Source organism: Rosenbergiella australiborealis (assembly GCF_018494035.1).
Taxonomy (GTDB): Bacteria; Pseudomonadota; Gammaproteobacteria; order Enterobacterales; family Enterobacteriaceae; genus Rosenbergiella; species Rosenbergiella australiborealis.
The window spans coordinates 115,343-173,013 of record NZ_JABBFO010000005.1 but is presented as its reverse complement, the minus strand read 5'-3'; the positions used below and the strand labels follow the sequence as shown (position 1 = coordinate 173,013).

The 57,671-nt window shown below is 46.7% G+C and carries 52 protein-coding genes, 1 tRNA gene and 2 pseudogenes (1 of these 55 cut by a window edge); 28 read left to right on the top strand and 27 right to left on the bottom strand.

Annotation, left to right across the window (positions count from 1 at the left end):
- Both HGT73_RS07485 and fhuE read right to left on the bottom strand, forming a co-directional pair.
- On the bottom strand, positions 1 to 994 hold the 5' portion of the coding sequence (locus HGT73_RS07485) for a YncE family protein (RefSeq protein ID WP_214213234.1). 116 nt of this gene lie to the left of the window's left edge; the window shows 994 of its 1,110 coding nt (coding positions 1-994); it begins with the start codon at positions 992 to 994; its stop codon lies off the left edge, out of view.
- Positions 995 to 1,053: 59 nt separating this feature from the next.
- Complete coding sequence (gene fhuE, locus HGT73_RS07480; protein WP_214213232.1) at positions 1,054 to 3,225, bottom strand: ferric-rhodotorulic acid/ferric-coprogen receptor FhuE; 2,172 nt, start codon at positions 3,223 to 3,225, stop codon at positions 1,054 to 1,056.
- Between the two features lie 288 nt (positions 3,226 to 3,513).
- Here fhuE and HGT73_RS07475 point away from each other — a divergent pair, with 288 nt between their 5' ends.
- The gene (locus tag HGT73_RS07475; RefSeq protein ID WP_214213282.1) at positions 3,514 to 3,933 is read left to right on the top strand and encodes a secondary thiamine-phosphate synthase enzyme YjbQ; all 420 of its coding nucleotides are present in this window, start codon (positions 3,514 to 3,516) and stop codon (positions 3,931 to 3,933) included.
- A 42-nt stretch (positions 3,934 to 3,975) separates the two neighbouring features.
- Here the strand turns inward: HGT73_RS07475 and HGT73_RS07470 are convergent, their stop codons facing one another.
- Positions 3,976 to 5,028 (bottom strand): NAD(P)-dependent alcohol dehydrogenase, encoded by a 1,053-nt coding sequence (locus tag HGT73_RS07470; RefSeq protein ID WP_214213230.1) that lies wholly within the window; start codon positions 5,026 to 5,028, stop codon positions 3,976 to 3,978.
- Positions 5,029 to 5,080: 52 nt separating this feature from the next.
- The gene (gene uvrA / locus HGT73_RS07465) at positions 5,081 to 7,909 is read right to left on the bottom strand and encodes an excinuclease ABC subunit UvrA (protein ID WP_214213228.1); all 2,829 of its coding nucleotides are present in this window, start codon (positions 7,907 to 7,909) and stop codon (positions 5,081 to 5,083) included.
- A gap of 224 nt (positions 7,910 to 8,133) precedes the next feature.
- On the opposite strand from uvrA, the gene HGT73_RS07460 reads away from it, so the two are divergent.
- Both HGT73_RS07460 and tssH read left to right on the top strand, forming a co-directional pair.
- Entirely contained in the window at positions 8,134 to 8,664 is a 531-nt protein-coding gene (locus HGT73_RS07460; RefSeq protein WP_214213226.1) for a single-stranded DNA-binding protein, read from the top strand.
- Between the two features lie 988 nt (positions 8,665 to 9,652).
- Complete coding sequence (tssH, locus tag HGT73_RS07455) at positions 9,653 to 12,253, top strand: type VI secretion system ATPase TssH (protein ID WP_214213223.1); 2,601 nt, start codon at positions 9,653 to 9,655, stop codon at positions 12,251 to 12,253.
- Positions 12,254 to 12,491: 238 nt separating this feature from the next.
- On the opposite strand, the gene HGT73_RS07450 is transcribed toward tssH, so the two are convergent.
- Positions 12,492 to 12,860 (bottom strand): winged helix-turn-helix transcriptional regulator, encoded by a 369-nt coding sequence (locus HGT73_RS07450; RefSeq protein ID WP_214213221.1) that lies wholly within the window; start codon positions 12,858 to 12,860, stop codon positions 12,492 to 12,494.
- A gap of 102 nt (positions 12,861 to 12,962) precedes the next feature.
- On the opposite strand from HGT73_RS07450, the gene HGT73_RS07445 reads away from it, so the two are divergent.
- From HGT73_RS07445 to mdtI, 7 genes are all read left to right on the top strand, one after another.
- Entirely contained in the window at positions 12,963 to 13,976 is a 1,014-nt protein-coding gene (locus tag HGT73_RS07445; protein WP_214213219.1) for a zinc-dependent alcohol dehydrogenase family protein, read from the top strand.
- Positions 13,977 to 14,421: 445 nt separating this feature from the next.
- Complete coding sequence (locus tag HGT73_RS07440; protein WP_214213217.1) at positions 14,422 to 14,850, top strand: GNAT family N-acetyltransferase; 429 nt, start codon at positions 14,422 to 14,424, stop codon at positions 14,848 to 14,850.
- A gap of 198 nt (positions 14,851 to 15,048) precedes the next feature.
- Positions 15,049 to 15,321 (top strand): putative quinol monooxygenase, encoded by a 273-nt coding sequence (locus HGT73_RS07435; RefSeq protein WP_214213215.1) that lies wholly within the window; start codon positions 15,049 to 15,051, stop codon positions 15,319 to 15,321.
- Positions 15,322 to 15,325: 4 nt separating this feature from the next.
- Positions 15,326 to 15,883 (top strand): isochorismatase family protein, encoded by a 558-nt coding sequence (locus HGT73_RS07430; RefSeq protein ID WP_214213213.1) that lies wholly within the window; start codon positions 15,326 to 15,328, stop codon positions 15,881 to 15,883.
- Positions 15,864 to 16,175 (top strand): cupin domain-containing protein, encoded by a 312-nt coding sequence (locus HGT73_RS07425; protein ID WP_214213211.1) that lies wholly within the window; start codon positions 15,864 to 15,866, stop codon positions 16,173 to 16,175. The genes HGT73_RS07430 and HGT73_RS07425 overlap by 20 nt, the downstream gene beginning before the upstream one ends.
- A 336-nt stretch (positions 16,176 to 16,511) precedes the next feature.
- Positions 16,512 to 16,865 (top strand): multidrug/spermidine efflux SMR transporter subunit MdtJ, encoded by a 354-nt coding sequence (mdtJ, locus tag HGT73_RS07420; protein ID WP_214213209.1) that lies wholly within the window; start codon positions 16,512 to 16,514, stop codon positions 16,863 to 16,865.
- A complete protein-coding gene (mdtI, locus tag HGT73_RS07415) occupies positions 16,862 to 17,200 on the top strand; it encodes a multidrug/spermidine efflux SMR transporter subunit MdtI (RefSeq protein WP_214213207.1) in 339 nt (112 codons plus the stop codon). Before mdtJ ends, mdtI begins: the two co-directional genes overlap by 4 nt.
- Positions 17,201 to 17,282: 82 nt before the next feature.
- Here the strand turns inward: mdtI and HGT73_RS07410 are convergent, their stop codons facing one another.
- Both HGT73_RS07410 and HGT73_RS07405 read right to left on the bottom strand, forming a co-directional pair.
- Positions 17,283 to 17,567, bottom strand: a complete 285-nt coding sequence (locus HGT73_RS07410; RefSeq protein WP_214213205.1) for a YdgH/BhsA/McbA family protein — start codon at positions 17,565 to 17,567, stop codon at positions 17,283 to 17,285.
- A 179-nt stretch (positions 17,568 to 17,746) separates the two neighbouring features.
- Positions 17,747 to 18,610, bottom strand: coding sequence for a helix-turn-helix domain-containing protein (locus HGT73_RS07405; RefSeq protein ID WP_214213203.1), 864 nt, complete (start codon positions 18,608 to 18,610; stop codon positions 17,747 to 17,749).
- Between the two features lie 177 nt (positions 18,611 to 18,787).
- Between HGT73_RS07405 and HGT73_RS07400 the strand changes: the two genes are divergently transcribed.
- The 4 genes from HGT73_RS07400 (at position 18,788) to HGT73_RS07385 (ending at position 23,381) form a co-directional block, all read left to right on the top strand.
- Positions 18,788 to 19,708 carry a DMT family transporter gene (locus tag HGT73_RS07400; RefSeq protein WP_214213201.1) on the top strand — a complete coding sequence of 307 codons (921 nt, stop codon included), beginning with the start codon at positions 18,788 to 18,790 and terminating at the stop codon, positions 19,706 to 19,708.
- Between the two features lie 316 nt (positions 19,709 to 20,024).
- Positions 20,025 to 20,945, top strand: a complete 921-nt coding sequence (locus tag HGT73_RS07395; protein ID WP_214213199.1) for a 2-hydroxyacid dehydrogenase — start codon at positions 20,025 to 20,027, stop codon at positions 20,943 to 20,945.
- A 278-nt stretch (positions 20,946 to 21,223) separates the two neighbouring features.
- On the top strand, positions 21,224 to 22,099 hold the full coding sequence (locus HGT73_RS07390; protein ID WP_214213197.1) for an SDR family oxidoreductase: 876 nt from the start codon (positions 21,224 to 21,226) through the stop codon (positions 22,097 to 22,099).
- A gap of 28 nt (positions 22,100 to 22,127) precedes the next feature.
- Positions 22,128 to 23,381: an AGE family epimerase/isomerase gene (locus HGT73_RS07385; RefSeq protein ID WP_214213195.1), complete on the top strand. Its 1,254-nt coding sequence runs from the start codon at positions 22,128 to 22,130 to the stop codon at positions 23,379 to 23,381.
- Between the two features lie 42 nt (positions 23,382 to 23,423).
- Here the strand turns inward: HGT73_RS07385 and HGT73_RS07380 are convergent, their stop codons facing one another.
- Positions 23,424 to 25,697 carry a heavy metal translocating P-type ATPase gene (locus tag HGT73_RS07380; protein ID WP_214213193.1) on the bottom strand — a complete coding sequence of 758 codons (2,274 nt, stop codon included), beginning with the start codon at positions 25,695 to 25,697 and terminating at the stop codon, positions 23,424 to 23,426.
- A 137-nt stretch (positions 25,698 to 25,834) separates the two neighbouring features.
- On the opposite strand from HGT73_RS07380, the gene HGT73_RS07375 reads away from it, so the two are divergent.
- The gene (locus HGT73_RS07375; protein WP_214213191.1) at positions 25,835 to 26,188 is read left to right on the top strand and encodes an ArsR/SmtB family transcription factor; all 354 of its coding nucleotides are present in this window, start codon (positions 25,835 to 25,837) and stop codon (positions 26,186 to 26,188) included.
- Here the strand turns inward: HGT73_RS07375 and HGT73_RS07370 are convergent.
- From HGT73_RS07370 to dalD, 4 genes are all read right to left on the bottom strand, one after another.
- Complete coding sequence (locus HGT73_RS07370) at positions 26,185 to 27,189, bottom strand: cation diffusion facilitator family transporter (protein ID WP_214213189.1); 1,005 nt, start codon at positions 27,187 to 27,189, stop codon at positions 26,185 to 26,187. The two genes, HGT73_RS07375 and HGT73_RS07370, sit on opposite strands and share 4 nt — an antisense overlap.
- An 81-nt stretch (positions 27,190 to 27,270) precedes the next feature.
- Positions 27,271 to 28,023 carry a YoaK family protein gene (locus HGT73_RS07365; RefSeq protein ID WP_214213187.1) on the bottom strand — a complete coding sequence of 251 codons (753 nt, stop codon included), beginning with the start codon at positions 28,021 to 28,023 and terminating at the stop codon, positions 27,271 to 27,273.
- A 67-nt stretch (positions 28,024 to 28,090) separates the two neighbouring features.
- Complete coding sequence (locus HGT73_RS07360) at positions 28,091 to 28,564, bottom strand: SemiSWEET family sugar transporter (RefSeq protein WP_214213185.1); 474 nt, start codon at positions 28,562 to 28,564, stop codon at positions 28,091 to 28,093.
- Between the two features lie 7 nt (positions 28,565 to 28,571).
- A complete protein-coding gene (gene dalD, locus HGT73_RS07355) occupies positions 28,572 to 29,975 on the bottom strand; it encodes a D-arabinitol 4-dehydrogenase (protein ID WP_214213183.1) in 1,404 nt (467 codons plus the stop codon).
- Positions 29,976 to 30,180: 205 nt separating this feature from the next.
- Between dalD and HGT73_RS07350 the strand changes: the two genes are divergently transcribed.
- Positions 30,181 to 30,861, top strand: coding sequence for a TerC family protein (locus HGT73_RS07350; RefSeq protein ID WP_214213181.1), 681 nt, complete (start codon positions 30,181 to 30,183; stop codon positions 30,859 to 30,861).
- 73 nt (positions 30,862 to 30,934) lie between these two features.
- Here HGT73_RS07350 and HGT73_RS07345 read toward each other — a convergent pair whose 3' ends face one another.
- Positions 30,935 to 31,813: an SDR family oxidoreductase gene (locus tag HGT73_RS07345; protein ID WP_407073146.1), complete on the bottom strand. Its 879-nt coding sequence runs from the start codon at positions 31,811 to 31,813 to the stop codon at positions 30,935 to 30,937.
- 181 nt (positions 31,814 to 31,994) lie between these two features.
- Between HGT73_RS07345 and HGT73_RS07340 the strand changes: the two genes are divergently transcribed.
- The 3 genes from HGT73_RS07340 to HGT73_RS07330 all read left to right on the top strand — a co-directional run bounded on the left by HGT73_RS07340 (position 31,995) and on the right by HGT73_RS07330 (position 35,261).
- On the top strand, positions 31,995 to 33,641 hold the full coding sequence (locus HGT73_RS07340; RefSeq protein WP_214213179.1) for a dihydroxyacetone kinase subunit DhaK: 1,647 nt from the start codon (positions 31,995 to 31,997) through the stop codon (positions 33,639 to 33,641).
- A 170-nt stretch (positions 33,642 to 33,811) separates the two neighbouring features.
- Positions 33,812 to 34,933 (top strand): alkene reductase, encoded by a 1,122-nt coding sequence (locus HGT73_RS07335; protein WP_214213177.1) that lies wholly within the window; start codon positions 33,812 to 33,814, stop codon positions 34,931 to 34,933.
- A 13-nt stretch (positions 34,934 to 34,946) separates the two neighbouring features.
- Positions 34,947 to 35,261, top strand: a complete 315-nt coding sequence (locus HGT73_RS07330; RefSeq protein WP_214213175.1) for an ArsR/SmtB family transcription factor — start codon at positions 34,947 to 34,949, stop codon at positions 35,259 to 35,261.
- 18 nt (positions 35,262 to 35,279) lie between these two features.
- Here the strand turns inward: HGT73_RS07330 and HGT73_RS07325 are convergent, their stop codons facing one another.
- On the bottom strand, positions 35,280 to 36,056 hold the full coding sequence (locus HGT73_RS07325; protein WP_214213173.1) for a class I SAM-dependent methyltransferase: 777 nt from the start codon (positions 36,054 to 36,056) through the stop codon (positions 35,280 to 35,282).
- A 100-nt stretch (positions 36,057 to 36,156) separates the two neighbouring features.
- Between HGT73_RS07325 and HGT73_RS07320 the strand changes: the two genes are divergently transcribed.
- Positions 36,157 to 36,954, top strand: a complete 798-nt coding sequence (locus HGT73_RS07320) for a helix-turn-helix transcriptional regulator (RefSeq protein ID WP_214213171.1) — start codon at positions 36,157 to 36,159, stop codon at positions 36,952 to 36,954.
- 37 nt (positions 36,955 to 36,991) lie between these two features.
- On the opposite strand, the gene HGT73_RS07315 is transcribed toward HGT73_RS07320, so the two are convergent.
- The 5 genes from HGT73_RS07315 to HGT73_RS07295 all read right to left on the bottom strand — a co-directional run bounded on the left by HGT73_RS07315 (position 36,992) and on the right by HGT73_RS07295 (position 44,657).
- Positions 36,992 to 39,196, bottom strand: coding sequence for a catecholate siderophore receptor Fiu (locus tag HGT73_RS07315; protein WP_214213169.1), 2,205 nt, complete (start codon positions 39,194 to 39,196; stop codon positions 36,992 to 36,994).
- 454 nt (positions 39,197 to 39,650) lie between these two features.
- Positions 39,651 to 40,766, bottom strand: a complete 1,116-nt coding sequence (locus HGT73_RS14795; RefSeq protein ID WP_214213167.1) for a metallophosphoesterase — start codon at positions 40,764 to 40,766, stop codon at positions 39,651 to 39,653.
- Positions 40,767 to 41,198: 432 nt separating this feature from the next.
- Positions 41,199 to 41,339 (bottom strand): hypothetical protein, encoded by a 141-nt coding sequence (locus HGT73_RS07305; RefSeq protein WP_214213164.1) that lies wholly within the window; start codon positions 41,337 to 41,339, stop codon positions 41,199 to 41,201.
- A gap of 125 nt (positions 41,340 to 41,464) precedes the next feature.
- A complete protein-coding gene (locus tag HGT73_RS07300; RefSeq protein WP_214213162.1) occupies positions 41,465 to 43,624 on the bottom strand; it encodes a beta-glucosidase family protein in 2,160 nt (719 codons plus the stop codon).
- Positions 43,625 to 43,700: 76 nt separating this feature from the next.
- The gene (locus HGT73_RS07295) at positions 43,701 to 44,657 is read right to left on the bottom strand and encodes a LysR substrate-binding domain-containing protein (protein WP_214213160.1); all 957 of its coding nucleotides are present in this window, start codon (positions 44,655 to 44,657) and stop codon (positions 43,701 to 43,703) included.
- Positions 44,658 to 44,928: 271 nt separating this feature from the next.
- Between HGT73_RS07295 and HGT73_RS07290 the strand changes: the two genes are divergently transcribed.
- The 4 genes from HGT73_RS07290 (at position 44,929) to HGT73_RS07275 (ending at position 47,772) form a co-directional block, all read left to right on the top strand.
- Positions 44,929 to 45,294, top strand: a complete 366-nt coding sequence (locus HGT73_RS07290) for a cupin domain-containing protein (protein WP_214213158.1) — start codon at positions 44,929 to 44,931, stop codon at positions 45,292 to 45,294.
- A 262-nt stretch (positions 45,295 to 45,556) separates the two neighbouring features.
- Positions 45,557 to 46,123: a YceI family protein gene (locus HGT73_RS07285; RefSeq protein ID WP_214213156.1), complete on the top strand. Its 567-nt coding sequence runs from the start codon at positions 45,557 to 45,559 to the stop codon at positions 46,121 to 46,123.
- Positions 46,124 to 46,267: 144 nt separating this feature from the next.
- On the top strand, positions 46,268 to 47,191 hold the full coding sequence (gene lpxP / locus HGT73_RS07280; RefSeq protein WP_214213154.1) for a kdo(2)-lipid IV(A) palmitoleoyltransferase: 924 nt from the start codon (positions 46,268 to 46,270) through the stop codon (positions 47,189 to 47,191).
- 89 nt (positions 47,192 to 47,280) lie between these two features.
- The gene (locus HGT73_RS07275) at positions 47,281 to 47,772 is read left to right on the top strand and encodes a GNAT family N-acetyltransferase (RefSeq protein ID WP_214213152.1); all 492 of its coding nucleotides are present in this window, start codon (positions 47,281 to 47,283) and stop codon (positions 47,770 to 47,772) included.
- A 31-nt stretch (positions 47,773 to 47,803) separates the two neighbouring features.
- Here the strand turns inward: HGT73_RS07275 and HGT73_RS07270 are convergent, their stop codons facing one another.
- The 6 genes from HGT73_RS07270 to HGT73_RS07245 all read right to left on the bottom strand — a co-directional run bounded on the left by HGT73_RS07270 (position 47,804) and on the right by HGT73_RS07245 (position 54,756).
- A complete protein-coding gene (locus tag HGT73_RS07270; protein ID WP_214213150.1) occupies positions 47,804 to 48,268 on the bottom strand; it encodes a hypothetical protein in 465 nt (154 codons plus the stop codon).
- Between the two features lie 170 nt (positions 48,269 to 48,438).
- Positions 48,439 to 49,347, bottom strand: a complete 909-nt coding sequence (gsiD, locus tag HGT73_RS07265) for a glutathione ABC transporter permease GsiD (RefSeq protein ID WP_214213148.1) — start codon at positions 49,345 to 49,347, stop codon at positions 48,439 to 48,441.
- Positions 49,348 to 49,356: 9 nt separating this feature from the next.
- A complete protein-coding gene (gene gsiC / locus HGT73_RS07260; RefSeq protein WP_214213145.1) occupies positions 49,357 to 50,277 on the bottom strand; it encodes a glutathione ABC transporter permease GsiC in 921 nt (306 codons plus the stop codon).
- A gap of 44 nt (positions 50,278 to 50,321) precedes the next feature.
- Positions 50,322 to 51,857, bottom strand: a complete 1,536-nt coding sequence (gsiB, locus tag HGT73_RS07255; protein WP_214213144.1) for a glutathione ABC transporter substrate-binding protein GsiB — start codon at positions 51,855 to 51,857, stop codon at positions 50,322 to 50,324.
- Positions 51,854 to 53,761: a dipeptide ABC transporter ATP-binding protein gene (locus tag HGT73_RS07250; RefSeq protein ID WP_214213141.1), complete on the bottom strand. Its 1,908-nt coding sequence runs from the start codon at positions 53,759 to 53,761 to the stop codon at positions 51,854 to 51,856. Before HGT73_RS07250 ends, gsiB begins: the two co-directional genes overlap by 4 nt.
- Positions 53,762 to 53,982: 221 nt before the next feature.
- Positions 53,983 to 54,756, bottom strand: coding sequence for a deaminated glutathione amidase (locus HGT73_RS07245; RefSeq protein ID WP_214213139.1), 774 nt, complete (start codon positions 54,754 to 54,756; stop codon positions 53,983 to 53,985).
- A gap of 135 nt (positions 54,757 to 54,891) precedes the next feature.
- On the opposite strand from HGT73_RS07245, the gene HGT73_RS07240 reads away from it, so the two are divergent.
- The 4 genes and pseudogenes from HGT73_RS07240 to HGT73_RS07225 form a co-directional block, all read left to right on the top strand.
- A complete protein-coding gene (locus HGT73_RS07240) occupies positions 54,892 to 55,221 on the top strand; it encodes a gamma-glutamylcyclotransferase family protein (RefSeq protein WP_214213137.1) in 330 nt (109 codons plus the stop codon).
- 128 nt (positions 55,222 to 55,349) lie between these two features.
- A tRNA-Ile gene (locus HGT73_RS07235) sits at positions 55,350 to 55,426 on the top strand.
- A 244-nt stretch (positions 55,427 to 55,670) separates the two neighbouring features.
- Positions 55,671 to 55,907 carry a hypothetical protein gene (locus HGT73_RS07230; RefSeq protein WP_214213135.1) on the top strand — a complete coding sequence of 79 codons (237 nt, stop codon included), beginning with the start codon at positions 55,671 to 55,673 and terminating at the stop codon, positions 55,905 to 55,907.
- A gap of 134 nt (positions 55,908 to 56,041) precedes the next feature.
- Positions 56,042 to 56,143 (top strand): annotated as a pseudogene (locus tag HGT73_RS07225) (transposase); the annotation flags it as partial.
- A 29-nt stretch (positions 56,144 to 56,172) separates the two neighbouring features.
- Here the strand turns inward: HGT73_RS07225 and HGT73_RS14790 are convergent.
- Both HGT73_RS14790 and HGT73_RS07220 read right to left on the bottom strand, forming a co-directional pair.
- A pseudogene (locus HGT73_RS14790) lies at positions 56,173 to 56,316 on the bottom strand (integrase); the annotation flags it as partial.
- A 19-nt stretch (positions 56,317 to 56,335) separates the two neighbouring features.
- Positions 56,336 to 57,577 carry a tyrosine-type recombinase/integrase gene (locus HGT73_RS07220; protein WP_214213277.1) on the bottom strand — a complete coding sequence of 414 codons (1,242 nt, stop codon included), beginning with the start codon at positions 57,575 to 57,577 and terminating at the stop codon, positions 56,336 to 56,338.
- Positions 57,578 to 57,671: the final 94 nt, after the last annotated feature.

The following is a 57,671-nucleotide window of genomic DNA, read 5'->3' as shown; positions in this document are numbered from 1 at the left end:
ATAAGCTATTCGGTGAACCGGCAAAATGCCAACGCTGTTTCACGGCATAGGTCGTCGCATCAACACTAAGCACTTGTCGGGATTCACGCTGGCTAATATAGAGCTCATTACGCTGCGCATTGAACTTGATGCTCAAGCTATCACCTGGAATTTTCTTAATCACTTTGCCCGTTTGTTCATCAAACACATAGGTTGCTTTACCCTCTGAATTATCTGTCACGAAAAGGCGGTGGGTATGGGGATCTTCAGCAAAATTTAGGAACAAGTTGGGTTTGCTCTCACCCGACGTCCAACGTTGTTCAATATGGTGTGTTTTCGGATTAATAACCATTATTTCGCCGCTACCGTTACCGGCATAAATACGCTGTGTTGAAGGAGAATAAAGCAGCCCGGTGACCCATTTACCAGCGTGGGTAATACGAGTTTTTAGCCTAAAACTTTGGGTATCAACAACACTGATATAGCCGGGATTAGCTACCGCGCCAATATAGAGTTCATTCCCCACCCATAACATTTCGCGCGCGCCATCAATCTCACCTTTATCGTTCTTTTTACTTAGCGTCAAACGCTGTAAAACTTTACCGCTTGTCACATCAATTTTTGAGACGGTACCATCAACGGAGTTGGTGGTATAGAAAAAGTCTTTACCCGGTTGGCTTACCATTCCAAAATTTTTTAAATCGGTATGGGTGGTGCCGACGACCGTAAGCGTTTCAGGATCGACCTTGTAGAGCACGCCGCCATTGTCTTGTTTAAAACTTTGGGCACTGGCGACATATAAGCGGTTTATTGAAGGGAAAAGTACCATTTCATATAAACCTTCCCCTAAAACTTTCTCCATGACTGAAGAGGGAAGCTTTGCTGCTGTCGCTGTCGTTACGATGGGGACTGTCGTGGTTTTTGCCGTATGTGTTTGGCAACCGCTGAGTAACGCGGCGGTTACGGCGACAACCGCCAATAACCGGGGAGTACAAAAGCATTTTTGTTTTAACATTATAAGTACCTTATCTATAGAGTCCCTGAAAAGTGGGGAAATGATTTCCCCACCACAAATTAGAAGTGATAGCTAAGATTGACTGAATAGTTACGTGATTCGCCATAAACAACATAGTTGCTTAGGTTGGTGTAATAATCGCGATTAAACAGATTCTTCACATTGGCTTGTACAGAGAGCTGACGGGTCACTTGGTAACGTGCAAACAGATCGGCCAGTGGGTAACTTCCCCGGACAACCCGTACGGTATTACCGTTCGCGTCAGTGGTATCTTGGTAGGTAGCATTTTGCCAAGTGATACCGCCACCCACTGTCAGATCAGGCATTGCAGGCACAAGGTAGCTGGTGAATAGTTTAAATGATGTTTGTGGGAGTTCTGGGTTAATCCGATCTTTACTGCTGTCTTGGGCGACATAACGCGATGCACTAAAGGTCATCGCAAGGTTATCGGTAACCGCACCATTGACTTCAAACTCAACCCCACGACTCACCACGCCATTTGCCGATCGGTAGGCGGTTTCACTACTATTGTTGACATAAGTACCAGCGATAGCTTGGCCTAAATGGGTCTGTTCAATTCGGAAGAGTGACAGCGTGGAAGTCAGGCGACTCTCTAACCAATCCGCTTTAAGCCCCGTTTCGTAGTTTTTACCCGTTACCGGCTTTAAATAATGACCGGTAGTGTCGCGATAAGTTTGCGGTTGGAAGATCGACGTATAACTGGCATAAGCAGATAGAGAATCGGTAAGATCATAAACGATTCCCCCATAAGGCGTCAGATTGTTTTTCTGCATCATCGCGCTACTCCCGTTAGTGGTGTACTCGGTATAACGCATTCCTGTCACTAATGAGAGCGGGTCGGTTAACGAGAAACGAGCGGCGACATAACCGGAACGTTGACGAATCGTATCGTTAGAGGAGAGGGCCCATGCAGGCCAATCAGGTTGGGCGATATCTCCCATCCATTGGTTATAGTTACCAATCTGCGCCGGGCTGTAGATCGCTGAAGAGTAATCATAACGGTTGCGTTGGCGACTATAATCGACACCAGCGACTAACTGATGTTGGCGCCCAAATAATGTAAAGGGACCTGTAGCAAAGGCATCTACCGCAGTTTGCGTACGAATACCTTTATACCAGCCCGCATAGCCATAGCCAGTCGATGGTAAGATCCCCGTTGCCTGATCGGGAAAACCACTGAGATAGAAAAGCCGGCTGTCCATCAATGTCTCACCATGCATGGCATTGATATGCGTTTCCCAGCCATTATCAAAGTGTGTGACGAGATTTGCGAACTGTCGACGTGCGAGTGTGTTGTAGAACGTCCAGTCTGCTGCAGCGTTGGTGCTCCGACTGTAATGCGTTTTCTCCCCATTGGTAAACCAAGTAGGGAGTCCCCCCCAAGTCGGGTTACTGGTATGACGTTGTTGATAGTCATAACCCAGATCCAGTGTGGTGTGATCGGTGAGATCGGCGGCCAGATCGCCATAGAAGAATTTTGAGATTTTATGATAACGATCTAACTGGCTATTTTGATCCTGATAGCCGCTGATAACACGAGCGCGCAACGTCCCGCTATCATTAAGCGGGCCTTGTAGATCAGCGACATAACGCTGATTATTCCAACTCCCGTAGCTCGTGCTCAGGTCGCCAATAAAGGTTTTACTCTCTGCTTTCTTACGGATCAAGTTGATCGTTGCTGAAGGGTTCCCCGTCCCTGACATCAGACCGGTTGCCCCTCGGATAATATCAACACGTTGATACTTCGCCATATCATCATCCGTTTCACCAAAGTTCCACGGTGCATCTTGGGTAACCGGAATATCATCGTAGCTATAATTATTAATATAAAAACCGCGGGCAAAGTATGAATAGCGTTCACTATCACTTTGGTTTGATGAAATGCCGGGGCTTTGTTTAAGCACATCATTTAATGTACGAAGATCTTGATCCTTCATTCGCTGTTCGGTAATGACACTGACTGATTGAGGGATATCCCTATCAGTCAAATTCATTTTCGTCCCGCTTCGTGAGCTTTCGACGGTATAACGGTGGCGATCTGGCTGGGGTTGTGAGTCTGAAGTGGTTTGGGCTTTTCCGGTAACGGTGAGGGTCTGTGAAGCAATGTCCTCGGCGTAAGCTAATGGTGGAGTAAGTGCTAATCCAATAGCGGTAGCGAGTAAAGAAAGCGTTGAGAATTTATTTCCTGGTAGTGAAAATGTGGATCTCATGTGTCTTACCTAATTGTCATTATTATGGGCAGCCTAGGGCTATTGTTGTGTTTTTTCGCTTAGCCTATAAAAGCGATGACGAATCATAATGACAATCATTTTCATTATCAATAGTGAGAATTAGTTCAATTTTTTATGTGTGAAGATATTAATGCTAACGGGCTAATGAAAACGGTTATTTCTTCTAACCAACAAGATGAGTCGCAGAGTGCGAACACGGTTTTAACCTCCCGACTCAAGGCGCTGAATGTCTTGCTACACTGTAAAGAAGAGATTAAGGAGAAACATATGTGGCATCAAAAAATAATTCAGCTCAAAGAGAAGCGACGTGGATTTCATCTTATTACTGATGAGGTGTTATCAGCACTGCCTGAGATGACAGCGGTAAATGTTGGACAGCTTCATTTGTTCCTACAGCACACGTCAGCGTCGCTGACACTTAATGAGAATTGTGATCAGACAGTTCGCAGTGATATGGAGCAGTATTTCTTGCGTACCGTTCCAGACAAAGGCGATTACCAACATGATTATGAGGGGGCCGATGATATGCCTGCCCACATTAAATCATCGTTATTAGGTGTCTCGTTATTACTACCCATCTCACGAGGTCGTGTACTACTGGGCACGTGGCAAGGGATTTGGCTTGGGGAGCATCGTATTCATGGCGGAGGGCGTAGAATTATTGCTACGCTACAGGGTAACTCTTAACGAGAATACCGTTCCCTCTGGAAGGGAACGGTAAGTGATTACTTACTTTCTTAATGAATTATTATCGATAACAAAGCGATATTTCACATCACTTTTTAACATACGTTCATACGCATCATTAATCTGTTCGATAGTAATCAACTCAATATCTGCGGTGATATTGTGCTTACCACAAAAATCGAGCATTTCTTGTGTTTCCGCAATACTTCCAATCAGTGATCCGCCGACGGTACGGCGTTTGAAAATTAGCTCAGCGACACTTGGCGCAGGGTGATCGTGTTCCGGCACGCCTACCAGTGCAAGGTGACCGTCACGTTTTAATAAGCGGATAAATGGCGTCAGGTCATGCTGTGCGGCAACGGTGTTCAGAATAAAATCGAAACTATTGACGTGGGCTTCCATCTGCGCGGCATCTTTAGAGATCACAACTTCGTCGGCGCCTAAACGTTTACCGTCTTCAACTTTTGAGGCTGAGGTCGTGAATAGAACGACTTTAGCACCCATTGCATGGGCCAATTTTACGCCCATATGTCCAAGACCGCCTAAGCCGACAATACCCACTTTTTGTCCTGGGCCGACATTCCAGTGACGCAATGGCGAATAGGTGGTGACCCCCGCACAAAGCAGTGGCGCAACACCGGCAGGATCCAGATTTTCGGGAACTTTAAGTACAAAGGCTTCATCGACCACAATATCCGTGGCATAACCGCCGTAAGTAATCGCTTCAGAAAAACGATCTTTACTGTTATAAGTCGCGACAAAGCCATTCTCACAATAGTTTTCTTCCCCGTCCTGACAGCTTGAACACGTCCGGCATGAGTCGACCATGCAGCCCACTCCGACTAAATCGCCGGCTTTAAACTGTGTTGCTGTCTTACCGACTTCAACCACACGTCCGACAATTTCGTGTCCGGGCACGATAGGGTAGAGCGTATTTCTCCACTCATTACGCGCCATATGAAGGTCAGAGTGGCAAACACCACAGTAAAGGATTTCAATCTTGACGTCGTTATCTCGCACTTCCCGTGGTGAATATTCAAAAGGGGCAAGGGGAGATTTTTCATCCCGTGCGGCATAAGCATGAATTTCTGCCATGATAACTCCTCGTAGTTTCACAAATAAGCCCAGTCAAACTGGGCAGGTACAGTTATTTCTTAAGTAGAGGTTTCAAGAACCGTGCAGTATGTGATTGCTCACATTCTGCTACCGTCTCCGGTGAACCAGCAATCAAAATTTCGCCGCCGCCGCTGCCGCCTTCCGGGCCGAGATCGACAATCCAATCTGCGGTTTTGATCACATCAAGATTGTGCTCGATCACGACGATAGTATTTCCTTGATCACGTAACTGATGCAGCACGCCCAACAGTTGTTGGATATCGGCAAAGTGTAAGCCGGTCGTCGGTTCATCAAGAATGTATAACGTTTGGCCGGTACCACGTTTAGAAAGCTCGCGAGATAATTTAACCCGTTGTGCCTCGCCTCCAGAAAGTGTAGTCGCTGATTGCCCCAAACGAATATAAGACAGCCCAACACTTATCAACGTTTGTAGCTTACGAGCAAGCGCCGGAACGGCCTCGAAAAAGTCTTTTGCTTCTTCGATTGTCATCTCAAGCACTTCGTGAATGTTTTTACCTTTATATTTGATCTCTAAGGTTTCGCGGTTATAGCGTTTACCTTGGCACTGATCACAGGGCACATAGACATCCGGTAAAAAGTGCATTTCCACTTTAATGACACCGTCCCCTTGGCAGGCCTCACAGCGACCGCCTTTAACATTGAAGCTAAAACGTCCCGGCGTATAACCGCGAGAACGGGCTTCAGGCACACCGGCAAATAGCTCACGCACCGGGGTGAAGATACCGGTATAGGTTGCAGGATTCGAGCGGGGTGTACGACCAATCGGGCTTTGGTCAATATCGATCACCTTATCAAAGTGCTCTAGCCCATTAACTTCATGGTAAGGCGCGGGTTCGGCGAGAGTTGCACCGTTTAACTGGCGTTGGGCAATCGGGAACAAAGTATCATTAATTAACGTCGATTTTCCCGAGCCAGAGACACCGGTAACACAAGTAAATAAGCCAACGGGGAGCGAAAGAGTCACGTTCTTGAGATTATTACCGCGCGCACCCGCAATACGTAACATTTTTTGCGGGTCGGCTTTGACTCGCTCTTTCGGGACTTCAATGGCTCGTTTACCACTGAGATATTGTCCGGTCAACGAATCTTCATTCGCCATAATTTGATCGACATTACCTTCGGCCACGATCGACCCACCGTGGACGCCAGCACCAGGACCAATATCAATCACATAGTCGGCAGCACGGATGGCATCTTCATCATGCTCAACCACAATCACCGTGTTACCCAGATCACGTAAGTGAATAAGTGTCTTTAAGAGACGTTCATTATCGCGCTGATGCAGACCAATTGAAGGCTCATCCAATACATACATCACCCCGACTAGCCCCGCACCAATCTGACTGGCTAGGCGAATACGTTGGGCTTCTCCCCCCGATAAAGTTTCTGCTGAACGCGAGAGGGATAAATAATTTAGCCCAACGTTGACCAGAAAACCGAGGCGTTCACGGATCTCTTTAAGAATTTTTTCAGCAATCTGTGCTTTTTGGCCATTTAGTGCCAGCTGCTCAAAAAAATCACTGGCATGACCAATGCTCATTTCCGAAATTTCTGGCAATGTGTTGTCGGCCACGAAAACGTTGCGGGCTTCTTCTTTCAATCGCGTACCGTGGCAGCTACTGCAGGCACAGTTACTGATAAACTTCGCTAATTCTTCGCGTACCGCGTTAGATTCGGTCTCTTTATAGCGACGCTTCATATTGTGCAGCACCCCTTCAAAAGGGTGTCGTCGCACAGAGGTGTCTCCGCGGTCATTGACATACTTAAATTCAATATTTGTTTTACCGGACCCATACAGGATCACTTTTTGTATCTCTGTGCTTAGGGATTCAAACGGTGCTTCAACATCAAATTTGTAGTGCTCACTGAGTGAACGTAGCATTTGATAGTAATAGAAATTTCGGCGATCCCAGCCACGTATTGCGCCATTAGCCAAGGATATTTCACGGTTTTGAATAACGCGTTCTGGATCAAAATATTGTTGTACGCCTAATCCGTCGCAGGTTTGACAAGCACCGGCGGGGTTATTAAACGAGAAGAGGCGTGGTTCAAGCTCGCGCATGCTATAGCCACAGACCGGGCAAGCAAAGTTGGCCGAAAAAAGTAACTCTTCGGCTTTATAATCGTCCATATCGGCAACGATAGCAGTACCGCCGGATAAGGCGAGCGTCGTTTCAAAAGATTCAGCCAGACGGGTTGCAATATCATCGCGTACTTTAAAACGATCGACGACGACCTCAATGCTGTGTTTTTTCTGTAATTCAAGTTTAGGTGGATCGGACAGATCACACACCTCCCCATCGATCCGGGCACGAATATAGCCTTGAGCGGCGAGGCTTTCTAAGGTTTTGACGTGTTCGCCTTTACGATCTTTCACCACCGGCGCAAGCAGCATCAATTTTTGCCCTTCCGGTTGTTTCAACACTTGGTCCACCATCTGGCTTATCGTCTGAGCCGCTAAAGGTTGGTGGTGTGTAGGACAACGAGGTTCGCCGACTCGAGCAAAAAGTAAACGCAGGTAATCATGAATTTCTGTGATTGTCCCGACCGTTGAGCGAGGGTTATGTGAGGTTGATTTTTGCTCGATAGAGATAGCCGGTGACAGCCCTTCGATGTGATCGACATCCGGCTTTTCCATCAGTGATAAAAACTGCCGCGCATAGGCCGATAATGATTCGACATAGCGTCGTTGCCCTTCAGCGTAAAGGGTATCGAAGGCCAGCGAGGATTTACCTGATCCAGAAAGACCAGTGACGACCACTAGCTTGTCACGGGGGATGGTGATATTAATATTTTTTAAATTATGGGTTCGTGCACCCCGTACTTCGATCTTATCCATTCACATTTCCCAATTTGGTTGCCTAAATGTTGAGATGACATCGCTTTATATCAATTTCAAGCAGACTCTACAGTATGGCACAAAATTTAACCTGAATAAATATCCAGTAGTTTTCAGTTAATACAATCGCTTTGTGCGAGTGCTCGAAACTATCCATTTTGAGTCACGACGTGCTATCATCCCTCAGATAGTATCTGGGTAATTTTTCATCAGGAGAGAGTGCAATGGCCAGTCGCGGCGTAAACAAAGTGATTCTTGTCGGTAATTTGGGGCAAGATCCCGAAGTCCGGTATATGCCAAATGGAGGAGCTGTGACGAATATTACACTGGCAACCTCCGAAAGCTGGCGTGATAAGCAAACCGGTGAAAATAAAGAAATTACAGAATGGCACCGTGTTGTACTGTTTGGAAAATTAGCCGAAGTCGCTGGTGAATATCTACGTAAAGGATCTCAAGTCTACATCGAAGGTCAATTACGGACTCGCAAGTGGCAAGACCAAGGCGGTCAAGATCGTTACACCACAGAAGTGGTGGTGAACGTTGGCGGCACCATGCAAATGTTGGGCGGTCGTCAGGGCGGCAATGCGCCACAAACCGGTGGTGCGCCCAATAATAACAATGGTTGGGGCCAGCCACAGCAACCACAATCTTCTGGCGCACAATTTAGCGGCGGTGGTCAAGCACCTCAATCGCCTAAAGCACCAGCGGGTGGAAACGAGCCACCGATGGATTTTGATGACGATATCCCATTCTAGAATTTACCGAGTCACACGGTATGCCGTCATTCGTTGCAAGCCCCATGTAATGAACTGACCCGGCATAGTGGATAAGGGTATTTTTGAGATTTTCCCCGACCTTAAGTCAATTAGTCGGGGAATTCAAAGGAATGCCTCAACTCAATTATTGGGGGTTATTCTAATACTGCTTTGCCTCTTCCCCGATCTCACTACTTTCAACACGCAAACAATATCGGTACCGCAGTCGCTAAAGCATCTTCAAGCTGATCAGCCTGTTCTTTATTAGTCTTTGGTGATCTCCTTATGCAATAGCGGTAATGAGCTATCTATCCATTTCAACGTTATACGTCACAAGCTGCTGAGCCGTAATTTATGGGAAATTTTGGACTGCTTACTGAACGGTACCGTATTCAGTCGGGTGTCCAACTTTTGGCGTACAGTTGATTTAATAGCGGTTTGTTAATCTGACTGTTAAATTATCATAGCGCTTCATAAATCAAATTCTCTCTAGCGACTATTCAGTGAAAATAACGCTATAGTTATTAAAAAATAAATTTTTATTATAGCGCGAAGAATATTTCATCACTCTTATCGATGGTGGCGAGGAATGAGACAGACACACAAGTGTTGAAAACCTGTATCCAATAGCCAATATAATAGTCAGATTAGTTAATAACTATTTTAGAGTAAAAGTAATACTCTATTATTTCTTATTCTTTATTTCGATTATGATCCAAGGACTAAAACGTGATATTCGCCATCAGTAGTCGCCATTTTTAAGAGTAATTATTGATAAACAAATAAAATGGTAAATATCTCTAGTTATAAAAATCCCCGTTAGGGGTTTTTTTAATGAGGAAATCATTAACGGTTAATTTGACAATGGAGAAAATCGCTAGATTACGACTATGACGAAAGAAAAAATCTAGTAAAGATACTTATTTTCATCTTCTTGATTAAGTAATTTTTATTGTATTACTTATCAACCCTTTCAACGGAACTGAATATGTCAGAAATTAACCGCGCCATACTATTTGGTAAATTAAATCACTTATTATTTTCATCATTAGAAAGTGCGACGGCATTTTGCCAATTACGGGGTAATCCCTACGTAGAACTGGTTCATTGGTTACATCAACTTATGCAGCAGCAACAGAGTGATTTTCACTATATTATTCAGCACTTTGCATTAGATGAAACCACACTTACCCGCGACATTCTTACTGCATTAGAAGTCTTGCCACATGGTGCCAGTTCGGTCTCTGACTTGTCGGAACATATCGATAATGCGGTGGAACGAGCTTGGGTCATTGCTTCGTTAAAAATGGATACTCATCGTATTCGTACCGGCCATCTTATCATTGGGCTACTCACTAATTGGAACCTTGCGAATGTCCTCAAGAGTATTTCTGCGCAATTTACCCGTATCAATGTTGATATTTTAACTGAGCAGTTTGATAGCCTGTTATTACAGAGTAAAGAGACTTCGCAAGTCTTTGTCGATCCGACACAACCGAGTGGATCACCGGTAGTCCAACAGACATTGGCACACTATGGTCAAGATCTCACGCAACGCGCGCGCGATGGAAAAATGGATCCTGTTGTCGGGCGTGATGAAGAAATCAGGCAATTAATCGATATTTTGATGCGTCGTCGGCAAAATAATCCTTTACTCACTGGCGAAGCTGGCGTCGGTAAAACAGCGGTGGTAGAAGGTTTTGCTCAGCGAATTGCCGCTGGCGATGTTCCTAAACCGCTACAAAACGTTCAGGTATGGCTAATTGATATGGGCTTACTACAAGCCGGTGCCGGCATGAAAGGGGAGTTTGAAGCACGACTACAATCACTGATCAACGATGTGCAATCCAGTGTTACACCGATTATTTTGTTTATTGACGAAATGCATACTTTAGTCGGCGCGGGGGGGCAACAAGGCACCGGTGATGCGGCGAATTTATTAAAACCCGCTCTTGCACGTGGCCAACTACGAACCATTGGCGCGACAACATGGGCAGAATATAAAAAATATATCGAAAAAGATCCGGCATTAACCCGCCGTTTTCAACCGGTCCATGTTGCAGAACCGGATGAAACCAAAGCGATTTTGTTACTACGCAGTATTGTTGCGTCTCTAGAACGTCATCATCAGGTTTTTATCGTAGACCAAGCCGTGCAGGCAGCAGTCAAACTCTCGCACCGTTATATTCCTGCACGGCAATTACCGGATAAAGCGATTGCCTTACTCGATACCGCTTGTGCACGGGTAGCCGTTAGCCAAAGTGCACCTCCGGCAGCGCTTGATGACTGTTGTCAGCAGATTGCTGCGCTTAATGTGGAAATTGAAATTGCTACGCGTGAGGCACGTATTTCACTCTCTGATAGTGAACGCGTTGCCCAGTTAACCAACCAATTACAGCTTCAGCATACTAAACGTCAGCAGTTGGAAGCACGTTGGCAGCAAGAGCGGGAGTTAACTAAAGAGATTATCGGCTTACGTACACAACTCCATCAACAACCCGACGAGAGCCTCCTTCAACAGTTGGTTGACGCACAGCAGCGCTTAACGCAGATACAGGGGGACGCCCCTTTACTCTTTTCTTCGGTGGACGAAAATGTCGTGGCAGCCGTGGTCTCTGATTGGACAGGGATCCCGTTAGGGAGGATGATTAATAATGAAATTGATGCGGTACTAAACCTTGTAGAAACCTTGAATCAACGGGTAATTGGTCAGCGTCATGGACTGGAACTTATCGCAAAACGGGTCCAAACTTCGCGCGCACGTTTGGACGATCCGAACAAACCGGTGGGCGTTTTTATGCTTTGTGGGCCTTCTGGTGTGGGGAAAACGGAAACAGCATTGGCGCTGGCGGAGTCGTTATATGGCGGTGAACAAAATATTATCACCATTAATATGAGTGAGTTCCAAGAGGCGCATACCGTTTCAACTTTAAAAGGAGCACCTCCTGGCTACGTGGGTTATGGCGAAGGAGGGATATTGACCGAGGCCGTCCGTCGTCGTCCTTATAGCGTGGTGTTATTAGATGAAATTGAGAAAGCACACACTGATGTGCATGAAATTTTTTTCCAAGTCTTCGACAAAGGCTGGATGGAAGATGGAGAAGGGCGACATATTGATTTTCGTAATACCCTGATTATCTTAACGTCAAATATTGGTAGCGAAGTGATCAGCACACTCTGCCGGGATCCTCAGCAATTACCGGATATGCAGACGCTGGCCGCCGCACTACGTACACCGTTATTACACGTTTTTCCTGCAGCACTATTAGGGCGATTAATGACAGTGCCTTATTATCCACTCAATGATCAGATGCTTGGTAAAATTGTCCAGCTACAACTCAGCCGGATTCAACGCCGATTATTTGACAATTATCAGATTGTTTCGGAAATTGATGATGATGTCATTAGCGATATTATTCAGCGTTGTACCGAGATAGAGTCTGGAGGCAGAATGGTCGACGCAATCTTAACAAATACTTTATTACCAAAAATAAGTCAGCAATTACTTACGGCCAGTCGCGACCAGCATCGTTATCAACACTTACACTTAAGTATCGAAAAAGGTGAGTTCAATTGTCGCTTTAAGTGATGATGTCCAAGAGAATTACAAGATGATTGAGCACAATGAATATTATGTTGCTCTTCAACACGTTTTTATTGGACGGCAATAATAAATACCGACGTAATAGGATGAATAATTCTATTACGTCGTCAGTGAAAAAACCGCTATTAATCGTCATCGTGTAAGACATAACAGCCAGCACGGAGGGCTCCAAAAGAATCTCTGCCATCGCAAAAATTATCGGCTTCTCGGTAGCAGCTGGCGGCTATTGCGGAGTCTTAAGATTATTCAGTAATTCAATCGCGTGTTGCTCGCCCCACTCTTTTAATAAGTGCAATAAGGGGGTCAGTGAAACGCCGGCAGCGGTTAAACTATATTCCACTTTGGGCGGTATTTCTGGATAGACGTCTCGTCGAACAAGACCGACAAACTCTAATTCCCGCAGTTGCTTCGTCAGCATACGTGCGGTCATTCCACCCGTACGGCGACCTAATTCGTTAAAGCGTAATTTTCCTTCCAAAAGATGGTAAAGCAGTATGCCTTTACCCTTGCCACCAATCAGTTCTAATGAGGCTTCCACCGGACAAGCGGGGGCTTCATAACTATCATATCGTGCACGCTTAGTAGTATCCATAATGTACCTTAGTGACAAAAAGTGTAGTATTTACTCTTTATACCATATCAACTAATTTGTTACCTATAGTCAAAAATTGCTTACGACACGATGAGGTAAAAAATGAAAGCATTAACGCTAAAAGCCCCAGCTGGGCTTGAAAATATTGTTCTTTCTGATATCGCCGACCCCGGACGACCTGGTAGAGGTGAGATTCGCGTTGCAATCAAGGCCAGCTCTCTAAATTTCCATGACTTAATTGTGGCTAAAGGCTGGCAGCCTAAAGCGGATGGTTTGATTTTACTTTCTGATGGGGCTGGTGTCGTGGAAGAGGTCGGGGAAGGCGTCAAAGACTTCAACGTCGGTGATCACGTTGTCTCGACATTCTTTCCTGTTTGGCCAGCAGGCAAACCTATACCTGAAGTGGGGGGATTTACCTTCACTCCTGGTGATGGTGTTGATGGCATGGCTTGCGAGTACGTTGTCCGCTCAGAGAACGCATTTACCTTAGCGCCTAAAGGCTGGAGTCATGCACAATCCGCAACAATTACCACCTCGGGCCTCACGGCTTGGCGAGCGCTTGTCAAAAACGGCAAGCTCAAAGCGGGGGAAACGGTACTTGTCCAAGGAACCGGCGGCGTTTCCATCACCGCCTTACAAATCGCAAAAGCAATGGGGGCAAAAGTGATCGCCACCTCTTCGTCAGATGAAAAATTAGACGCGGCGAAAAAACTGGGTGCTGATGAGACGATTAACTATAAAAAGACCCCGCAATGGGGTGACGCCGTATTGGCACTTACCGAGGGTTTTGGTGTTGACCATGTGGTTGAAGTCGGAGGACCTGCCACGATCAATGAATCCCTAAAAGCGATTAAAGTCGGCGGACATATCTCGCAAATCGGGATTCTTTCAGGGGTAGATGCCGCCATTTCTATTTTTGATATCCTCGGCAAGCAAGTTGATTTAAGAGGGGTTATTGTCGGTAGCCGTCAAGATCAACAAGATTTTGTGAAAGCGCTTGAAGTTATCGGGCAACCTCCAGTTATCGATAAAGTATTTCACTACGCAGAACTGGATAAAGCCTTTGCTTATCAGGAAAGTGGTGCGCACTTTGGCAAGATCTGCCTTGAGTGGTAAGTACTAACTTACTTTCATAGCAGACGGTATACCGATAACCTGCCAGTGAGTTACACCCAAGGTTATTTCCACCCAGTGCAGCAATGCTCCACTGGGTGGTGACAGCGAGTTGAACGCAGCGGGCAGTTAGGTCGACGCCGCTGATCACAGCGATTAAATCTAGCCGTTAATCCTGATCGTCGTCAGACAGCGTGCTATCCCAGCGATATAAGACAATTATTTTTCATCGCCCCCAATTATCCGCTCAACCCTTATGGTTACGTCGTTCGCTACCTGAACTAAATACATCTCAGCAAATCTTCCCTTATCGCAATGTGAAGCCGGCAAGCTGCCAAGGAAATAGTCAGAAACACTCTATTTGACTGACAAGTGATACTTTTACTGTAGTTTTTATGGCTAGGATGATGTTGACCTATAACACACGCTGATTCTAAAAGGGCCCGCTATGAATTATGTTTTGACGCCGACGTTACACTCCGCGGATCAGCAAGAGCTGTTTGCTGGATTACGTCGTTATAATCACTCTTTTTTACCTCCGCAAGAAATCGGTCATTTCGGGGTGTATTGCCGAGATGGGCAGGGAAAAATGCTTGGAGGGATAAATGCCTCGATCAAAGGTCAGTGGTTATGCATCGATTATCTCTGGGTTGATGAACGGGTACGTGGGCAAGGTATTGGTGGCAAGTTACTGTTACAAACAGAAGACTATGCCCTGAGTCAAAGCTGTCAATGGAGCTTGGTGGATACCTTTAGCTTTCAAGCCCCTCATTTCTATCTCAAGCTCGGCTACCAGCAAGTCATGCAACTGAGTGACTTTCCAAAAGTAGGGATGCAACGTCATTATTTACAAAAAAAGTTAGAGTGCTCATCCTAACATTGCTGATTACCGACACCTTGTGCTCCCGCTGCTCGTGACGAAAAGGTCATTAACTTATTAAGATTAAGCAAGTCGGGGCCTGTCGCTAGTGGTATAAAATAAGTGCTGCTTTTTTTGTTTCAGTCTGCGAAGCGCTAGCGTTTTAGTGAGTGATAAATTAACGTAGAAAGACTTATTGGAGACGAAGGGAACACAATGGTCACACTCAATGGTTATTTACGCTGTCGAACACCGGAAGAATCACAGATTGTCAGTCAATATCTTCCCGCCCACCGCGAACTTTCTTTACAAGAAGCCGGATGCATCCGTTTTTCTGTGGTGCAAACCGCTGAACCACAAGTCTGGCGCGTCGAGGAATCCTTCATTGATTATCCTGCTTTTGAATATCATCAACAACGAGTGATGGCTTCTGAATGGGGCGAGAAAACCGTAGGTATCGTTCGAGATTATGTGATTACTGAGGAGTGATGGCATGAAACAGGCGTTATTAATTATCGATATGCAGGAATTTATTCATCAACGCCAGCAGGCAGGGTGTGGTTTATTTCCGCATAATGCGATAGAAAATGGCCAGACACTGCTTGATAAATATCGGGAAGCGAAGCTGCCGATTATCCATATATTCCATCATGACCTGCACAGTGAAGACCCTTTGCATCCTGACCGCCCCGCGGCTGTTCCTCTTGCCGGCTATCAACCCTTACCGCAAGAAATTTTCTTTATCAAACATCACTCATCAGCCTTTAGTCATACTGGATTAAATGACTACTTACATACGCAAGGGATCACACAGCTTATCGTGATAGGAGCCGTCACGGGTTTTTGTGTCAACTCCACGGTACGCGCCGCAGCGGATTTAGGGTTTAAGGTAACCGTTATTGAAGATGCAACACTCAGTTTCTCCCTTCCAAATCCTGACTTAACAGCAGAACTACTCTGGAAAAGCACATTAGGGCTTTTGGCGGCAGATTTTGCCCACGTCATGACACTTTCTGAATGGATGACAAAAAATGAAAATTATCTCAAGTAACGCTTTTACGGGAAGTCGTGCTTGGGAAGCGCTCTCTATTGCTGATTTTGACGGAACCTCTGTGCGTTTACATTGGACGGATCAACCCTACATTTGGCATATCAACGATGGTCAGGAAGTCTTTGCGGTGATGCAGGGCTGCGTAGAGATGTTTTATCGTATTGCCGGGGAAGAGAAAAGTGTGGTTTTAGAGGCGGGCGACATTTTTTATGCAAGCGTGGGTACTGAACATGTGGCTTATCCCCGGGGTGAAGCTAGGATTTTAGTAGTAGAAAAAGCCGGTTCAGTCTAATTCAGTACCGAAAGAGATAAAACAAGACGTAAAGATTCGCAAATCAGCAGGATGAGCGGCATTAACTCTGGCATAATTTACGTAATATTATTACCGAGGACAACTTTTTTCCGCATCGATGAGAAGCAACCCCGCGGATAAATTGTAATTTTTATGCGTATGCCGAATCATAAAGAAGCATTCTTTTTTTTAACGCAAACTTCCCCTTTCTCCTGTTTTGCCCGAGATCAACACTGGCGTTCAACGCTTTAGCGTCACTCTTCCTAATCGAACTCTCTTTTTCTCTCTCGCCAATAAGTGGCGCAGAGCCGTTTACTATGATTTGGAAGAATCATCATGTTTTATTGGATACTTTTAGTTCTCGCAATTCTCTTTGAAGTGACAGGTACGCTGTCAATGAAGTGGTCAACGCTGACAGGATCAGCCAGTGGCTTTTATATCATGCTGCTTATGATCGCGTGCTCCTATCTTTCTCTCTCCATAGCAATAAAAAAGATCGCGTTGGGTGTGGCTTATGCCATGTGGGAAGGGATAGGAATTATTCTTATATCTCTGTTCAGTTTGGGATTATTCAATGAGTCGCTGTCGGGATATAAATTATTGGGCTTAACACTGTTGATCCTTGGGATCACGCTGATCAAATTCGGTTCTCGCATCAAGGATCCGCAGCAAGACGAGGTAGCATCATGATCGATCTATTACTCGAATGGCAACATAGCCTATGGCTATTGCTGGCGGTCGTACTTGAAATTATAGCGAATCTATTACTCAAGCTCTCAAATGGCTTTCAGAAAAAAATTTATGGTGTTCTCTCGTTATTGGGCGTTTTAGCGGCATTTAGTGCATTAGGCCAAGCGGTAAAAGGGATTGATCTCGCGGTAGCATATGCCTTGTGGGGGGGATTAGGCTTACTTGCCACCATCACCTTTGGCTGGATCTTATTTGGCCAACGCCTGAACTGGATGGGGGGAGTCGGTGTTCTGCTATTGCTTGTCGGTATGGTGGTGATGAAGCTCGCGGAGTAGCTTGTTAGTACCCCAGTCGGATCTTTATACTGAAAAGAGCAAAAAATTGGGGGCCTATGGCCCCCAATCATATGAAGCAGGATTAATTATACAGGTCAGCAATGGCGTCGAAATTAGGCCCGTGTTCACGCGCAGCAATAATCACGTAATACTTCGCCCCTTTTTCATCTGCTCGCTTTGAAATTTCTTTATGTAAATCCATTGGGGAAGAGATCAAACCGCCGGTTTCAGAAACCGAGACGGAGCCCACTTTGGTTAATTTAAAATGTTGGATTTCTTCCTTTGAAATATTCTGAGCAGCTTGCGCCGTGAGACTACAACTTAAACCAAACAAACCTGCGAAAAGTATCGAACGTGTTATTTTCATTTTCTTTCCTCGAGTCAGAGAAATATGGGCTAGCATCATCCACGTTATCGTTTTTAACAGACGATAAGACGGTTCTTTATAATTAAACAACTGTCGTTAACATCGGGATAAAATTACCATTTTTTATGAAGTATTTGTGAGCGCAATCACTCCAGGCGTTGATCTGTATCAGCTTATTTTTAACGATGCTGACGAAATTGCGTCGGCGTCAACCCCGTCTCGTTTTTGAACCTGTTGCTTAGGTGGCTGGCCGAACTGAATCCGCAACGATAGGCGATTTCAGTAAAACTCAGATGAGTGGTACTCATCAGCTGTTGCGCGAGATGCAGACGACGCTGCATCACGTAATGGTGAGGGGGCACGTTCATCGATGCGGTAAACATTCTGGCAAAATGGTATTCGCTTAAGGCGGCTTGTTTGGCGAGAATCGCTAAGGTTAACGGGTCAGCAATATGCGCATCAATATAGTCGCGAATATTACGCAAGACATAAGGAGAAAGCCCTCCGGTGACCGTCGGTAATCGCCAATTAACCTGACTGTAATGCTGTATAAGGTGTGTCAGTAATAGCGTGCTGGCAGAACTTAATACCAGCTGATTGGCACTATCCTGCCAATCGTAACTGAGTAAAAAGTGACGGTACAAAGCCGTCACCTTATCATCACGTTGAAAACTGGTCTCTACTAGCGAAAAATCAGCAGGGCTACGATCCCAAATCTGTTCGCCAGTTTGACGTAAATGCTGCTGAGTACAATATAGATGTACGAAGGATAACGGGCCGCGGATATCCCAGTGGCTTTCAACATCTTTTGGCATGATGCAGAGCTTATCCGGCCCACCGCCATTGTGCCACCCACCGCGACACTTTTGATAACTTTGGTAGCCACCTTCGACATACAGACTTAGCGTATGGTGATCACTATTGACGGTGATTTGATCGTGATGATTCGACCATGAGGCTAATTGAATCCCCGAGTTCAGAGCAACTTTTTGATGTAAAGTCGCACGTTGCTGGCTCAATGTGTCAAAGGTTTTGTAGTTCATTCGCCGCGCTCAGATAATCGGGGGAGCCTCAGTGTAGGCACCCCCGGTATTAATTACTAGACGTTAACCCGCAACAAGCATGAAAAAGCGCAAGAATGTATAAGTCGTTCCATAAGGATGACAGCTTTTTTGTTACGAAGGCTGCATGATAGGTAATCGGTCATAAGGAGAATACTCATGAATGGGTTGTTATACCTCATTGTTGTACTTATTTGGGGAACTACATGGATTGCGATTGCTTTACAACAGGGTGAAGTTCCTATTTTTGTCTCTATCTTTTGGCGTTTTGCTCTCGCTGGCGGGATATTATTTTTGGTTAATTACTGGCGTAAGGACCGTGCTCGCTTAACCTGGCGCGATCATGGTTTTTGTTTGCTGCAAGGCATGTGTGCATTTAGCCTGAATTTCTTCTGTTTTTATTTAGCGGCATCCCATATTACAACGGGTATTGAGTCGGTGATTTTCTCAATGGCGATCCTGTTTAATGCCCTTAATCAGGCCTTTTTCTATCGCATCAAACCCGTTAAACGTTTTTGGCCTGCGGCGATATTAGGCATTATTGGTATTACTGTTTTATTTGCCGACCAATGGGGGAGCGATCAGGTCTCTACCGCATTATGGGAGGGCATAGGGCTAAGTCTGTTAGGGACTTATGGCTTTTCATTGGGCAATATGTTGAGCATGCGCCACCAGCGGCATGGATTGGATATTTTGAGTACCAACAGTTGGGCAATGTGTTACGGTGCGGCGATTGCAGGGCTACTTGCAGGCTTACTCGGCTACCGGTTTACCTTACCTGTCGAGCCATTGTATCTGGGGGCGCTTTTTTACTTAGCGATATTTGGATCGGTCATTGGTTTCGGCGCTTACTATTTATTGGTTGGCCGTATCGGTGCTGGACAGGCGGCTTATACGACGTTGCTTTTTCCTTTGGTTGCGCTGACGATCTCTACATATTTTGAGGGATATCAATGGCACTTACATGCTGTTGTTGGCTTGGGGATTATTTTACTGGGGAATTTAATGATGTTTTTTCCCGTAGATAAATTCAGGAAAAGTCGCCTCCGTTTCTCAGCCTCGTCAACCGACGATGATTGAGAAACGGAGTGACCGCTCATGAGTCTTATCGTTAATAAGCAGCTACGCTGAGTTGCAACAGAAGATAGTGATCTTCTAGCCCTGGTGAGGCGGATGACTTGAGAAAAAGCAGGACGCTATTTCGAGTCTCTTGCACAGTAATTTTTAGTTGATTGATAAGTACTCAGGGCGGGGATTATAGAGATAGCGCAGGGAGGCATCAACATCTGATAGCGGGTGGAGATTGATTGATATCAATATAATTATCCTTTTTTTAACAATTATCAAAATAATATAACATTAAAAATTATTTAACATTTATGTAAGGGAGTTCACGATGCCTTCGATTGCTTTTTATAGCCGCCATGCAGAAACCGATCTATGGCTGGCGCCGTTGCAGAGCGCACTCGCTGACGCGACGCTTCATGTTTGGCCTGAATACGATCAGACGGCGACCGTTGCTATCGTTTGGTCGCCTGATCAAGCCTTTATCGACGCACATCCTCACCTTAAGGTTATTTTTAATATGGGTGCTGGTGTGGATGCCATTCTTGCTTTAAAGCTACCTAAAGATATTGCCATCATAAGGGTAAAAGATGGTGGAATGGCGGTACAGTTGGCCGAATACTGTTGTGAAGCGGTGATTCGATTTTACCGTGAATTTCCAGAGTATGAACAACAGCGTCAGCAGCACCAATGGCAGAACCATATACTGAAAAACCGCGAATACTATCCTGTCGGTGTGATGGGGCTGGGCGTACTGGGGGAGAAAATTGTGCAAGCACTGCGCTTTTTTGAATTCCCGGTTAACGGTTGGAGTCACCGCCGCAAATCGATTCAAGGTGTCACCTGCTACCAAGGTGACGAGCTGGAAGACTTTTTACGCGCTTCACGGATCCTCATCTGTGTGTTGCCGCTTACCGATAAAACCCGTGGTATCTTGAATTATCAGCATCTTTCTCTGTTGCAAGCCGACAGCTATTTAGTGAATGTCGCACGCGGAGGACATCTGGTGGAATCCGATCTTATCCAATTAGTTGAAGAGGGTAAGATGCGTGGAGCAACCCTTGATGTGACCCAACACGAACCGCTGGACCAAAATGATCCCTTGTGGCAAGTGCCTCAAATTCGTATTACTCCGCATATTGCAGGTAAGACACATATTGACCAAGTTTTGACGCAGATCGTGCCGCAAATTATCGGCTGGCTGACGGAGCAACGGATTGAAGGGACGATTGATTTACATCAGGGATACTAATCAATTTTTGACCAGTAAAGGGTGAGAGTATGTTCTATTGTTAACAAATTATGTTATTAATTAACTAATGTGTAACATATCGAGCATAATAGAATCTTCTCCCTCTCAACGTTGCACGGGTTACTGCCTATGCCTTACCGGATCATCATTGATAACAACGGCCCGTCAGGGCCGTTTACATCTTGATAAAAATTTTTCATCAAATCAACAGGGCAGTGTGATCTTCGTCAACTATAGTTATTAACCTAAAGCTAATGTATTGACAACGGAGATAACAAATGGTCAAAAAAATTGAAATTCACGCGCAATCGCAAAAGTTACCGGGTTCAGAAGAGAAACTGTCACCCAAGGCAATTATGATCCGTGAAGATTACCAAGGCAGTAACAAATTGGTGGGCAAAATTGCACTAGTGACGGGCGGCGATAGTGGAATAGGGCGTTCAGCGGCATTACATTTTGCGCGCGAAGGGGCAGACGTTGCGTTGACCTATCTCCCTAACAATGAAGATGAAGCGGCAGATGCACGTTCCATCAAAGCGTTGATCGAGCAAGAAGGCCGTCAGTGTGCAATTTATCCTGTCGATCTACGCCACGCTGAAAATTGCCGTAAATTGGTGGCCGATGTTATTGAAGCCTTCGGGAAATTAAATATTTTAGTCAATAATGCTGGAATCCAATACCCGAATGAAGATCTCACCACGCTGAGTGATGAGCAGTGGCTAAATACTTTTGATACCAACATTCATAGTATTTTCTTCTTAACAAAAGCAGCACTTCCTCATCTTGGTGAAGATGACAGCATTATCAATACGACCTCGGTAAATGCTTATGTTGGGCCACAAATGCTGATTGATTATACCGCAACCAAAGGGGCAATTGTCAGCTTCACCCGTGCGCTTTCAAACCAAGTCGCGGCGAAAGGTATTCGTGTCAATGCCGTGGCTCCGGGTCCTGTTTGGACGCCATTACAACCTGCAACGCTTGGTGACTACAATCCTGAACTGCTGGAAAACTTTGGTCATGAAACGCCAATGGGTCGCGCAGGACAACCGTCTGAACTGGGTCCTGTTTATGTCTTCCTTGCCAGCCTAGATTCTTCTTTTATCAGCGGTCAGGTTATCCACCCTAACGGTGGCATCATGGTAGGCGGTTGATTCGTCAACTCCTTAAAGAGGTGTGGTTATGTTATTTACGCAATTTAGTCATAGTTGGCTGAGTAAAGAGTATCACCATGATTGGTTAGAAGACCAAGGCCGACAATTATTAGCGTTTTATAAGCGTTCGCGATGTGAACGCGGTGGGTTTACCGCTCTGGATGATCAAGGGCATCAGGCTGAAGACAGCCAGCCCGATACGATGCTAACCGCTCGGATGACACACTGTTTTGCTTTGGCTTCAATGCAGGGTGAACCCGGTGCTGCAGAACTCGCACAATGGGGAATAGACTCGCTACTTGGCGTACTAAAAGATACCCAGTATGGCGGGTGGTTAAGCACCTTGCCCGAGAATGTGGCGGATGAACGTAAGGCCTCTTACTTACATGTGTTTGTCACCTTAGCGGGATGCAGCGCGAGTTTGGCGGGCATTCCCCGTGCAAAAGAACTCTTTCAGCAAGCAGTTAAAACCTTAGAAACGCATTTTTGGTTAGAGGATGAAGGGGCGATTTGTGAAAGCTACAGCCGTAGCTGGAAAGATCGTGGTGCGTATCGCGGTGGAAACAGCAATATGCATTGCACCGAACTCTTTTTGCAAATTGCTGACTTTACGGGTGATCCGATTTGGCGAAAGCGTGCATTATCGATTATCGATAAAGTTATTCATCAACATGCGCCCGCCAATAAGTATTTATTGGCTGAGCATTTTCATGAAGATTGGCAAGAGTGGCATGATTTCAACAAAGATAAACCGACGGATAGTTTTCATCCTTACGGTGTTACGCCAGGTCATGCATGCGAATGGGCCCGATTATTATTACACCTTGAGGCCGCTTTACAAGCCGCAGGGGAACCGGTTCCAGAGTGGTTATTGATCGATGCCAAAGGGCTATTTGCCGCAGGTCTAAAACATGGCTGGCAGGTCGATGGTACCCCCGGCATCGTGTATACCCATGACTGGGAAGGTAAGCCTGTCACGCGTAGCCGCATACACTGGACACTGGCTGAGAGCTGCAGCACTGCTGCTAGCCTCTTTAAACGTACCGGAGAGAAGCTGTATGAAGACTGGTACCGGCGTCTATGGGATTATATTGGGTGCTATTTAATCGACACCCAAAATGGAAGCTGGTGGCACGAAGTCGATCCGCAACAACACCCGTCAACGGTGGTATGGGAAGGAAAACCCGATCTCTACCACGCATGGCAATTAACGCAAATTTCACGCCTGCCGCTTACGCCGATGATTGGTTTGTCTATTAAGCAAGGGTACCACCAACGTTGAGTCTTAATGCCCTGTACTGAGTGATCGGTTCAGGGCTTTTTTCTAATTCCCCAATCTGACACGTGTTAATCGCAACGCATTAGCCAATACAAACACACTCGATAACGCCATCGCGCCCGCGGCAAGGATCGGTGAAAGTAGAATACCAAAGGGGGGATAAAGTATTCCTGCAGCGACGGGAATTAAGATCAGATTATAAATAAATGCCCAAAAAAGATTCTGATGAATATTACGCATGGTCATCCGTGATAAGTGCAAAGCGTTTAACACATTATCGAGTCTATCTGACATTAACACTACATCGGCAGACTCCATCGCAATATCCGTGCCGCTGCCTAGGGCGATACCCACATGAGCAGACGCTAAAGCCGGTGCATCATTAATACCATCCCCCACAAAGCTGACCGTATACTGCTGTTGCTGCCATGCTTTAATCGCATCAACCTTACCTTGTGGCTTAACGTCAGCAATCACTTGCGTAATCGCTAACTGCTGTGCAACGGCCTGAGCGGTAAGCTGATGGTCACCCGTAACGAGGGCAACGGTGATACCCTGTTTGTGCAATTGCTTGATCACCGAACGACTCGACTCTTTAATCGGATCGGCGACAGCAACGATACCGGCTAACTGGTTGTCGATAGCGAGATAAAATGGACTTTTACCTTGTTTAGCATACTGCACCGCAAGTTCATCAAGAGTCGAATAATCGATATTTAGGCTATGCATATAACGCTGAGCGCCAATATTCACCTGATGCAGATTCACGGTGGCGCTAACGCCCATTCCAGCGATCGCGCTAAAATCGTTCGCAGGGAGCTTTTCAACGTGTTGTCGATCTGCTGCAGTAACGATTGCACGGGCAAGTGGATGCTCAGAAAAACGCTCCACGGCGGCGAGGTAAGCCAGAACCTGCTCTGCGGTGAACCCCTGTGCAGGCTGTAAATCTGTCATCGCTGGGCGCCCTTCGGTTAACGTCCCCGTTTTATCGAACGCGATTAATGTTGTTTCGCGCAATTGTTGCAGAGCTTGGCCTTGTCGAAACAGTATTCCCTGCTCTGCCGCACGACCGGTGGCCACCATGATCGACGTTGGTGTGGCCAGTCCCATAGCACAAGGGCAAGCAATAATCAGGACTGCTACGGCGTTGACGATGGCTAAACTGATCGTACTCTGTGGATCAAAACACAACCAACCGATAAAGGTGAGCAGTGCGGCGATTAATACTGCAGGTACGAACCATAAGGTAATTTTATCGACCAATCCTTGAATAGGTAATTTCGCAGCTTGGGCTTGTTCGACCGCACTCACAATCTGTGCCAGCACCGTATTTTCACCCGTTGCGGTGACAGTAAAGCGTAAATAACCTTGTTGATTAACGGTACCACCGGTAAGTGTATCGCCCGGTTGCTTACTGACTGCCAGTGGCTCGCCACTGATCATCGACTCTTCGACATGGCTGTTTCCAACCAGCACTTCACCGTCAATGGGGATTTTTTCTCCGGGTCTCACCTCTACCACATCACCGAGCTGCAATGTCTCTGTAGCAACATCTTCACTTTGCTCGTCATGCCAGCGATGTGCAATATTCGGTTGCAGTTGCAATAACCGTTGTATAGCTTGAGACGTTTTTCCCTTTGCGCGCGCTTCCAGTAATCGTCCCAGCAACACTAACGAGACGACCATTGCTGCGGCTTCATAATACACATGCACGCTTTGCGCGGGTAACCAGTGGGCCGCGAACGTCGCAACCAGCGAATACCCCCAAGCGGCGAGGGTGCCGATTGCCACTAATGAGTTCATATCCGGGGCGCGATGCCATAAGGCGGGAAGACCAAGACGGTAAAATTGCCGCCCAGGGCCAGCTAACACCAGTGTTGAAAGTAGAGCTTCGATATACCAGCGATGGGAGGTTGAGACGTGCTGATTGATCCACAGTTGAAATGCAGCACTACTGTGCATCGTCATTTCTAACAGGAATAGTGGTAGAGTGAGCAGGATGGCCAGTATCACATTACGCTTGAGCGACTGGTAATGTTGCTGTTTTTTCTGCTGCTGTTGCTGGCGGGTTTGCGCTGCTGCCACAAAGACTTTGGTCGGATATCCAGCCGCTGTAACGGCGTGTGCCAACGCATCGGCATTCACATCGCCGATAACCGTTGCTCGCTCCGTGGCAAGATTAACACTCGCTTGTTCGACACCTGGCTGTGCGGTTAATACACGCTCAACGCGTCCCACACAGCTTGCACAAGACATTCCCTCTATCGCCAGTTGCGTGGCTGATGATTCAAGCCGGGATGGGGATGATTGACGAGACATAGTGAACTCCTCCTGTTCAAGTAAACCCAGCCTACAGCTTCCTGCAAGGGAAAGGTCAAGTAAGGAAAAGCTGGACGCACTTTCTTATCTAGGCTGTAATAAGACGCAATAAGCGAGTTTTTATTAGGGAATAGAATATGCCCACTGACCCATGTATTGAGCCGCAAGCGGTAGATACTTCACCCCTTCCCCTATTAAGCAGCCAAGATATTGCCCGACTTGCGGATACCTTTAAATTATTGGGTGATCCATCACGGCTGCGTATTCTTTTGCAATGTTTAACCCAGCCTGCTGCGGTGAACGATATTGCTGAAAGTTTACAGCTTTCGCAATCGTTGGTCAGTCACCATTTACGGCTACTGAAAGCAGCCCGTTTAGTGATTGGCGAGCGGCATGCTCGCCATGTTTACTATCGTGTGGCAGACAATCATGTCAGGCACGTGTTATTGGATATGGCGATACACCTGACGGAAGAATCGATTCACGACTAATGTGAATGAGTATGTGTGGCGTCACTATTGCTCTCTTGCTCAGTGACGTCGTTGAGTAAACAGGGTGTTGAGGTATCGTCGTCCGCCCAGTCGATAGCAATAGTGCTGTGTGCAATCGAGAACTTCTCTTTCAATGCCTGTGAGACTGCACGAACAATCGATTTGGCTTGCGTGTCATCATCCGCGCGGATATGTAAGGTGGCAAGGGTAAAGCCAGTACTAATCTGCCATACATGAATATGTGATACCTCGCTCAAGCCGGAAATATGTTCGTGTAGATAAGTCCGGATCAGGCTAGGTGCGGCGTTATCAGGGGCACCTTCCAATAAAATATGCGACGTTTTACGAATTAACGTCCAAGCCCCTTTTAGAATAAGCAATGCCACTACCACGGATAATAGAGGGTCAATCGGTGCCCAACCCGTCAAGGCAATCACGATAGCCGCCACAATCGCTGCAACTGAGCCGAGTAAATCCCCCATAACATGCAGGATGACGCCCTTAATATTGACGTTTTCCGTTTCACCTCGGGTCATAATCCATAAGACAAGAATATTGACCAGTAATCCGGCAATCGCAACGATAAACATGGGACCGGGCATTACCGTAGGGGGAGCGGCTAACCGTTGCCAAGCTTCATAGACAATAAAAATAGCGATAAGAAAAAGAGTCATGGCATTGAATAAGCTGGCGAGCACTTCAAAGCGGATATAACCGAATGTTAATCGGTTATTGGGTTGGCGCTGGCCAAAATAAAAGGCAGCCCACGCGAGAGCGAGTGCGAAAGCATCGGTCAGCATATGCCCTGCATCCGCCATTAAGGCGAGGGAACCTGCATAAATACCGCCTGCAAATTCAACGATCATAAAGGTAAAGATCAGTACAAACGAAATCAGAACTTTTTTCTGATTAGCTTGGCTGACTTTGGGCACATGTGAGTGGTCGTGATCATGATGATCGTGGCTGTGGTCGTGATCATGATGGTGAGAATGAGATGACATTGCTGCCTCGCTATAGATAACAAATAAACATATGAATAGGTGTTAATATATAGCAGGCAGCAGAGAAAGCAATATTTCGCGCTATCTTTCGGCCGTACAGCCTTGTAACGCTTTACCTCGTTTACGAAACATCACCCGAATCAATGTGAGCAATGATACCGCTAACAAGATGGAGCCCGCCAAGATGAAAGCATTAATTCCCCACAGATCGTAGCCGAGAATACCAATCAGACCCCCAATTAAGAACGAGGTGAACGAGGTAAAATAGACGCTGAGCAAATAGCGAAATTGTTTCATTTGTGCTGGTGGATGGCGAAGCACTGGGTGAAGCAGTAAGTTCGCAATGACAATTCCTGCGTCAGTAAGGGTGCCTGTAATATGTGTGGTGCGAACTTTACCTTGTGAAAGTTGAGTAGAGGTTGCGTTATGAACACCCAGCAGGAAGCTCAAGCCAAAAAGATAGTAACCTTGCTGTAAGTTTTGTGGATACCAAAACCCGACGATAATCGGCGCGATGAGCAGCACACCCTCAACCAATAAGATATGAGCGTAAATAGTCCGCAGATTAATTTTTTTAGCGAGAGAGACAGCAATACGGGAAGTGAATGCTCCACAGAGAAAGCAGCTCAGCAGTAAAACTAGGGGGATGATCTCTAGCTTATCCCATTGCAATAGCTCTTTAGAGAGCTGTGTCGCATTACCTGTCATATTCGATGGGAAAAGGCCAAACGCACCAAGCGCGAGTACGTTTAGCATACCTGCGCAACCTGCTAACGCAACAGCAAGCTGTCGGTCTTCATTACCGGTACGTCCCGATTTTCTATCTATAAGCATTATTTACCTTCTCTATCAAAGTAGGAGTATTATAAAAGACCGACTCTGTTATAAAGAAGGCATCTAATTACTCAGTAAGTTCAGTTGCTGTCTGCTTTTTTTTGTTTTTTTTTGCAGCACGTGCATTCAATGTGCGCTGCAAAGGTCGCAGACTATGTATTCGTGGTTTTAATATAACACGATGCATTCTGCGAATGCGCCGCCGACTTTTAATTAATCTTGGTCGTTCTAACCATAACTTCATGCCTATGACTGTCATCGCCAGCAGTGCGGTGATACCGTTAGCCATCATCACCGGAATATCGTGAACACGATGGCCATAGCCAGTCCAGCAGGCGACGCCAAAGAACAGTGCCGACCACATCCCTAAAGAGAGCGCTTTTGTCTCTTTATTTTTGACGATATGTAACACCTGAAGGCAGAAAGAACCGGTGGTGACCCATGCTGCGAGCGTCCCCAGCCATACAGGCCAGGGGGTAAGGAAAGCAATGGATAATAAGGCGAGTGCTATGGTGAGACTGACAATAAGGATATTTTTCATAGTGCTGTTAGGAATCTCCTAAGGTCTTTTCTACGTCCTTGACCGCATTGCGTAAATCCTCAGTAAACGTCGGATGTTCGGCGAGCGTTCCCATTAAGGCTGGTGATTGCGCAAACGCCTTTACGCTATCCTCTTGGGCAAAAATCGTCGCAAAAGGGACACTCTCCAAAGCACGGTCTTGGTATTCAAAGGGCAAGGTTCCTGCGGCTCGGCGCTGCATAAATAGATACCATAGAGCGACTAACACTAAGGTTGCTTTAGGCACGTCACCTTGCTGATAGCGTGTTTTAAGTGTAGGCAGAATAAATTGCTGCAATTTAGCAATGCTATCAGAAGAAACGCGTTGATTGGTATCACGCACCTTCGCGTTGCTAAAACGATGCAGGGTCGTCGTGCAATACGTATTAAGGTCAATCGATCCTTGAGGCAGGGCGGCGACCACATCTTGTGCGACGTACTGACGGATCCATTCGCGGACTTGAGGCGTCAAACTTTCATCGATGGATTGATGCCCGAGTAGTGAGCCTGCCCACGCAATACCACTGTGACTGGCATTCAGTACCCGTATTTTAGCTTCTTCAAAAGGGATCACATCATCGACAAATTCGACTCCGACACGCTCTAATTCAGGACGTCCGGCAATAAAATCATCTTCGATTACCCACTGTGAAAAGGCTTCACAGGCGACCGGAACGTTGTCGTTATGGATACCTTGTTCGATAAGCCGCTCTTGTAAGGCGTCATCGCTTTTCGGCGTAATACGATCCACCATACTATTTGGTGTACTGATCGAGTTTTCACACCATGCGGCTAAGGCTTTCTCATCCAGAGCCGCAATATAATCATTAAGCCCAGTACGTAAGCAGTCACCATTATGACGCAGGTTATCGCAGTTAAGCAGCGTGACTGGACCGGCTTGTGTGGCCATTCTTCGGCGCAGTATCGCGACTAGTACCCCATAAATGGTGGCAATGTTACTCGGGTCGGTCAGTTCTTGAATGATGACGGGATGCTTAAGGTCAAGATGTCCATCATCTTTCAGGAAATAGCCGCCTTCTGTGACGGTAAAAGAGATCAGTTTGGTTTGCGGATCGCACCCTACGCTAATCAGTTGTTCGAGCTCGGCATCCCAAGGGATAACGGTCTTGATCGCGGTAATTGTTTGGTAATCGATCTCACCGTCAGGGCTGATAACCTCTAAGGTGTAGACACCTTGTTGCTTACCTAACTGATCCAAGGTTGCTTGACTCGCACTGTTGCGAATATTGCCAAGAGCCAGCGTCCAGCGCGTATCGCCAAGCTGATGCAGTTGATTGAGATACCAGCTTTGGTGGGCGCGATGAAAGGCACCGGCACCAAGATGAAGCCAGTAGGAGTGGGGATTAGGTGAAACGTGTGCTGTAGTTTGCAAAGGGCATCCTCAGTCGTAATCGACAATTGTTACGTTAGAATGTTACTTGTAACTATAGCACAAATAGTCAAAATGCAAAGTTTGTAGATAAATTAATCGCACGATAATAATTCCTGTAATAACGAAACTTTACTTTGTAACAAAGTTTGATAAACAGTAGCCTATGCCCAACTGTAGCCATGTTGGGTACTGCTTCGAGGATATTATGGGTGAAATTTTCCAGCATTGGGATGGGTTAGCGATCTTAGCGCAGATCCTACTGATTGATTTACTGCTCGGCGGCGATAACGCCGTGGTGATTGCGATGGCCTGTCGAGGATTACCCGAAGCGCTACGGCGTAAAGCGATTATTATCGGCACAGTCGGCGCTATTGTAGCGCGAATTATTCTATTGGTCGTTGCCGTCTATCTCCTCACCCTACCTGGGGTAAAGTTGGTCGGCGGATTATTACTACTGTGGATTGGCTATAAACTTGTCTCAGGCGAAGATGAGGAAGAGGAGGTAGGTAAAACCTCCTCAAGTCTTTGGAAGACGGCACTGACCGTTACTCTCGCCGATGTCATTATGTCGCTGGATAATGTTCTAGCGGTCGCCGCGGCAGGGCGAGGACATTTATTGATTGTTGCGATAGGCGTATTGCTCAGTATTCCTATTATTGTCGCCGGCAGCCGTTTGGTACTGAGTCTATTGGATCGCTGGCCTGTGATTATTCTGTTAGGGGGAGCACTGATTGGTTGGATTGCAGGCAGTATGGTGCCCACCGATCCGTGGCTACGCACTTATTTAACCGGCCATGATCCTGCCTTCTATGAGCATCTTGTCGGGGGCGTGTGTGCGCTCCTTATTTTGCTCATCGGTTGGATAAAAAGACGCAAAGAGGCGTAATGAAAAAGGGGGCATCGACTGAATTATCGATGCCCCCTTTTTCTAGTGGCTAGCCTATCAATAGACGGCCAAATTATGCTGTACCTGTACCGCCATCTGAACACCATACTTGGCCAGAAGCAAAAGAGTTCTCATCTGCAGCTAAGGTGACGTATAACGGTGCGATTTCAACGGGTTGTCCAGGACGGCCTAAGGGAGCTTCTTCCCCAAAATGAGCGACTTTTTCTTGTGGCTGACCCCCACAGACTTGCAAGGGTGTCCAATAAGGACCCGGTGCAACGGCATTAACCCGAATTCCTTTTGGACCAAGCTGCTTGGCTAACGCTTTAGTAAAGGCCACGTTACAGGCTTTGGTTTGTGCATAGTCAAGCAAGATATCGCTGGGTTTAAAGGCTTGGACTGAAGACGTATTGATGATGGCTGCTCCTTCACCTAAATGTGCCACCGCCGCCCGGGTGATCCAGAACGGTGCATAGACGTTAGTTTTGAAGGTCGCATCGAAAGATTCAGTCGTCAGTTCACTGATACTCTCGCAAAATTGTTGATGGCCCGCGTTATTAACCAGAATATCCAGCCCACCTAATTCGCTGACTGCGCGCTCGACAAGTGTCTTACAAAAATCTTCGTGGGTGATATCACCAGGAATCGCAACGGCTTTACGCCCTTCGGCACGGATTAAGGCAATGACTTCTTGTGCATCACTTTCTTCAGCCGGTAAATAATTAATAGCGACGTCGGCTCCTTCACGTGCATAGGCAATAGCGACGGCTCGGCCAATTCCAGAATCCCCGCCGGTAATCAACGCTTTTTTCCCAACAAGACGCTCACGGCCCTGATAGCTTTTTTCACCGTGGTCCGGTAATGGATGCATTGCCGAGGCAAGCCCCGGAAATTGCTGCGGTTGCTGGTCAAAAGGTGGGCGAGGGAAACGACTTTTCTCTGTTGACATCATTGACTCCATTAACGTGGAAAAAAAATTATATTTGTTAAGGGTAGTCATAATTACGCATCTTGCAGGGAGAATAACGAGATTTATTTTGTGATCTTACTCACTGAAGGAGGGGATAAAATCCGCAGAATTCCAATTTTTAGCCACACTTAATCGATATCACGACGTCTTTAAGGAGCCTGCGGTGAGCCACTTTTTCTTTGATAATAAAACAACAATTGTCGATCAAGCGATCGAAGGCATGATTCGCACTGCCCCCAATCAACAGCTAGCTCGGCTTAATACTGACCCCAGTCTGCGGATAGTGGTACGCCAAGATTGGGATAAATCACAGGTCGCCATTATTTCAGGGGGTGGCTCAGGACATGAACCGATGCATCTGGGGTTTGTTGGACAGGGCATGCTGACCGCTGCGGTATGCGGCGATATTTTTGCCTCTCCAGGCGTTGAGGCGATTTTAACCGCCATTTTGAGTGTTACCGGCAAAGCCGGTTGTCTATTAGTGGTAAAAAACTATACCGGGGATCGTCTTAATTTTGGATTGGCGGCGGAAAAAGCGCGGGCGCTAGGTTACGACGTTGAAATCATCTTGGTTCAAGATGATATCTCCCTGCCAGATAATCCCCAGCCACGCGGGCTTGCCGGCACAATTTGGGCGCATAAAGTCGCCGGCTACTATGCCCAACAAGGCGCATCGTTGGCGGAAATCGTTACACGGACTCAAAAAATGTTGGCGAGTGTCTCGACAATAGGTGTTGCACTTTCGGCCTGTCATCTACCCGATAGCGATGATACTCAGCGTATCCCCGAAGGAAAAAGCGAATTAGGGATGGGGATCCATGGTGAACATGGCGTCGCCACGCTTGATACCCAAAACAGCCGTGAAATTGCTAAACAACTCGCCGACACGCTACTCAAACATATCGGTGAAGACGATAATCTTCTACTGATGATCAATAATCTCGGCGGGCTTTCGTCACTTGAACTCTCCCTCGCTTGTCAGGAAATTTTACATACTCCTTTAGGTGATCGAATTAGCTATCTACAAGGGCCGGCAACATTAGTCAGTGCTTTGGATATGAAAGGGCTATCACTGACAGTTTTACCACTGGATGATCAGTTACTTACGGCGCTTGAGGCTCCGGTCAATGTCGCCGGCTGGTTACCGATCACTGCCTGCCAGACGATGCAATGGCAAGAATCCCCCGCATTGCCTAGCGCAGAGTTAGGAACACCTTCGCAGAACCCTCATATTGAAAAGGTCATAAAGAGCATTTGCCAAGCCTTAATTGACAATGAGGAGCCTCTTAACAAGCTAGACAGTCAAGTCGGGGATGGCGATACCGGTTCAACGTTAGCAACGGGTGCACGTTTTATCCTTAATGCGTTAACCGAACAGCAACTCCCATTAAATGAGCCACAGGCACTGCTGCGCTGGTTCGGTGAAAAAATTACGACGCCAATGGGAGGATCAGGAGGAGTTCTGTTGTCGCTACTGTTTAGCGCCGCGGCGGTGGCCTACCAAGAGTCGGGGGATCTGGCAACTAGCCTATTAGCCGGATTACAAAAAATGAAAGATTATGGTGGGGCTGAACAGGGTGATCGTACCATGATTGATGCACTCCAACCGGCCTTTGAGGCGATGCAAGCGGGTAAAAATGGTACGCAGATCAGTCAAGCGGCAACTTTAGGGGCCGAATCGACAAAAAATATGGAAAAAGCGAACGCCGGTCGCTCATCGTATCTCAACGCTGAGAGTTTAAAAGGGCATAGCGATCCCGGAGCGTGGGCGGTGAGTCAGGTTTTTGAACGGATCAGTCAATACTTATAAATACGGCTGACATTTTCCGTAAAGAGAAATCGTCAGTGATCACGGGATAGCGAGAGGATGACGCTATCCCTGACGTTATCGTCAACAGTCAATTCAATGATTATTCGTATTTACATATTTAAATTTATAAATGTATAATGATGCAAAATAAATACTGAAACGAGATACCCATGCCCCAAACACTTTTTACTCCGCTGGATCTTGGTGGAATAACCTTACGTAATCGAATTGCACTTCCGCCACTGACTCGTTGTCGCAGCACTCAGCCGGGTAATATCCCGAATGCTTTGATGTGTGAGTATTACTCCCAACGCGCCAGCGCCGGATTTATGGTGACAGAAGGAACCCAAATTGAACCTCGTGGACAAGGCTATGCCTGGACACCGGGGATCCATACCCCTGAACAAATTGCCGGTTGGCAAGCGATCACTCAAGCGGTTAAAGCACAAGGTGGCACGCTTTTCTGTCAGTTATGGCATGTTGGTCGCGTTTCCCATACGGCGCTTCAACCTGGGCAGCAGCCGCCTATCGCCCCTTCGGCTATTGCGGCCACTAATGTCCGCGTATTTATTGAAACAGCGCCTGGGGAAGGGGAATTAGTCTCTCCTAGTACGCCGCGGGCGTTGACCACAGAAGAAGTTCAGCAACTGGTTGAGTTGTATCGGCAGGCGGCGGTTAACGCAAAGCAAGCCGGTTTTGAGGGGATTGAGTTACATGCGGCAAACGGTTATTTACTCAATCAATTTCTTTCTGTACACACTAATTTTCGTACTGACCAATACGGCGGTAACCTTACCAATCGTTTACGTTTTCTGAAAGAGGTTGTCGAGGCCGTCGCTACCGTTTTTGACAGTGGGCGAATCGGTGTACGATTCTCACCATTATTTACGACCACAGACGAAGAGCGTGTCTACTTAGGACTTGTTGAGCCCGATCCGGCGCAAACCTATCTTACCGCAGCCAAGATGCTTAATACTCTGCAGATTGGTTACCTATCGATAGCCGAAGCCGATTGGGACAATAGCCCAGCGTTACCAGACAGTTTTCGTCACGCGCTACGCGACAGCTTTGATCGTGTCATTATGTATTCCGGGCGCTATGATAAAACCAAAGCGGAGTCTGTTTTGTCGCAAGGTTGGGGTGATCTGTTTGGATTTGGCCGAACATTTATTGCTAATCCCGACTTACCGGCGCGATTCAATGCGGATCTTGCGCTAAACCCGGTTGACCCAAGTTCTTTGTATGGTGGCACAGCGAAAGGGTATACTGATTACCCAACCATCAATGAATAAATACTGAGAGAAGATGCTGGCTGAAAATGCGATGAAACTTCTAGCCAACCCGTTACGTGTGGCTATCTTAAGTTGGCTTAAACAGCCAGATGTCACGTTTGCGGCCTATAGCCAACTTTATCCTTATGAACAGTATGGCGTGTGTGCCAGCCTTATTCAGGATAAGGCTGGCTTATCTCAGCCCGCCACCTCGTTATGCTTAAAGTCGTTACATGAGCTGGGTGTTGTCGAGGCGCAAAAAGTCGGCAAATGGACGTACTATCGACGTAATAATGCGAGAATTCAGGAGATCGTCGACAGTATTACCGAGCAATTGCAGCAGCTCTAGCGCTATCGGCGATGGCGCTTAGCCTAAAACAGGACGTTGCGCGGAAAACATCACTGTATCGGAATGAAACGAACCATCAGGCTGCAATTGAAAATAAGCCTGTACTGGTGCCGATACCGCTTGCTGTAAAGTGCGAAGGGTGGTGATCGTCGCTTCAGGCGTTTTCATTCTTGCCACCCACTGTTGAAAATCGAGCGCTAACTGATCAGTCACCAACTGCTCAATACGTAGACCACTTTCTGTCGTCATTTGTAACCACTCACCGGGAGAATAGTTACGAACATGAGACGGGTCACGCAGTACCTCAATACTTTGTAGCCAAATATCAAAGAGGGGCGCGCCGGGGGAAGCGATATCCATGATAATTAAGCGTCCACCTGGTTTTAGCACGCGATAAACTTCGCGTAAGGCTTGGGGAACGTCTTGCCAGTGGTGGGCAGAATAGCGACTCATTACCCGATCAAACTGCTGATCAGCGAAGGGAAGCGATTCGGCTACCCCTTGCTGAGTATCAATATTGGTTAAGCCGCGGTTTTGTGCGCCACGCTCCACCACCGCTAACATCTCAGCTGACAGATCATAGGCAGTGACCTGTTTGACTAACGGGGCTGCGCTAAAGCTCGCATGGCCTGCGCCACATCCGATATCTAACACATGCGCCTCGCCGGCTGTGGCTAGCCATGTTTTCAGCCTCACTAAATCGGCACCTTCAGCATGCACCGTACTGGTTGAGTAAGCCTCGGCCTGTGGACTAAATTGTTCACGAATACGTTGAGTGTGTTCTGCACCAGTCATAGATTTTCCTAAGTGATTGTCCGGGTATTGACACTACGCTACAGAACAGATTATACCGGTACAATATCTTAAATTATCCTAGTATAAGAGGTAATAGGCTATGGCTGAGGCCAAGTTGAGCGCAGCAAAAAAAGTCGGGCAATTTTTACGGCTGCGACGGGAACAACTCAGTCCAGAAAATGTAGGAATACCTCGGGGAGAAAGGCGGCGTACTCCGGGATTGCGCCGGGAAGAAGTAGCTCAGCTCAGTTTTGTTAGTACCACATGGTACACTTGGCTTGAGCAGGGAAGGGGTATTACTGTCTCTGTGCGTAGTTTAAGTCGTATTGCCAGTGCATTACAGCTTTCGCAGGCTGAACGAGACTACCTATTTAGTTTAGCGGAGCTCACTGATCCGCTTACGCCGTTACCGCTCGCGACCGATGTTGGCGTCACCGCAGTGGTCAATAGTATGATCATACCTTGCTATGTTATGGACGCAACGTGGCAATTAGTGGCTTGGAATGATGCGGCTGCCGAGCTCTTTATTGGTTGGTTGGACGTGGAGGCGGAGCCTAATATGCTTGAATTTATGTTTATCAACCCGTTAGCCCGTGAACGAGTCGTAGACTGGCCACAACGGGCACAACGTATTGTTGCGGAGTTACGCGCAGAATCGATCCATTACGGTGATTATGCGCCCTTAACGGCGATGATTGCGCGCTTAATGCAGAGCAGTATTGAGTTTGCTGAATGGTGGCAGAAATACCGCGTTGTGCAGCGAGAAGGTGGGCAGCGAAGTTTCAACCATCCGCAACGTGGTCTTATTCACTACCAACAAACGAGCTGGCAACGGGTCCCCGATACGAGTATGAAACTCGTTACATTAATCGCCATCGATGAAACCACTAAGTTATGACGCCTTGCTTGCACAAGGCGTCACCCTTAAGTAAGACTTAAAAATGCACGTTGGCGGTTAACATCCATGTGCGTGGTGCACCGGGGGTATACCGATAGCCGCTACGATTAAGCGCTGCGATATATTTCTTATTCGTCAGATTATAGACATTGAGCTGCAGGTCGAGGGTCGAATTAATCCGCCACGCGGCCATTGAATCTGCCACCCAGTAGTGAGCAACGGAGGAAGGTGTTCCAGATGCACTATCCTTAATTTTGTGCAGGGTACCAACATAGCGAGCCCCAACTCCCAGAGTCACATTATCTGCGACATCCCATGTCGCCCACGATGTAAAGGAGTGTTTGGGGGTGAAAGGCAGCGTATTTGTGCCATCACTTGTACTATTGGTATTGTCGGTACGGGTGTTTTGCTGCGCGTAACCGGCCATGAGATGCAGTGTATCGGTCACATCTCCCGCGGCACTTAGCTCATAACCTTCCACTCTTTTGGAACCATTCTGAACATATTCATTGGTCGTACTATCGAGTTCCGCGTCGTTTTTAATGGTTGTTCTAAACACTGCGGCACTCAGTAAAAGTTTTTTATGGAAAAGTGACCACTTTGTCCCGACCTCAGCCGTTTCTGCTTTCTCAGGGGTAAAATTAATATTTTCACCACTCCGCGAGGTTCGGTCAGTCGTATCACTACTTAGCTTGAAATCGACGCCTCCCGGCGGTTGTTGTGAGACACCATAGTTGGCATATAAATTACCGTTCTCAGTTAAATGATAAAGAGCACCGGCTTTCCAGTTAAATAAGTTATCTGACTGTTTGAGATTACTGTGCCCACTGGCGCTATCGCCGATGTAGTGTGTTTGATAACTATCAACCCGCATCCCCCCATTGAGCGATAAACGTGGGGTTAAGGTTACGGTATCAAACGCATATACGCCTAGGGTATTGGTGCGGCCAAACGAACCATAGCCAGTTGTCGGTGTCACTGCGGTATCTGCCGACGGATTAAGTAAATTAACGCTGTTAGAAGCGAAAGCATAAGGGTAACTATTATAATTTTCTTGTGTTAACTCCACCCCAGTACTGACTGAATGACCAACGCCCAGTGTTGAAAACGTGGCATGCAGATTAGTTTGGTTGGTCAGGATTTTGTTGACTGTATTGCTGGAATTCATCAATCGTGTGCCATATACCTCTCCATTACGCGTAGTGATCGAGCGGCCGAGTACGGCTGAGAGTAAGTATTGTTGACGGATCTCCGACCAGCGAGTGGTGTTTGTTAATGTTAGATTGTCGTTAAAGTCATGTTCAAAGCGCGAGGTAAAGGTATCTTGGACATCATGTTCATAATCGGCATTCGTACCGTAATAGGTCTTACGGGAAACCGGTGACGCGTTATTTAATAGCGAATTCGTACTACTAAACCCCGGTAGGCCAACGGTATATACCCCACCGTCCGGGGTACTGTCTTGTTGGACATGTAAGTAATCAAGGTAAAGCCGGGTAGACGTCCCTAAGCCAAAAGCGATCGAGGGAGCAATACCGTATTTTTCATGGTTGATGTTGTTACGGCCCTTCGTATTTCCCTTGTCGCCCATGACATTCACACGAAAGGCCGTGGTGTCATTAAGCATTTGGTTATAATCCAGTGTGCCACGGCGCTCTGAAGCACTGCCATAGCCCACTGAGGCATCGACACCGGTGTAGAGTTCCGGTTGTTTACTCTGCATATTGATTGAACCTGAAGGGGCGGTTCTCCCATAATCAGATCCTGATGGGCCTTTGATAATCTCAATATTTTCGGTATTAAAGGTATCGCGAGTGATACTACCAATATCTCGTATGCCATCGACATAAATGCTATTTGAGGTATCGATACCCCGCATCATGATCGCATCACCCATATTGCTCGAACCATTCTCACCTGAAAAAAATGCGCCCACCCCAGGCGAATTTTTTAAGGCATCACTCAATGTAGTGGCTTGCTGTTCTTGTAAAACTTTGTGCGGAACGACTTGTACAGTACGTGTAGTGTCGGCAATCGGCGATGTGAACTTGGTTCCTGAAAGTTTTTGAGGCGCATAGAGAGAAGGAAGCGCGTTCGCCGTCACGACAATATCACTATTTTTTTTCACCGTTGATGATGTGTCTGCGGCATAGGCACTCCCGATAACACCATATAAACCAGTAAAAAGTGTTAGATGGCCCAGCACATTCAGCGACGGCGATACATTATTTTTATTTTTCATTTTACGTAATAGATGAGTTTATTAATGCTAATTATTATCATTTCTATTACGATTCATTGTAAGGTGTAATTTACATATGTTTACATAATAATGAATTTTGAAAAGACACAGCCAGTTGGAAAATAGGGTGTTTTATCAAGCATCGACTGAGAAAACAGCTGGAACGGCGATAGATCGTTAAGCCAACGTTTTTATCACCGCCTGCCGTCACCACCTCTTCATTTAATTGGTGAAATCAGCATGACGATTAACAGGGCCATCTATCCCACTATCTTCTGCAAGGCACGCTTTCTGCATTACCATTTCATGATTGAAGAGGAAAAGGCGGTCGGTGTTGAGGAATTTTCAGGAAGAAAGGCTTATCGTGATTGATGTGAGCCGTTAGGTTTCCCTGACGGCTACGGTGTTATTCCTTGGGACTGAGTGGCACGATAACGACATATTTCCGGTTAAACTATTGTGCACCCTTGAGAATAAATAATGTAATTTCGGAAGGGTAACCCAAACGCAGGGCAAAACCGTTCCATAATCCCGTCCCGTTACTGACATACAGGTAACCATTTTCCAACGTGTAAAGGCCGGATGAAAACCCTTTATTAAAGCGCTTAACGATGGCGGCGAGGCCATAGACCATGCCGCCATGCGTATGCCCTGAAAGTTGTAAATCGATCCCTTCAGCTAGGTTTTGACGGGCATTTTCGGGGCGATGATCGAGTAAAATAATCGGTAATTGCCGATCAACGCCATCTAAAGCGCGTGCTAGATCAGGGCCGGGTTGGTGATAACGTAGTGCGGCTTCGTCGCTGACTCCTGCCAGATAGATATGGCTTCCCGCTTTGGTTAAAGTGACCGAGCTATTAATCAACTCGTGGAAGCCTAACTGCTGCATACGTGCCATCCATTCGGGATAGCCGGAATAGTATTCGTGGTTACCTGGAATCGCAAAGCAACCCGCGTCGGCGCGCAACTCGGCCAAAGGCGCGACATCATTAAAGCGTTTTTCAACACTGCCATCCGCCACATCACCGGTAAAGAGAATGACATCAGCATTTAGCGAATTCGTGCGATCGACCACTTTTTTCATCCACCGCCCGGTAAAGAGCGTACTGGCATGCAGGTCAGTTAATTGCACGATCCGGTAACCTTCAAAAGCCTTCGGTAAATGCGGCAAGGTGAGTGTAACGGTTTTTATCGCCGGAACTTTGACGGCTTGATAGGCGGCATAGCTGGCTATTGCAAGGGATATCACGAGTAAAAAATAATGGACGTGATGGTAATCAGGCCATGTTCTCTGTATCGCATATTGCACACCGCTGACCGCATCACAGAGTAGGAGTAAGAGTGTAAAGGCGATTAACGTACCGAACAAGGCATTAATAATCACCATCATGGTATAGGGAAATTCTGGCGCAAAGCGGTTACCAAAGACAAATTTATAGACCAGATGGCACTCTGCGATCAACACAACACCAATAAAAAACAGTAAACGTAGAGTTACGGGAAGTGGGAGTGGCAAGATAAACCGCCCACTAATGTAGAGTGCGGGAAGAAGTATTATCCAAGCAAACACAGAGACCTCCAGAATAAATGGAATCGATTCATTTACTGTAGCATCGCAATGGGGGGATGTAAGTAACGCCAACCGAATAAAAAAAAACGGTTTTTACATTAAGGGTGACTCATGATCACCGCGGTAGGCGGGCATTATCGTGATCCAGTTAACCAAGACCGATGGTAGCGAGGGGATATTTTTCGCGATATGAGAGGTTTTTTTTAAATACCACACTGCGTCGACTGATGCTCCTAGTATTCGGATCTTGCCAGTGATCACTGAACCAAATTTAGGAGACCGGCTAAGCATACGCAAAAAATAAGTCGTTTGGGACGTAGGCCGTGGTTTTAAGCTGTCGGGAGATGAGGCGAGCAAGGTATCAGGCTGAATGAGCGGTCACTCAGCCTGTCTTTTCAGCGCAGTCCGTCGGGCGATTGAGTCAATTGACGATTAATCATTGAATTGTAGTTCATTGTAATCACCTTCATCGGGGACGGAACGACGACGAACGGGCGTAGTGCTCTCTTCAGGAAAAGGACGTTGACGGCTTGCAAACAGTGTTTCATAGAGATCGTTATCATATTCGCTCATGGGAAAACCTCTTCATTGTGCCGATGACACGACCCAATCTGCCTGAGGAGTATGACAGATTAATGACGGTAAGCGGTGACAGTGGCCGGGGCATTAATCGGCATCCCCCGACCGTCTTGTCATGGTTAGGCGACTCGATAGCCAAAGGCATGTGCGCTAATCGTCAGTGTGCCGCACAATCCCGGGGTTGCTGCATCGGTTGCTTGAAAAATATCATATTCACCGGCGACGATATGCCAAAGCTGCTTAGTCGTCTCCCACTGGGCTATCACCCTTGGTTCGAGTCTGAGGCTCACTCGTTGAGATTCGCCCGGAGCGAGAAATACCTTACGAAACGCTGCTAATCGCGATGGGTAACGGCCAGAAGTCGGTCGAATATAAAGTTGTATCACTTCACTTCCGCTGCGATCGCCGCAGTTGGTCAGCGTGAGGCTCGCAGTCACCGTGTCCGAACTTTGACAAAGTTGTAAATCGTCGTAGCTAAATTGTGTATAGGAGAGGCCGAATCCAAACGGAAATAGCGGTTTTTGTTGTTGGCGTTCAAACCAACGGTAGCCCACATCAGCGCCTTCGACGTTATAGTCAATCTGAAAAATATCTCCTTTTACCTTCACGCCGGGAAGTGAAGTCGTGGTACTAGGGTCAACCTGTTTAGGATGGGGCAGTTGCTGTTCACTCGCGGGAAAGGTGATGGGTAGTCGACCCGCCGGATTAATACGACCGAATAATACCCCGGCGATAGCTTCACCTCCGCCTGAACCGGGGTACCACGCTTCAAGTACGGCAGACACTTTATTCAGCCAAGGCAGGGTGACCGCACCGCCAGTCTGCAAGACGACGATCACTTTAGGGTGGACGGCGGCAAGCTGTTCGATTAACAGGTTTTGGTGATCATCAAGATCCAGTCCTTGTGCATCAAGGGCTTCAGACCGCCACTCTTGGGCAAAAACAATGACTGCCTCACACCCTTGTGCCGAATTTAAGGCCTCCTCAATGGAATCGCCAGAAACAAAATCAACCTTTTTAGCCAGAGAATTACGACGAATAGCCGCAAGTGGCGAGCTAGGGTGATAGACTTTTGGGGTCTGTATTCCCATAAAATCCACCCCTTCTAACTGCAAACAGCCCTGAGGAGTCACCGCTGAAGAGCCACCCCCAGCTAAAACCCCTTGATCAGCATGAGCACCGATGACCACAAGGCGCGATAACTCGGGGGGAAGTGGTAGCGTCTGTTGGGCATTTTTGAGCAAGACAATGCCTTGTTCCGCCTCGCGTTGAGCCATTAACTGATGCCAACTGTAATCCAAAGGCGTGCCACGCTGTGCGGGATGTTGAATAGCGCCGCAGGCGAAGAGACTACGTAAGATCCGATGGATCATTTGATCAATATACGAGCCATCGATCTCGCCTCGCGCCACCGCTTCTCGAAGGGGATGATCAAACCACGCACATTCATCTAAATTCGATCCAGATTGCACATCTAATCCAGCGCGCGCTGCCTTGGTAGCAGAATGTGTGGCCCCCCAGTCTGACATTACCCAACCGGGATATTGCCAGTCGCCTTTGAGAACTTTCGATAAAAGAAAAGGATTTTCCGAGGCCCATTCGCCATTGACGAGATTATAACCGGGCATTACGGCGCCCGGCTGTCCGATCTCAATGGCCAGTTCAAAGGCCAGTAAATCTGATTCACGCAACGCAGCTTCGTTAAGTCGTGAATCAGCCACGACTCGACCGGTTTCTTGTGCATTCAGGGCGAAATGTTTTACCGTCGACACCACATGTTGTGATTGAATACCACGCACATTGTGACCCGCGATAATACCGGTAAGCAGGGGATCTTCGGAGATATACTCAAAATTCCGCCCGCCACGAGGTTCACGAATTAGGTTGGCTCCACCCGCTAATTGAACATTAAAGCCTTTGCAAAATGCCTCACGCCCTAACAGCTTCCCTGACGTTTCAGCGAGATCAGGGTCAAAGGCAGCCCCTAAGGCTAAACTACTCGGTAAGGCAGTGGCGTGATCGCCGGGACGAACGCCACCTAACGCGCTGACGCCCAAACTGGCATCGCTTTGTTGTATGGCGGGAATACCCAGCCTTGGAATTGACGGGTAGCACGCGGCTGAACCGATGGCTTCAGCCGGAATTTTTTCCCCTTTATGGAGAGGAATGGCCATTGGCCCGGAAAGCCATGCAAACTTTTCGCCATCGGTCATTGCTGCTAAAACACTGTCGGCTTGTTGATCAGCGTTTAAACCAAGTTTTTGCCACGGGTAAGACATGTATCAACTCCTAAGCGCAGGGGGACTTCCTTTTAGCTTAGTCACTGACCTCGGTAGCAGGGAGGAATACGTGCGTTTAAATCTGAAAATCATAGCCAAGTTCTGGATTTTCATTTAAGCCGAGCGTTCTCTGTTTCAAGTCCTCTTCTGAAAGATTTGGATTACAAAGTGTCATAAATTGCCAGAGATAATCGCGCTGTAACTGCCCTTGCTTCACCCCTAGCCAAACAGTATTACTACTAAACAGATGACGGGCATCCAGTGATAGCAAGTCTGGATCATCATCATCAGCGGCGGTTTCAGCAATAATACCTATGCCCATTCCAAGGCGAACATAGGTTTTAACGACGTCGGAATCTTGCGCGCTGAGCACCACATTAGGTAATAAAGCAACGGCTTGAAAGGCTTCATCAATCACGGATCGTCCCGTCATTCCTGCACGGTAGGTGACAAGCGGCCATTCTGCGAGCTGTTCCACGGTAAGTTTCTCTTCTTGCGCTAACGGGTGATGATGAGGAACTAGAATACGATGATTCCACTTAAACCAAGGAAAGGTCGTCAGCTTACCGCTATGCGCGAGCCCCTCTGAGGCAATACCAATATCCGCCTCTCCGGAAATAACTTGTTCTCGGATTTCATCCGGGGTCGCTTGATTAAGCACGACTTGGATCTGCGGATAGCGGCTACGAAACTGTTTTAAAATAGCCGGTAATGAGTAGCGGGCTTGGGTATGTGTGGTCGCAATGGTCAATATTCCTGCTTCTTGCGCCGTAAATAATTGCCCCAAACGTTTTGCTTTTGCCGACTCATCTAATATTCGTTGGGCAATAATCAACATCTCTTTACCGGGGCCAGTAAGTCCCAGCATACGTTTTCCGTGACGAATAAATAACTCGACGCCTAATTCATCTTCTAACTCACGAATATGTCGGCTGATCCCTGATTGTGAAGTATAGAGAGTTTTAGCAACCTCAGTTAAATTGCATTGGCAGCGGGCGGCTTCACGGATAATTTTAAGTTGCTGAAAATTCATGAGATGTACTCTTTAGGCGTTCAATATCTCTCACAGTAGTGAATTCGGTTCCATTAAATAAATAATTTAAACGCAAACGTTATATCACAATGCTATAAGGGAGATATTTATCGTTAAAGAGAGTCATCAAAAGTCATATCAAAAAATATACCCTTCAAAAACAGAATAAAAAACTATTATTCAGGCAATATTAGCGTTAGTCATTATTTCGCTTTAGTTAGCCAATTTTATCGTATTCAATGACTCTTTTAATCTATAGCGAGAATAAGCCATGATCGATAAAGAGAGTGCAGAGCATTATATATGGGGCGACCACTGTGACGGCTGGTACTTACTCAAGCAGCAAGATTTATTAATTATCCACGAAAAGATGCCTGCGCATACTGCTGAACAACGCCATTACCACCATCGGGCTCGACAGTTCTTCTTTGTGTTATCGGGTCAGCTAACGATGGTTTTGCAGGATAAGGTTCATTGCTTGCACCCTCAACAGGGTATTGAAATCCCGCCTTTATCCCCTCATCAAGCCTGCAATCGCTCAGATATGGCGGTTGAATTCCTCGTTATTTCTCAACCTAGCACACAAGGGGATCGCGAAAATATCGATACTGATGATGAGATTAAAGCGAAAGCCTAATATATATTCGGCTAAATACAGCAAGTGCTTTGATCTGTTTTTTCTCACCCTATTGGTAGGAGGGAACAAAGCAGGAACAAACCCTTTTATTGACGGATAGTCTATGAGCTCTTTTGGCTAAGCGTTTTATTGGGTGGGTTCACTCAAGACTTCAAGGATTGCTCACTGACTCATGTCAGCGTTTTAAGAAGCAAAAATACTTATTACTTAAGTTCAATTCACGTTAAGCTAGCCAACTTGAACATTGATATGGGAAGGCGTGATGTTTCGTGTTGGAGTGTTATTGTTCACACTATTTGGTGGAGTCATCACCGCGCATGCTGCGCCCCTATCTTTTCACTTGGCCGACAGTAGTTACGTTTTGCTACGCTGGCAGATGATTGGAAAATCCGATTATCACGCCCGAATTACCGGTTTACGTGGCTCAATAGTGGTGGACCCACAGCATGATGTGGCGGATTATCTGAAGGTTGATATGCCGATTGCCCAATTAGATGCCCATCACCGCGTTCTGACATGGGCATTAAAAAGTGCACAATTCTTTGATCAAGCTCAGTATCCGAATGTCACTTTCACTAGCAGCCGTATTGTTGATATGGGCGATGGTCGCTATCGTGTGTTAGGGACGTTGAAAATCAAGCAAATAACTCGCCCTGTCATGTTATACGGGAAAAGAAGCGGTGACTCACGCCTCCTTAGTAGTGGTGGTTATTTACGACTTTCTGGTAATATCACCTTATCGCGTCAGGCATTTGGTATGGGACAATATCCTGCACTTGTCGCTGATCCCATCAATATCGATATCGTGCTGGTTGCTACAACACCGTAAATTTATCAGATACATTTTCTTTCATTATTTGCGTGACGTTGCGGTGACTTTTCCTACTTTTCGTTGTCAAAATAAGTATCGAGGCTATACGTTGCCAAGAAATATGGCATTTCTGGCGTAGAGGCTTCTTTTAGTGAAGGCTTTATGAAAAAAACTGGTCAATTTAAGTTTAAAATTCTCCACCCGCGTTATTGGCTAACTTGGTTTGGGTTAGGCGTACTGTGGCTTTTAGTTCAACTCCCTTATCCTATTTTGATCCGGCTTGGAGCGAAAGCAGGTAAGATTTCCCGTCGTGTTTTAAAACGACGTGAATCGATCACTCGACGTAACGTCCAACTTTGCTTTCCTAATATTCAACCGCAGGAAATGGAAGCGTTAGTCGCAAAGAATTTTGAATCATTAGGCATGGCCTTGATGGAGACTGGAATCGCATGGTTTTGGTCAGATAAACGCGTTCGCAAATTTTACTCCGTTACTGGGATCAATAATCTACAGCAGGCGCAACAAGCACAGCGTGGCGTCATGGTTATCGGCGTACACTTTATGTCGCTGGAGTTAGGGGGGCGTATTACCGGGCTATGCCAACCGATGATGGCGATGTATCGGCCTCATAACAATCAGGCGATGGAATGGGCTCAAACCAAAGGGCGTATGCGTTCAAATAAAGCGATGATCGACCGCCGTGATTTACGGGGTATGGTGCATGCCCTAAAACAGGGTGAAGCAGTATGGTTTGCTCCTGATCAAGATTATGGACCTAAAGGCAGCGTATTTGCACCGCTGTTTGCCGTTGATAAAGTGGCCACCACTAACGGAACTTTTGTCTTATCTCGATTAGCCAAGCCTATTATGCTCACTATCGTTTTAATCCGAAATACAGATAAAAGTGGCTATCAATTAATTATCCAACCACCGCTTGAAAATTATCCTTATGAGGATTCGCAAGCCGCGGCAAGTTACATGAATAAAGTGATTGAGACTGAAATATTACGTGCGCCAGAGCAATATCTTTGGTTGCATCGCCGGTTTAAAACTCGACCACCGGGTGAAGTGTCTCTCTACCTATAATGTTAAAAAGCGCCAGTTGGCGCTTTTTTTTATGCCGCAATTTCATGCCTCGTCTATAGTCAATAAATGAATTATGTAGAGGAGTCGTAATGGATATCACGTGTTGTAAACCTGACGAGTGGGCTGATCTGGTAGAGATATTTTCCGAAATGGAGCGTTATCATCATCCCCAAGCCATCATTGCCGCAGAACAAATGGCAAAATACTTAAGAGAACGTGTATTTCCTGCGGATTCGGGGACTGAAATTTATAAAGGAATGCGTGAAGGTCATATTGTTGCGTTTGCTTGTGTAACGGTGGTTTATCCCGCATCCCGTTTCACTGGGCAGATGTTTATTAAAGAGCTTTTTGTATCAAAAATGTACCGCCGACAGGGGCTTGGCCGCCAATTAATGCATTTTATTGCCCAGCGCGCTGAGGCGCGAGGCTGTACTCACCTCGACTGGCTATCGGTACGAGAAGACCGGGCGGTACAGGATTTTTATACGTCTCTCGGTGCGCGAGTGGTGGAAGAGGTCAATTATCATCGTCTCGATCAACGTTTATTGTCGCAATTAGCGGCTAGCTCCGACAGGATCTAGCCCGTTAGTTGAAGGCCTAAGCGCTAAAGGACTACTGAGATAAATATTCGGTTAAGAACCTTTGCGCATCAATATCGTCTGAAAGACTATCGCTATAGGACAAATTAATGGCGATAGGTTCTCCTGGTAAATAAAGGAGTCCACCATTCTGTTTTAAGACCAAGACAGTATGACGTTTTTTTCCTTGAGTATAGGAATAGTGGAGTTCGTCATTCAAGCGGGTAATTTTCATTTTTAGAATTAATAGATTCCAGTCATGATCAACATCTTCTATCTTAACCAGAGCTTCGTGCGCTTTTCGTTCACCAATTCTTAATGTCCAGACTTTTACCCCCTGATTACCCTGATAGGCAATGACTCGCGTGGCAACATCAGGGCGCGTTTCTGCTAAACATGATGAGGCAAAAACACTCCACAAAATAAACGTAATCAGTATCCCCCATACCGGCCACATTTTTTTCTGATAAAGGGCTGAAAGGTATGCTGCTTGATTCATAGTCGCTCCTTGCGTTAATGGAGCCTCAGTATGGAAGTTGGGGGAGAGGTTGTGAAGGCGATTTCTCCTGGTACAGGGCAGTTTCAGGAAAAAAACTGAGTATTGGCGGCGGCGTGCCCCTCGAACAACCAGGGCTCCAGTAGGAGCCCTGGTTGTTCGAGGCTGAGTCGTTATTTACTGCGTAGTTTCGGGTCAAGCGCGTCGCGTAATCCATCACCCAGCAAGTTGAAGGCCAGTACCGTCAAAAAAATAGCTAGAATTGGAAATAACGCGACATGTGGGGCCATTACCATATCCGAACGTGCCTCGTTAAGCATTGCTCCCCATTCCGGGGTTGGCGGTTGCGCACCTAATCCAATAAAAGAGAGGCTGGCGGCTGAGATAATAGAAACGCCAATACGTAGGGTGAAAAAGACGACTATGGAGGAGAATGTTCCCGGTAAGATATGTCTAAACACGATATGTAGGTCAGAGGCACCAATGCTGCGTGCGGACTCCACCCAAGTCAGTTGTTTCAAGACCAAGGTATTTCCTCGTACCAGTCTTGCGAACGCCGGGATACTGAAAATGGCAACGGCAATCACCACATTCGACATCCCCGGTCCCATCAATGCGACGACGGCAATCGCTAGCAGGATCCCTGGAAAGGCAAAAAGGACATCGCAAATACGCATAATGATTCTGTCCATCCAGCCTTCGTAGTAACCGGCGAGTAGACCGAGTATTGTGCCTATCACCGACCCTAAGGCTACGGAAAACACGCCCGCGAGTAGAGATATCCGAGTGCCCAGCAGTACTCGGCTAAAAATATCGCGACCGAGTGCATCGACACCAAACCAATGCAGTGTACTAGGGCCTTGATCGATGCGGTCATAATCAAAGTAGTTTTCTGCATCAAAGGGCGTCAGCCAAGGGGCAAAAATGGCGACCAGTAAAAGGACCAACACGAAGATTGCGGCAATGACGGCAATGGGTTGCTGGCGAAATCGCCGCCAGAATTCACGTAACGGTGGTTGCGGTGTGGCTGGATCTAGCGTTGGTAAGGCGTTAAGAGCCGCTGTGCGGCGCCAATTTTTCATGACAGCTCCTCAGCGGTAACGAATCGTCGGATTAACCCATGCATAGAGTAAATCGACAACTAAATTAATCACGATAAATTCACAGGAAAAGAGTAAGACAAGAGCTTGGATCACGGGATAGTCGCGGCTTTCGACGGAATCGATCAGTAATCGCCCAAGCCCCGGCCAGTTAAAGACGACCTCGACGACAATCGCCCCCCCTAATAGTAGGCCAAACTGCAAGCCCATCATGGTAATAACGGGAATCAGTGCATTACGCAGACCGTGTTTGAAGATAACCTTGCGTGCGCTTAAGCCTTTGGCGCGTGCAGTTCGCATATAGTCTTCGCCCAAGACCTCAATAAAGGATGCGCGGGTAAAACGTGCCATCACAGCGGCGACCGAAGCGCCTAAGGTCAATGAGGGTAAAATATAGTTACGCCAGCCGTCAGCCCCAACGGTTGGTAACCAGCCGAGCTGCACGGAGAAAATTTGCATCAATAAAATACCCAACGCAAACGCCGGGAAGGAGATCCCGGAAACGGCGATGATCATACCGAGCTTATCGGGCCAACGATTACGCCAAACGGCTGAGGCGATACCGATCACTAATCCAAACAAGCATGACCAAGCCATGCTGGTTAAGGTCAATAACAACGTTGGCATAAAGCGACTGGCAATCTCTTGGCTAACGGGGCGCTGTGAAGCCATTGATTGGCCAAAATCCCCCTGAACTAAGCGTACAAGATAGTGCCAAAATTGTTGGGGCAGGGGTAAATCAAGCCCAAGTTGATGACGTACCATCGCCACGACGGTATTGTCCGCGTTTGGCCCTGCGAGCAGACGCGCCGGATCACCGGGCAACATATGCACAAAAAGGAAAACGAGAATGGCGACAATCAACAACGTCGGCAACATCCCTAGCAAGCGTTTTATAAAATAGTTGAGCATGCGAATTCTCGGATTATGGGCGGGGATGACCCCGCCCTAAACAGTTACTTCAGATCGGCATTGTCAAAATCAAAACCCGTATCTGGCATCACGTTGAAGTGGGTCAGAGACTTATTGTTCGCGGAGACAAGCTGTTCGACCACCAGTGGGATCCACGGTTGGTCATGCCAAATAGTATCTTGAGCCGCTTTGTAAAAGGCTTTTTTCTTTGCATTATCTGTCGCGGTCAATGCATCGGCTAAGTCTTTATCAACTTGTGGATTGCTATAAAAAGCCGTATTAAAGATAGCGGGTGGCCATGAGCTGGTGGCGAACAGCGGGGTTAATGCCCAGTTGGCTTCGCCGGTAGAGGCGGCCCAACCGGTATAGAACATCCGTACTCCGCTCTCTTTTTGCCCTTTGTCCTCGACTTGGGCAGCACGTTGGCCAGCATCCATCGCCGTGACTTGCACCTTGACACCGACTTGCGCTAATTGTTGTTGCGTAAATTGCAGTACCTTCTGTGCCGTGGAATGATTATGTGACGACCATAAAGTCGTCTGGAAGCCTTGCGGGTAACCAGCCTCTTTTAATAATTCACGGGCTTTTGCCGGATCATAAGGAATTGCCGGGTAGCTCTGCGCGTCAGCAATTGCTGGAGGCACAATACCGGTCGCAGGGGTCGCATAACCCGAAAAAGCGACTTTTACTAATGCTTCACGGTTAATGGCATAGTTGAGCGCTTCACGGACTTTCGGGTTATCGAAAGGTTTTTGTGTCACATTCAAGCTGATATAGCGCTGCATAATGGACGGCCAGCTGACGACGTCTAATTTACTGTCCGCTTTAAGGCGAGGGGCTTGCTCATAAGGGATTGGGTAAGCAAAATCAGCTTCCCCGGTTTGTAGCATAGCCGCACGGGTATTATTATCGGCAACCGGTCGCCAGACAATACTATCCAGTTTCGGTAACCCTTTTTGCCAGTAATTCGGCCATTTTTTCACTGTCATGGCATCGGTTTGATTCCAACTCACAAATTGGTAAGGCCCAGTTCCTACTGGGTGAAAGCCGATTTGTGTGCCGTATTTTTTTAATGCCGCTGGCGAAATCATCACCGCCGAAGGGTGGGCCAAAGTATTAATAAAGGCCGAAAAAGGTTTTTTAAGGGTAATGGTAACGGTCAAGGGATCGACCACTTCCGTATGAGCAATATCGTTAAATAAGTTATAGCGTTTTAAATGGCTATCAGGATTACTCGCGCGATCGAAGTTAACTTTTACCGCTTCAGCGTTAAACGGTGTTCCATCTTGGAAGGTCACATTGGGGCGAAGTTTTATCGTGTAGGTTAAGCCATCGGGGCTGACTTGATAACTCTCGGCTAAAACCGGTTTAATTTTCATCGATTCATCAAAGCCATACAGTCCTTGATAAAAAGATTTGGCGACGCTTTGAGATAAGGTGTCATTAGCATCGTAAGGGTCAAGGGTCGTAAAATTTGAACCGACCGCAACCACAATATTTTTAGCCGCAAAACTCGGCACGCTAAGTAAGCTGGCCGTAACACCTGCAGCAAGTAGCCAAGGCAGTTGGCGTGTATTCATAAATGAGTTTCTCCTGTCTTCACTGATAAGGATGCCGGATATGAAGGTATTAAAGGACGACGTACAATGGAATGCGCAACGAAATGGCCGGGGGATACTTCATGCAGATTTACCCGTTCCGGGCCTTTACCAACGGGATAAATCGCGCTGGGTAATTCTTCCACGTTAGAAGAAAGAGGAGGGCGGTGCACCGTAGGATCGGCAACCGGTACCGCGCGCAGTAATTTCTGTGTATAGGGATGTTGAGGCTGAGTGAAGACAGCGGCGCGTGGGCCTATCTCCACGATTTGTCCCTGATACATCACGGCGACGCGATGGCTAATTCGCTCGACCACCGCCATATCATGCGAAATAAATAAAAATGCCATCCCAGTTTCGCGCTGCAGATCTAATAACAAATTAATAATTTGCGCCTGTACCGAAACATCTAACGCCGACACGGACTCATCAGCGACAATCAGTTTTGGATTTAACGCGAGTGCTCGCGCAATACAGATCCGCTGCCGTTGTCCTCCCGAAAATTGGTGAGGGTAACGCTGTGCGTGTTCAGCAGATAATCCAACTTTTTCTAATAACTCTTTAACTCGCTGTTCCGCTTGCGAACGGGAAGCGAGTCGATGAATGAGAAGCGGCTCCATAATCGAGTAGCCAACCGTTTTACGCGGATCTAACGAGGCATAGGGATCTTGAAAAATAAATTGGATCTCTTGGCGCAGTGTATTTAACGCAGATCCTGTTAACTGATCGACGCGCTGCCCATTAAACGTAATGGATCCCTGTTGGCTCGCCACCAATTGCAGTAGCGCACGCCCAGTGGTCGACTTGCCGCATCCCGATTCCCCCACCAGTGCCAAAGTTTCGCCGGCACGGAGATCAAAACTGAGGTGCTCAACGGCATGCACTTCACTGACAACTCGGTTAAATATCCCGGCACGTATCGGGAAGCGCATCACCAAATCTTTTACCTGTAACAAGGGAGGAGAGTGATGATCAACGGTGTCGACAGCCGGGACGGAAGAGGGGGCGTCGGTCATTAGATGGAATTTTTCTGGAAAATCATGCCCTTTCATATCACCCAGACGTGGTACCGCGGCCAGTAATTGCTGAGTATAGGTGTGTTGTGGTGACTGAAACAGTTGTTTAACGGGAGCGGTTTCCAGAGGGACACCGTGGCGCAGTACGGTAACGCGATTGGCCATCTCCGCTACCACCCCCATATCGTGGGTAATAAATAGCACCCCGGTATCTAAATCGCGCTGTAGTTCACGAATAAGCGCAAGGATCTCTGCTTGTAAGGTCACATCAAGCGCTGTTGTGGGTTCATCCGCAATTAGTAGTGCGGGTCGACAGCTCAGTGCCATTGCAATCATCACGCGCTGACGCATTCCCCCAGACAGTTGATGTGGGTAGCGCTGCATTATCTGTTTTGCTGCGGGAATACGCACTCGTTCTAAAAGTTGCAGGCTTTCGTGTTGAGCTTGAGACGCGGATAAATGTTGATGCTGACGTAGCGCTTCGGCAAGTTGATCAGCGATAGTAAAGACGGGATTTAATGAAGTCATTGGCTCTTGAAAGATCATTGCTACATCAGCGCCCCGGACTTTTTGCCATTGCGCATCACTCAGCGTACCGAGCTCAATCCGTTGTCCGTCACGTTTTTGTAGCCAGCGCGAACCGGTGACCTTTGTCCCATTGGGTAAGAGCCCCATTAGGGCTAGAGAACTGACTGATTTACCAGACCCCGATTCACCGACCAAAGCCAGTGTTTCACCGCGATGTACCGTCAAATTGAGATGATCGACGACAAGGTGTGGGGTCGTCTCGCCGGGAAAAGCGATCTGAAGGTTTTCAACCTGCAGTACCGGTTGTGGCTGAGACGCTTGTTGATCCGTTTCCATCACCATGATTTTCCCTTATTTGACGTCGCTCACGCTATTTTCTGGACTGTTCAGCGAGGCTGCGCCTATATTGAGCCAAGCTATTGATTAAAAAAGTATATGATGTTTCGTATTTTTTGCCATTTTGACTATAAAAACTCTACCCGGCGTTGTAAACCGATAACGCAGTAGAATAAATAATGTTTTGTTATGTTTTATGCAAAAGACTCAGCCTCAATGGCGCAGAGTTAGAGCAAACGACAATGCTGTAATACCGGGAGTTGTTCCCGTACTGCTGACAAATGGGCTTTATCAATCTCGGTAAATACGAGCTGTGGGCGCTCTCCCGCTTGAGCAATCACTAATCCTAATGGATCAACAACCAAGCTATGGCCAATATTCTTAGGACCACACTCTCCACTGGCCACCATATAGCAGGTGTTTTCTAACGCACGGGCTCGCGTCAGCAATTCCCAATGCAGCTCTTTATTTGGCCCTTTTAACCATGCCGCGGGCAAGACCAAAAGTTCTGCGCCTTGTCGAGCAAGTGCACGCGCCATCTCGGGAAAGCGTAAGTCATAACAGGTCATCACACCGACGGTAAAATCGTCAATATGCAGCAGTGGAGGCAAGGTTTCTCCGGCAACCACGTTATCCGATTCACGTACCGTAAAGGCATCATAAAGATGAATTTTATCGTAGGTTAGCAGGATTTCACCCTGGCGCAGTGCGATAAGGACATTGCGCGCTTTACCCCCTTCAGCAGGAACATGCATGGTGAAAATAGTCGTCACCGCCAAGGTTTGACTGGCGATAAGAAGTTGACCAAGGAAAGGACCATCGATAGGTTGCGCGGCGTTAATAACCCAATGACTATCCTGATTATCGCGAGCTAACACCGCTTCTGGTAGCACTAACAATCGTGCTGCCTGAGCATTAGCTTGTTGCATCAGCGTAATAATTGTCGAGGCATTATCTTGCCAGTCACGACTCACTTGAAATTGACCTACTGCAAGTTTCATTTTGCTCTCCCAGATGTTAACTCTGACTCTGATTGATCAATGTAGAGGGTTTCTCTCTCTCCCCCAAGGGAATTATTGCACTCAAGATGCCAATCATTGCATGATACTGACTCGTTTTGAGTAAGGGAGATAAAAATGAAGCCATTATTTGTGTATGGGACATTACAGCCCGGGCGTGAGAACGAACATCTATTAACAGGAATAGGCGGCAAATGGCTCGCGGCAACGGTGCGTGGCACTTATTATGAGAAGGCTTGGGGACTGGCTGCGGACTTTCCGGGGCTTATTTTAGACCCGCAGGGCAGTGAGGTAACCGGTTATCTCTTTTTTAGTGAACAGCTTGCCGACCACTGGCCTGAACTTGACGCTTTTGAAGAAGGGTATGACCGTGTCACGGTTACAGCCTTGACGGCTGAGGGGAATACTATTGAGGCGTGGGTTTATCAAGTACAGCCTCAAGATTGAAACAATAATCTCGCGCAAAATAACGTACTATTCTTAGCGATAAACACTAATCTGCCTTAAAAAACAGCAACTAATTCAGCAGTACTGGATTACCGCGATCGGATGCTTTATACTCCTTGCCACATTAAGGCCCCTTAGCTCAGTCGGTTAGAGCAGACGACTCATAATCGTTTGGTCCCCAGTTCAAGTCTGGGAGGGGCCACCAGATATATCAAGGACTTAGCTTAGAAATAAGCTAGGTCCTTTTTGTTTTGTGCGATAACAGGTGCAGTAATAGGCGCAGTAAGGATTTTGCTAGAGGGTCGAAAAAAACAATAAACGTTTTTAGTTCCTCTATTTTTTAGCTAAAAATAAGTTTGATTTTTAACCACTATCATTCTCTATATTGACCAGCTAAGTTAACGGCTCAGTGCTAGTGGGTGATATCTTCCAAACTTAAGGCCACGACGATGAGTAAAGTTGACAATACAAAGGGTGAAATGTGGACAGCTCAACCTTACCTCGAAGCAGGTTTTATAGCCGTTTCCCCTCATGCTAAATTTAGAACACATAAAGATGCACTAAATTGTTTTGGCTATCAGAAAGGGCATTTTCAGCATGCAGCTTGGCGAATACCCGATGACGTCTGCGATGAATTAAACCTTCCTTATTATTCGATGGTTTGGTTTCCCACACTGACAGGGTAATCCCCCCATTTTTAACGGAGGTCATAAGTAGAATCAGGTCATGCGTGACCTTCTCTGACCTTCCCCCTTTGCTCAGTACCGGTGTAAAGTAGAGTTTTCGGCTTTCTTTTCCGTCCCTAAAGAGGTCATTCGTTATGAAAAAGACACGTTATACCGAGGAGCAAATCGCTTTTGCACTCAAACAGGCTGAAACCGGCACTGGTGTCGAGGAAGTCTGCAGAAAACGGTCACTCTCCGTCAATTGCCAAATATCGATTAACTATTAATCAGTATGAATACGGTCACGCTTCGCCTGTTTTTTACCCACATCATTAATTGTTAAATCATCCAATACTTACTCCCGGCATAGCGTCGGACACGACAGAATTTTAAGGCCTGCTTACACATCTGAAAAAATGTAGCCTGCGGCTTGAGTTCATTTACTATAATTATGCCCGCCGAAACAAACTGACCACATTGCTGGTGGTATATTCAGTGCCGTTCAACCTTCGATCCCATTGCTCCAGCGCATCGCGTTTTTCTGCTAAGTAGTCATATCGATCATAGTGCCTTGAACTCACATCTTGTAAAGCATGATTCTGTATACGGTCACGTAACTCTTTACTGATGCCCAATTCCCCCATTAGCGTCTTGCACGTTCTACGGATATCTCTGCCAATAAAGGAGGGGCTATCGGGAAAGTGTTTTCGATAATAAATAATTGCTTGAGCAAAACTATCGGTACGAAGATGTTGTTCCGGTTTTACTCTTTGGGGAAAAATAAAAGCACTTTGCTGATCATTTTCCCTCTGTAATTGTTTAAGCATATCAATCGCTGAATCGGTGAGGGGGATAAGGTGGTTACGTTTATTTTTCGATACCTCAGGGACAATTAATAATGTTTTTTCTTCCCAATTAATCGCCTCCCAGCGACTTGAAACGAGTTCGTAAGGGCGCTGTCCCCCGGTGTACACACATAGATTGAGAAGTTGGCTAACACTTCTACCGACTTTTGGGGCTTTCGGAAAGTCACCTAATAACGATAATAGCTGGTCTAGTTTTAACCAATGAGTGCCTGGTTTCTCGGCTGCTGACTGTTTAGGAATGACGCTTACAGGATTCATTTGCAGACCAAATAACACGTCTTGCTGGTGGTTAGCGGGGTCATTATCGGCCTTTAGACCATAATTAAAGGCTGCCATTAAATAAGAGCGTAATCGATTAGAAACCACAACTGCATCACGCTGAATCATTCCTGCGAGAATACGCTTGATATGTATGGACGTGATTTCATTCGCCTTAGTTGAGCGGGGAATGATCGCATAGACTTCTTTTTCTAATGCATACAACACGGCTTTCCACGTTCTTTTGCCGTCTTCTCGCATTTTAGTGGTATAACCGTTGATGAGTTGCTCAATGCTGCCTTGTAGTTCTTTTTGACGTTGTGCAATTTCGGCTTGAATGGCTTGTTCTTCACGTGCAGTTTTAGGGTTAATACTCTCTTTAAGATTTCCAGCATAGTCATGGATTAACTGTCTCGCTTTTGCTAAAGACATCTCTGGGAAGCGACCTAATAAGATAAAGCTACGTTTCCCTTCCCAATAGAACCGGAAATAAAAAATTTTCTGACCAGAGGTTTCAACTTTCACACCTAAACGCCCTGAGCCTCTTTCACTTGTTTTATCCCAGATGTAATAAGACGTATGATTTTAAATTGGTTATGACGAGTTCCGCAAGCTCATGCATCATAGTGAGACAAGGGCTTTTATCGACTCATAATCGTTT

What these genes read in the sequence shown, in the direction of transcription:
- HGT73_RS07445 (WP_214213219.1), top strand. Translation starts at nt 12,963, where the DNA reads ATGAAAGCATTAACGCTAAAAGCCCCAGCTGGGCTTGAAAATATTGTT.
- HGT73_RS07400 (WP_214213201.1), top strand. Translation starts at nt 18,788, where the DNA reads ATGAATGGGTTGTTATACCTCATTGTTGTACTTATTTGGGGAACTACA.
- HGT73_RS07395 (WP_214213199.1), top strand. Translation starts at nt 20,025, where the DNA reads ATGCCTTCGATTGCTTTTTATAGCCGCCATGCAGAAACCGATCTATGG.
- uvrA (WP_214213228.1), bottom strand. Translation starts at nt 7,909, where the DNA reads ATGGATAAGATCGAAGTACGGGGTGCACGAACCCATAATTTAAAAAAT.
- HGT73_RS07315 (WP_214213169.1), bottom strand. Translation starts at nt 39,196, where the DNA reads ATGAAAAATAAAAATAATGTATCGCCGTCGCTGAATGTGCTGGGCCAT.
- HGT73_RS07425 (WP_214213211.1), top strand. Translation starts at nt 15,864, where the DNA reads ATGAAAATTATCTCAAGTAACGCTTTTACGGGAAGTCGTGCTTGGGAA.
- HGT73_RS07290 (WP_214213158.1), top strand. Translation starts at nt 44,929, where the DNA reads ATGATCGATAAAGAGAGTGCAGAGCATTATATATGGGGCGACCACTGT.
- HGT73_RS07245 (WP_214213139.1), bottom strand. Translation starts at nt 54,756, where the DNA reads ATGAAACTTGCAGTAGGTCAATTTCAAGTGAGTCGTGACTGGCAAGAT.
- HGT73_RS07250 (WP_214213141.1), bottom strand. Translation starts at nt 53,761, where the DNA reads ATGGTGATGGAAACGGATCAACAAGCGTCTCAGCCACAACCGGTACTG.
- lpxP (WP_214213154.1), top strand. Translation starts at nt 46,268, where the DNA reads ATGAAAAAAACTGGTCAATTTAAGTTTAAAATTCTCCACCCGCGTTAT.
- HGT73_RS07385 (WP_214213195.1), top strand. Translation starts at nt 22,128, where the DNA reads ATGTTATTTACGCAATTTAGTCATAGTTGGCTGAGTAAAGAGTATCAC.
- HGT73_RS07410 (WP_214213205.1), bottom strand. Translation starts at nt 17,567, where the DNA reads ATGAAAATAACACGTTCGATACTTTTCGCAGGTTTGTTTGGTTTAAGT.
- gsiB (WP_214213144.1), bottom strand. Translation starts at nt 51,857, where the DNA reads ATGAATACACGCCAACTGCCTTGGCTACTTGCTGCAGGTGTTACGGCC.
- HGT73_RS07365 (WP_214213187.1), bottom strand. Translation starts at nt 28,023, where the DNA reads ATGCTTATAGATAGAAAATCGGGACGTACCGGTAATGAAGACCGACAG.
- HGT73_RS07300 (WP_214213162.1), bottom strand. Translation starts at nt 43,624, where the DNA reads ATGTCTTACCCGTGGCAAAAACTTGGTTTAAACGCTGATCAACAAGCC.
- HGT73_RS07475 (WP_214213282.1), top strand. Translation starts at nt 3,514, where the DNA reads ATGTGGCATCAAAAAATAATTCAGCTCAAAGAGAAGCGACGTGGATTT.
- HGT73_RS07325 (WP_214213173.1), bottom strand. Translation starts at nt 36,056, where the DNA reads ATGACTGGTGCAGAACACACTCAACGTATTCGTGAACAATTTAGTCCA.
- fhuE (WP_214213232.1), bottom strand. Translation starts at nt 3,225, where the DNA reads ATGAGATCCACATTTTCACTACCAGGAAATAAATTCTCAACGCTTTCT.
- HGT73_RS07295 (WP_214213160.1), bottom strand. Translation starts at nt 44,657, where the DNA reads ATGAATTTTCAGCAACTTAAAATTATCCGTGAAGCCGCCCGCTGCCAA.
- HGT73_RS07380 (WP_214213193.1), bottom strand. Translation starts at nt 25,697, where the DNA reads ATGTCTCGTCAATCATCCCCATCCCGGCTTGAATCATCAGCCACGCAA.
- HGT73_RS07335 (WP_214213177.1), top strand. Translation starts at nt 33,812, where the DNA reads ATGCCCCAAACACTTTTTACTCCGCTGGATCTTGGTGGAATAACCTTA.
- HGT73_RS07390 (WP_214213197.1), top strand. Translation starts at nt 21,224, where the DNA reads ATGGTCAAAAAAATTGAAATTCACGCGCAATCGCAAAAGTTACCGGGT.
- HGT73_RS07470 (WP_214213230.1), bottom strand. Translation starts at nt 5,028, where the DNA reads ATGGCAGAAATTCATGCTTATGCCGCACGGGATGAAAAATCTCCCCTT.
- HGT73_RS07370 (WP_214213189.1), bottom strand. Translation starts at nt 27,189, where the DNA reads ATGTCATCTCATTCTCACCATCATGATCACGACCACAGCCACGATCAT.
- HGT73_RS07460 (WP_214213226.1), top strand. Translation starts at nt 8,134, where the DNA reads ATGGCCAGTCGCGGCGTAAACAAAGTGATTCTTGTCGGTAATTTGGGG.
- HGT73_RS07240 (WP_214213137.1), top strand. Translation starts at nt 54,892, where the DNA reads ATGAAGCCATTATTTGTGTATGGGACATTACAGCCCGGGCGTGAGAAC.
- HGT73_RS07345 (WP_407073146.1), bottom strand. Translation starts at nt 31,813, where the DNA reads ATGATGTCAACAGAGAAAAGTCGTTTCCCTCGCCCACCTTTTGACCAG.
- tssH (WP_214213223.1), top strand. Translation starts at nt 9,653, where the DNA reads ATGTCAGAAATTAACCGCGCCATACTATTTGGTAAATTAAATCACTTA.
- HGT73_RS07230 (WP_214213135.1), top strand. Translation starts at nt 55,671, where the DNA reads ATGAGTAAAGTTGACAATACAAAGGGTGAAATGTGGACAGCTCAACCT.
- HGT73_RS07440 (WP_214213217.1), top strand. Translation starts at nt 14,422, where the DNA reads ATGAATTATGTTTTGACGCCGACGTTACACTCCGCGGATCAGCAAGAG.
- gsiD (WP_214213148.1), bottom strand. Translation starts at nt 49,347, where the DNA reads ATGAAAAATTGGCGCCGCACAGCGGCTCTTAACGCCTTACCAACGCTA.
- mdtI (WP_214213207.1), top strand. Translation starts at nt 16,862, where the DNA reads ATGATCGATCTATTACTCGAATGGCAACATAGCCTATGGCTATTGCTG.
- HGT73_RS07285 (WP_214213156.1), top strand. Translation starts at nt 45,557, where the DNA reads ATGTTTCGTGTTGGAGTGTTATTGTTCACACTATTTGGTGGAGTCATC.
- HGT73_RS07435 (WP_214213215.1), top strand. Translation starts at nt 15,049, where the DNA reads ATGGTCACACTCAATGGTTATTTACGCTGTCGAACACCGGAAGAATCA.
- HGT73_RS07350 (WP_214213181.1), top strand. Translation starts at nt 30,181, where the DNA reads ATGGGTGAAATTTTCCAGCATTGGGATGGGTTAGCGATCTTAGCGCAG.
- HGT73_RS07270 (WP_214213150.1), bottom strand. Translation starts at nt 48,268, where the DNA reads ATGAATCAAGCAGCATACCTTTCAGCCCTTTATCAGAAAAAAATGTGG.
- gsiC (WP_214213145.1), bottom strand. Translation starts at nt 50,277, where the DNA reads ATGCTCAACTATTTTATAAAACGCTTGCTAGGGATGTTGCCGACGTTG.
- mdtJ (WP_214213209.1), top strand. Translation starts at nt 16,512, where the DNA reads ATGTTTTATTGGATACTTTTAGTTCTCGCAATTCTCTTTGAAGTGACA.
- HGT73_RS07430 (WP_214213213.1), top strand. Translation starts at nt 15,326, where the DNA reads ATGAAACAGGCGTTATTAATTATCGATATGCAGGAATTTATTCATCAA.
- HGT73_RS07375 (WP_214213191.1), top strand. Translation starts at nt 25,835, where the DNA reads ATGCCCACTGACCCATGTATTGAGCCGCAAGCGGTAGATACTTCACCC.
- HGT73_RS07275 (WP_214213152.1), top strand. Translation starts at nt 47,281, where the DNA reads ATGGATATCACGTGTTGTAAACCTGACGAGTGGGCTGATCTGGTAGAG.
- HGT73_RS07320 (WP_214213171.1), top strand. Translation starts at nt 36,157, where the DNA reads ATGGCTGAGGCCAAGTTGAGCGCAGCAAAAAAAGTCGGGCAATTTTTA.
- HGT73_RS07405 (WP_214213203.1), bottom strand. Translation starts at nt 18,610, where the DNA reads ATGAACTACAAAACCTTTGACACATTGAGCCAGCAACGTGCGACTTTA.
- HGT73_RS07450 (WP_214213221.1), bottom strand. Translation starts at nt 12,860, where the DNA reads ATGGATACTACTAAGCGTGCACGATATGATAGTTATGAAGCCCCCGCT.
- HGT73_RS07305 (WP_214213164.1), bottom strand. Translation starts at nt 41,339, where the DNA reads ATGAGCGAATATGATAACGATCTCTATGAAACACTGTTTGCAAGCCGT.
- HGT73_RS07330 (WP_214213175.1), top strand. Translation starts at nt 34,947, where the DNA reads ATGCTGGCTGAAAATGCGATGAAACTTCTAGCCAACCCGTTACGTGTG.
- HGT73_RS07360 (WP_214213185.1), bottom strand. Translation starts at nt 28,564, where the DNA reads ATGAAAAATATCCTTATTGTCAGTCTCACCATAGCACTCGCCTTATTA.